Origin of the sequence: Azospirillum ramasamyi (assembly GCF_003233655.1) — a bacterium.
In the GTDB taxonomy this organism is placed as follows: Bacteria; Pseudomonadota; Alphaproteobacteria; order Azospirillales; family Azospirillaceae; genus Azospirillum; species Azospirillum ramasamyi.
This window is the reverse complement of sequence record NZ_CP029830.1, coordinates 57,672-107,500: the sequence shown is the minus strand read 5'-3', so window position 1 is coordinate 107,500 and position 49,829 is coordinate 57,672. Positions and strand designations below refer to the sequence as shown.

At 65.1% G+C, this 49,829-nt stretch carries 45 protein-coding genes, 1 tRNA gene and 4 pseudogenes (2 of these 50 cut by a window edge); 28 read left to right on the top strand and 22 right to left on the bottom strand.

The genetic code is table 11. The annotated features are described in order from the left end of the window. Positions 1-407, top strand: the 3' portion of a protein-coding gene (locus DM194_RS13195; protein WP_111068076.1) for an exonuclease SbcCD subunit D C-terminal domain-containing protein. Its footprint begins 838 nt before the window's first position; the window shows 407 of its 1,245 coding nt (coding positions 839-1,245); its start codon lies beyond the left edge, outside the window; it ends in the stop codon at positions 405-407. Next, positions 407-4,183 (top strand): AAA family ATPase, encoded by a 3,777-nt coding sequence (locus DM194_RS13190; protein ID WP_111068075.1) that lies wholly within the window; start codon positions 407-409, stop codon positions 4,181-4,183. Before DM194_RS13195 ends, DM194_RS13190 begins: the two co-directional genes overlap by 1 nt. Positions 4,184-4,230: 47 nt before the next feature. Here DM194_RS13190 and DM194_RS13185 read toward each other — a convergent pair whose 3' ends face one another. The 14 genes from DM194_RS13185 to DM194_RS13120 form a co-directional block, all read right to left on the bottom strand. Continuing rightward, positions 4,231-5,919 (bottom strand): methyl-accepting chemotaxis protein, encoded by a 1,689-nt coding sequence (locus DM194_RS13185; RefSeq protein WP_246024381.1) that lies wholly within the window; start codon positions 5,917-5,919, stop codon positions 4,231-4,233. Between the two features lie 250 nt (positions 5,920-6,169). Beyond that, positions 6,170-7,012, bottom strand: a complete 843-nt coding sequence (locus DM194_RS13180) for an AAA family ATPase (protein WP_111068074.1) — start codon at positions 7,010-7,012, stop codon at positions 6,170-6,172. A gap of 27 nt (positions 7,013-7,039) precedes the next feature. Beyond that, on the bottom strand, positions 7,040-7,372 hold the full coding sequence (locus DM194_RS13175; RefSeq protein WP_111068073.1) for a DHCW motif cupin fold protein: 333 nt from the start codon (positions 7,370-7,372) through the stop codon (positions 7,040-7,042). Positions 7,373-7,447: 75 nt separating this feature from the next. Next, complete coding sequence (gene alaS / locus DM194_RS13170; RefSeq protein ID WP_111068072.1) at positions 7,448-10,132, bottom strand: alanine--tRNA ligase; 2,685 nt, start codon at positions 10,130-10,132, stop codon at positions 7,448-7,450. Positions 10,133-10,269: 137 nt separating this feature from the next. Beyond that, complete coding sequence (tatC, locus tag DM194_RS13165) at positions 10,270-11,061, bottom strand: twin-arginine translocase subunit TatC (RefSeq protein ID WP_111068071.1); 792 nt, start codon at positions 11,059-11,061, stop codon at positions 10,270-10,272. 15 nt (positions 11,062-11,076) lie between these two features. Continuing rightward, entirely contained in the window at positions 11,077-11,607 is a 531-nt protein-coding gene (tatB, locus tag DM194_RS13160) for a Sec-independent protein translocase protein TatB (protein ID WP_111068070.1), read from the bottom strand. Positions 11,608-11,684: 77 nt separating this feature from the next. Next, positions 11,685-11,924 (bottom strand): twin-arginine translocase TatA/TatE family subunit, encoded by a 240-nt coding sequence (locus DM194_RS13155; protein WP_111068069.1) that lies wholly within the window; start codon positions 11,922-11,924, stop codon positions 11,685-11,687. A 154-nt stretch (positions 11,925-12,078) separates the two neighbouring features. After that, positions 12,079-12,723: an SMC-Scp complex subunit ScpB gene (gene scpB, locus DM194_RS13150; RefSeq protein ID WP_111068068.1), complete on the bottom strand. Its 645-nt coding sequence runs from the start codon at positions 12,721-12,723 to the stop codon at positions 12,079-12,081. A gap of 5 nt (positions 12,724-12,728) precedes the next feature. Beyond that, the gene (locus DM194_RS13145) at positions 12,729-13,544 is read right to left on the bottom strand and encodes a segregation and condensation protein A (RefSeq protein WP_111068067.1); all 816 of its coding nucleotides are present in this window, start codon (positions 13,542-13,544) and stop codon (positions 12,729-12,731) included. 10 nt (positions 13,545-13,554) lie between these two features. Further along, positions 13,555-14,232: a site-2 protease family protein gene (locus DM194_RS13140; protein WP_111068066.1), complete on the bottom strand. Its 678-nt coding sequence runs from the start codon at positions 14,230-14,232 to the stop codon at positions 13,555-13,557. A 16-nt stretch (positions 14,233-14,248) separates the two neighbouring features. Continuing rightward, positions 14,249-15,355: a beta-N-acetylhexosaminidase gene (nagZ, locus tag DM194_RS13135; protein WP_246024380.1), complete on the bottom strand. Its 1,107-nt coding sequence runs from the start codon at positions 15,353-15,355 to the stop codon at positions 14,249-14,251. Further along, positions 15,327-16,379, bottom strand: a complete 1,053-nt coding sequence (locus DM194_RS13130; protein WP_111068064.1) for an SPOR domain-containing protein — start codon at positions 16,377-16,379, stop codon at positions 15,327-15,329. Before DM194_RS13130 ends, nagZ begins: the two co-directional genes overlap by 29 nt. After that, the gene (argS, locus tag DM194_RS13125) at positions 16,376-18,136 is read right to left on the bottom strand and encodes an arginine--tRNA ligase (RefSeq protein ID WP_111068063.1); all 1,761 of its coding nucleotides are present in this window, start codon (positions 18,134-18,136) and stop codon (positions 16,376-16,378) included. The genes DM194_RS13130 and argS overlap by 4 nt, the downstream gene beginning before the upstream one ends. A 58-nt stretch (positions 18,137-18,194) precedes the next feature. Beyond that, positions 18,195-19,394, bottom strand: a complete 1,200-nt coding sequence (locus tag DM194_RS13120; RefSeq protein ID WP_111068062.1) for a deoxyguanosinetriphosphate triphosphohydrolase — start codon at positions 19,392-19,394, stop codon at positions 18,195-18,197. Between the two features lie 168 nt (positions 19,395-19,562). On the opposite strand from DM194_RS13120, the gene erpA reads away from it, so the two are divergent. The 4 genes from erpA (at position 19,563) to DM194_RS13100 (ending at position 21,604) form a co-directional block, all read left to right on the top strand. Beyond that, the gene (erpA, locus tag DM194_RS13115; RefSeq protein WP_111068061.1) at positions 19,563-19,919 is read left to right on the top strand and encodes an iron-sulfur cluster insertion protein ErpA; all 357 of its coding nucleotides are present in this window, start codon (positions 19,563-19,565) and stop codon (positions 19,917-19,919) included. A 61-nt stretch (positions 19,920-19,980) separates the two neighbouring features. Continuing rightward, a complete protein-coding gene (locus DM194_RS13110) occupies positions 19,981-20,754 on the top strand; it encodes an exodeoxyribonuclease III (protein ID WP_111068060.1) in 774 nt (257 codons plus the stop codon). A 116-nt stretch (positions 20,755-20,870) separates the two neighbouring features. Then, positions 20,871-21,443 (top strand): hypothetical protein, encoded by a 573-nt coding sequence (locus DM194_RS13105; protein ID WP_111068059.1) that lies wholly within the window; start codon positions 20,871-20,873, stop codon positions 21,441-21,443. Positions 21,444-21,514: 71 nt separating this feature from the next. Continuing rightward, positions 21,515-21,604, top strand: a tRNA-Ser gene (locus DM194_RS13100). A 97-nt stretch (positions 21,605-21,701) separates the two neighbouring features. Here DM194_RS13100 and DM194_RS29130 read toward each other — a convergent pair. Next, the gene (locus tag DM194_RS29130) at positions 21,702-22,052 is read right to left on the bottom strand and encodes a BRO-N domain-containing protein (protein WP_162630028.1); all 351 of its coding nucleotides are present in this window, start codon (positions 22,050-22,052) and stop codon (positions 21,702-21,704) included. A gap of 546 nt (positions 22,053-22,598) precedes the next feature. On the opposite strand from DM194_RS29130, the gene istA reads away from it, so the two are divergent. Both istA and istB read left to right on the top strand, forming a co-directional pair. Further along, on the top strand, positions 22,599-23,915 hold the full coding sequence (gene istA, locus DM194_RS13090) for an IS21 family transposase (protein ID WP_425457286.1): 1,317 nt from the start codon (positions 22,599-22,601) through the stop codon (positions 23,913-23,915). A 26-nt stretch (positions 23,916-23,941) separates the two neighbouring features. Beyond that, on the top strand, positions 23,942-24,703 hold the full coding sequence (gene istB / locus DM194_RS13085; RefSeq protein ID WP_111068654.1) for an IS21-like element helper ATPase IstB: 762 nt from the start codon (positions 23,942-23,944) through the stop codon (positions 24,701-24,703). 394 nt (positions 24,704-25,097) lie between these two features. Here istB and DM194_RS13080 read toward each other — a convergent pair whose 3' ends face one another. The 3 genes and pseudogenes from DM194_RS13080 to DM194_RS13070 all read right to left on the bottom strand — a co-directional run bounded on the left by DM194_RS13080 (position 25,098) and on the right by DM194_RS13070 (position 27,731). Next, complete coding sequence (locus tag DM194_RS13080; RefSeq protein WP_162630027.1) at positions 25,098-25,751, bottom strand: FkbM family methyltransferase; 654 nt, start codon at positions 25,749-25,751, stop codon at positions 25,098-25,100. A 155-nt stretch (positions 25,752-25,906) separates the two neighbouring features. Beyond that, a pseudogene (locus DM194_RS13075) lies at positions 25,907-26,625 on the bottom strand (IS5 family transposase); the annotation flags it as partial. A 39-nt stretch (positions 26,626-26,664) separates the two neighbouring features. Then, a protein-coding gene (locus DM194_RS13070; RefSeq protein WP_111066509.1) for an IS630 family transposase occupies positions 26,665-27,731 on the bottom strand; the annotation gives its coding sequence in 2 pieces (ribosomal slippage) (positions 26,665-27,243 and positions 27,246-27,731; 1,065 coding nt in all). 97 nt (positions 27,732-27,828) lie between these two features. On the opposite strand from DM194_RS13070, the pseudogene DM194_RS13065 reads away from it, so the two are divergent. After that, positions 27,829-28,194: pseudogene (locus DM194_RS13065) on the top strand (transposase); the annotation flags it as partial. Here DM194_RS13065 and DM194_RS28690 read toward each other — a convergent pair. Then, positions 28,191-28,703, bottom strand: a complete 513-nt coding sequence (locus tag DM194_RS28690; protein WP_246024379.1) for an ATP-grasp domain-containing protein — start codon at positions 28,701-28,703, stop codon at positions 28,191-28,193. The pseudogene DM194_RS13065 and the gene DM194_RS28690 overlap by 4 nt on opposite strands. Positions 28,704-29,468: 765 nt before the next feature. Here DM194_RS28690 and DM194_RS13055 point away from each other — a divergent pair. The 13 genes from DM194_RS13055 (at position 29,469) to DM194_RS12995 (ending at position 41,414) form a co-directional block, all read left to right on the top strand. Beyond that, positions 29,469-30,047 (top strand): TerD family protein, encoded by a 579-nt coding sequence (locus tag DM194_RS13055; protein ID WP_111068054.1) that lies wholly within the window; start codon positions 29,469-29,471, stop codon positions 30,045-30,047. Positions 30,048-30,058: 11 nt separating this feature from the next. Then, complete coding sequence (locus tag DM194_RS13050; RefSeq protein ID WP_111068053.1) at positions 30,059-30,643, top strand: TerD family protein; 585 nt, start codon at positions 30,059-30,061, stop codon at positions 30,641-30,643. A 33-nt stretch (positions 30,644-30,676) separates the two neighbouring features. Then, complete coding sequence (locus DM194_RS13045) at positions 30,677-31,948, top strand: TerD family protein (protein ID WP_111068052.1); 1,272 nt, start codon at positions 30,677-30,679, stop codon at positions 31,946-31,948. Positions 31,949-31,960: 12 nt separating this feature from the next. Further along, a complete protein-coding gene (locus tag DM194_RS13040; RefSeq protein WP_111068051.1) occupies positions 31,961-32,413 on the top strand; it encodes a tellurite resistance TerB family protein in 453 nt (150 codons plus the stop codon). A gap of 82 nt (positions 32,414-32,495) precedes the next feature. Next, on the top strand, positions 32,496-33,548 hold the full coding sequence (locus tag DM194_RS13035; protein ID WP_111068050.1) for a TerC/Alx family metal homeostasis membrane protein: 1,053 nt from the start codon (positions 32,496-32,498) through the stop codon (positions 33,546-33,548). A 99-nt stretch (positions 33,549-33,647) separates the two neighbouring features. Next, on the top strand, positions 33,648-34,226 hold the full coding sequence (locus tag DM194_RS13030) for a TerD family protein (protein WP_111068049.1): 579 nt from the start codon (positions 33,648-33,650) through the stop codon (positions 34,224-34,226). A gap of 60 nt (positions 34,227-34,286) precedes the next feature. Beyond that, positions 34,287-34,922, top strand: a complete 636-nt coding sequence (locus tag DM194_RS13025; RefSeq protein ID WP_111068048.1) for a vWA domain-containing protein — start codon at positions 34,287-34,289, stop codon at positions 34,920-34,922. A 63-nt stretch (positions 34,923-34,985) separates the two neighbouring features. Continuing rightward, on the top strand, positions 34,986-35,621 hold the full coding sequence (locus tag DM194_RS13020; RefSeq protein ID WP_111068047.1) for a vWA domain-containing protein: 636 nt from the start codon (positions 34,986-34,988) through the stop codon (positions 35,619-35,621). An 11-nt stretch (positions 35,622-35,632) separates the two neighbouring features. Then, complete coding sequence (locus DM194_RS13015; RefSeq protein ID WP_246024378.1) at positions 35,633-36,706, top strand: TerY-C metal binding domain-containing protein; 1,074 nt, start codon at positions 35,633-35,635, stop codon at positions 36,704-36,706. Further along, a complete protein-coding gene (locus tag DM194_RS13010) occupies positions 36,703-38,466 on the top strand; it encodes a PP2C family serine/threonine-protein phosphatase (RefSeq protein ID WP_111068046.1) in 1,764 nt (587 codons plus the stop codon). The genes DM194_RS13015 and DM194_RS13010 overlap by 4 nt, the downstream gene beginning before the upstream one ends. Positions 38,467-38,477: 11 nt before the next feature. Then, the gene (locus DM194_RS13005) at positions 38,478-39,968 is read left to right on the top strand and encodes a helix-hairpin-helix domain-containing protein (RefSeq protein WP_111068045.1); all 1,491 of its coding nucleotides are present in this window, start codon (positions 38,478-38,480) and stop codon (positions 39,966-39,968) included. An 80-nt stretch (positions 39,969-40,048) separates the two neighbouring features. Continuing rightward, complete coding sequence (locus tag DM194_RS13000; RefSeq protein ID WP_162630026.1) at positions 40,049-40,885, top strand: hypothetical protein; 837 nt, start codon at positions 40,049-40,051, stop codon at positions 40,883-40,885. A 157-nt stretch (positions 40,886-41,042) separates the two neighbouring features. Next, the gene (locus DM194_RS12995; RefSeq protein ID WP_111068043.1) at positions 41,043-41,414 is read left to right on the top strand and encodes a DUF4236 domain-containing protein; all 372 of its coding nucleotides are present in this window, start codon (positions 41,043-41,045) and stop codon (positions 41,412-41,414) included. Positions 41,415-41,454: 40 nt separating this feature from the next. Here the strand turns inward: DM194_RS12995 and DM194_RS12990 are convergent. Further along, a pseudogene (locus DM194_RS12990) lies at positions 41,455-42,212 on the bottom strand (IS5 family transposase). Positions 42,213-42,653: 441 nt separating this feature from the next. Here DM194_RS12990 and DM194_RS12985 point away from each other — a divergent pair. From DM194_RS12985 to DM194_RS12960, 6 genes are all read left to right on the top strand, one after another. After that, positions 42,654-43,262, top strand: a complete 609-nt coding sequence (locus DM194_RS12985; RefSeq protein ID WP_162630025.1) for a hypothetical protein — start codon at positions 42,654-42,656, stop codon at positions 43,260-43,262. Beyond that, positions 43,259-44,410, top strand: a complete 1,152-nt coding sequence (locus DM194_RS12980) for a phosphoribosyltransferase family protein (RefSeq protein ID WP_111068041.1) — start codon at positions 43,259-43,261, stop codon at positions 44,408-44,410. Before DM194_RS12985 ends, DM194_RS12980 begins: the two co-directional genes overlap by 4 nt. A gap of 1 nt (position 44,411) precedes the next feature. Further along, positions 44,412-45,167, top strand: coding sequence for an HAD family hydrolase (locus tag DM194_RS12975; RefSeq protein ID WP_111068040.1), 756 nt, complete (start codon positions 44,412-44,414; stop codon positions 45,165-45,167). After that, positions 45,164-46,261: a cysteine protease StiP family protein gene (locus DM194_RS12970; RefSeq protein WP_111068039.1), complete on the top strand. Its 1,098-nt coding sequence runs from the start codon at positions 45,164-45,166 to the stop codon at positions 46,259-46,261. Before DM194_RS12975 ends, DM194_RS12970 begins: the two co-directional genes overlap by 4 nt. Before the next feature lie 2 nt (positions 46,262-46,263). Next, entirely contained in the window at positions 46,264-47,226 is a 963-nt protein-coding gene (locus tag DM194_RS12965; RefSeq protein WP_111068038.1) for an HpcH/HpaI aldolase/citrate lyase family protein, read from the top strand. Between the two features lie 119 nt (positions 47,227-47,345). Next, complete coding sequence (locus DM194_RS12960) at positions 47,346-47,813, top strand: hypothetical protein (RefSeq protein ID WP_111068037.1); 468 nt, start codon at positions 47,346-47,348, stop codon at positions 47,811-47,813. Positions 47,814-47,842: 29 nt separating this feature from the next. Here the strand turns inward: DM194_RS12960 and DM194_RS12955 are convergent. Beyond that, positions 47,843-48,411, bottom strand: a pseudogene (locus tag DM194_RS12955) (IS5 family transposase); the annotation flags it as partial. Positions 48,412-48,436: 25 nt separating this feature from the next. Continuing rightward, positions 48,437-49,829 carry the 3' portion of an IS66 family transposase gene (gene tnpC, locus DM194_RS12950; RefSeq protein WP_111068036.1) on the bottom strand. It continues 251 nt past the right edge of the window, so the window shows 1,393 of its 1,644 coding nt (coding positions 252-1,644); its start codon lies off the right edge, out of view — the gene reads right to left on this strand; its stop codon occupies positions 48,437-48,439.

The following is a 49,829-nucleotide window of genomic DNA, read 5'->3' as shown; positions in this document are numbered from 1 at the left end:
ATGAAGCCTTGCGCGTGCCGCGCCATGTGACGATCCATCGTGTCGTCGAGGCGACCCCCGAAGCGGCGCTGGAGCGGCTGAAGCGGCTGGAACTGGACCGCGCCCTGCCCCGCGACGCCTGGCCCTTCCTGGAGGTGACCGTCACCCTGCCGGAACCGCGCCCCGCCCTGCGCGACGAGGTCGAGGCGGTGCTGGCCGGCCGGCCGGTGCGGCTGCTGAAGCTGGCGGTGCGGCTGACCGGCAGCGGGCAGACGCTGGGGGACAGCGCGCCGCCGGTCGATCTGGCTTCGCTGGACCCCGAAGAGGTGTTCCGGCGGCTCTACCGCCGCAGCCATGAAGGCGATCCCGATCCCGACCTGCTGGCGGCCTTCCATGAGTTGCTGACCGGCGTCCAGGAGACGATGTGATGCGGATTCTCGCGGTGCGCGGCGCCAACCTGACCAGCCTGGACGGCCCCTTCGCCATCGATTTCGACCGGGAGCCGCTGCGGCGGGCCGGGCTGTTCGCCATCACCGGGCCGACCGGCGCCGGCAAGAGCACGATCCTGGATGCCTTGTGCCTCGCCCTGTTCGACAGCATGCCACGGCTGCCGGAAGGGCGCGGCGAGATGCTGGGCCCCGAGGGCGATCCCAACAGCATCCGCACCACCGACGTGCGCACCGTCCTGCGTCGGGGTGCCGGATCCGGCTGGGCGGAGGTGGATTTCGTCGGGATCGACGGCGAGGCCTATCGCGCGCGCTGGGAGCTGCGGCGGGCGCGGCAGAAGGCGCAGGGCGCCTTGCAGCAGCAGAGCATGTCGCTGAGCAGCCTGGACGGCGAGCGGCGCTTCGGCGACGGCAAGAAGAGCGTGCTGGAGGAGATCGAACGGCGGCTCGGCCTGACCTTCGAGCAGTTCCGCCGGGCTGTCCTGCTGGCCCAGGGCGATTTCGCCACCTTTCTGAAGGCGCCGCCCCGTGAGCGTTCCGCCCTGCTGGAACTGCTGACGGGGACGGAGATTTACTCCCGGCTGTCCGTTGCGGCGCATGAACGGGCGAATGCGGAGAAGCAGGCGCTCGACAGGCTGATGGCGCAAGGCGGCGGCATCGGGGTGTTGAACGACGACGACCGCGCGGCCTTGCAGAACGAGGCCGACGAAGCGGCGGAGGCGGTCCGGGCCGGCGAGCGGTCGCTGGCCCTTGCCCAGGCGGCACTGGCTTGGCATGAGCGTGACACCCAACTCGCGGCGGCCGAGGGCAAGGCGGTCGAGGCGGCGGAAGCGGCGGAGCGGGCATGGGGCGAGGCGGAGGGACGGCGTGAGGCGGCTGCCCTGCTGCGCGGGCTTCAACCGCTGCGGCCGCTGCTGGCCGATGCCGACCGGGCGAGCGGCGAGGCCGCGGAAGCGACAGCGGCCGTGGCGCGCGCGATGGAGGCGTGCGAGGCCGCGCGGCTGGCCCTGGAGGAAGCCGCCGCCCGTCATGGCGAGTCGCGGCGGCGCTTCGAAGCCGCTTGCGCGGAACAAGCCAAGGCGGAACCGGACCTCGAACGCGCGGCCGACCTCGATGGGCGGATCACGGCGCTGACGAGCGAGCAAGGAACCGCCGAGGCGACGGCAAAGGCGGCGGAGCAGAGAAGCGGCGCCGCGCGGCGGGCGGTGCGGAACATCGACACCACCCTGTCCGCTGCACGCAACGACGCGGCGCGGCTGGAGGTCTGGCTGCGGGATCAGGCGGACCTCGCCGTGGTGGCGAACCAGTGGGAGCGCTGGGATCGGCTGCTGGGACGCGCCATCGCCGATGGACGGGCCTGGGAAACCGCCGCCGGCGAGCGCCGCCGGCTGGAACGGGAACTCGCCTCGACGGAAACCGCTGCCGAAGGTGTGGAATCCCGGCTCGCCGAGGCACGGGAGCGCTGCCGCACCGCCGAGCAGGCGCTGGAGACTCTGCGGAGCGAGGCGGCCCCGTCGCTCGACGAGGCGCGGCGGGCACGGGCCGAGGCCGGCCGGCGGCGGGACGGGCTGCTGGCGCTGCTCACCACCGGCGAGGCGCGCCAGCGGCTTGCGACGGAGCGTGAAACGGCGGAAAGGGAGCGGCTTCTACGGCTGGGCGAGGCGGAGCGTGACGGAACGGCGGCGCGGCAGCTTGCCGATAGCCGGGCCGGGCAACGCGCGGCGGTCGAGGAAGCCGAGCGGACCCTGCAACGGCTGCTGCTGGCCCAACGCGAGGATGTGGAAAGCCTGCGCGGAAGGCTGGTGGAGGGGGAAGCCTGCCCGGTCTGCGGGTCGGCGGACCATCCCTGGGCAGGCGCCGGCGTGACGCCGCTCGGCCGGTTAACGCAGGATCAGGAGCGGCACCTTGCCGGGCTGCGCGAGATGCTGGCCGAAACGGTTGCCCGCCACGCCGCGCTGGAGGCGGCGGAACGGGCGGCGCGCAAGGAGGCCGACGGGCTGACGGCACGGTTGGCGGCACTGGCGCGGGAAGCCGAAGGACTCCAGCTCCGTTGGGGCGAGCAGGCGGCGGCGGTCGGCTGGGATGTCGAAGGCGGAACGCTCGCCGACATCCGCCGGGCGGTCGAAGCGGTGGACCGGCGGCTTGCGGCCATTGCGTCCGATGAGGAACAGGCGCTCGACCATCGGCGGCGGCTGGATGCGGGACAGCAGGAGCATCGGCGGCTTGAGACCGCGGCGGCCGGGCTGGCAGCGGAATGCGAAGCGATCCGGCAGCGGCTGGCGGACGGGCGGCAGGCCTTGGCGCTCGCCGTAGCCGCGCTCGAACGGACCGAAGCCGACCGCCAATCCGTTCTGGCGGAACTGGCCGAAGGGCTGGCGGCGGAGGCCGAGTGGCGGTCGCGGCTGGAGCGGGAGCCGGAGGAATATCGGGCCGGACTGGCGGCACGGGTGGCTGAATATCGGGAAAAGACCGATGCACTGGCCCGTGCCACCCGCGAGGTCGAGCGGGCCAGCGGCGAGCGGGCGGTGCAGACGGTCGAGCTGGACGCCGCGCTGCGGACCGAGGAGGAGGCCCGCCGGCGGGCCGAGGATCTGGCCGCGCGGCTTGCGGAGGCGCGGGCGGCGCGTGGTGCCCTGCTCGGCGGACGGGCGGTGGCGGTGGTGCGCAAGCTGTTGGCCGGCGAGCGGCAGGAGGCCGAAGCCCTGATGGAGAAGGCCACCTTTGCGCGGCAGGATGCCGTCGCCCGGCTGTCGGCGGCGGAGCAGGACCGGGTAACCCGCGGCGAGGCCGCCCGTCTGTGTGCCGACAAGGCCAGGGTTGCCGGCGAACGGCTGGACCGGGCTGTGGCGGAACGGAGGATCGGGCTGGAAGAGGTCCGCCGGCTGCTGGCGTCCGCCGAAAGCGAACTGGAGGCGGAAGAACTGGCGCTGGCGGTGCTGGAGCGGGCGCGTGGCGACGCGGCGCTGGTGGTTGCCGAACGGCGCCGGCAGCGCGCTGAACATCATGGGACGGGGCATCATGGGATGGCCCGTCCGGCTCTGAGCGTCGACGAAGCCGCCGCAGCGGCGGAGAGCGCCCGCGCGGTGCTGGAGCGGGACCGCGACCGGCTGGGCTCGGCGCGCGGACGGCTGGAGGCCGACGACGCCAACCGCCAACGGCTGGCCGGGCTGAGGGTGGCGATCGAGGAGCAGCAGGCGCGCTGTGCCCTATGGGGTAAGATGACGCAGCTGATCGGTTCGGCGAACGGGCAGAAGATGCGCAACTTCGCCCAGAGCCTGAGCCTGGACCTGCTGCTGACCCATGCCAACCGGCATCTGGAGGATCTCGCCCGCCGCTATCGGCTGGAGCGGGTGGCGGGGGCCGATCTGGAAATCCAGGTGGTCGACCGCGAGATGGGCGACGAACGGCGCGGCGTGCACAGCCTGTCGGGCGGCGAGCTGTTCCTGGTGTCGCTTGCCCTGGCGCTCGGGCTGTCGGCGATGGCGGCGGGAACCTCCGGCGGGATCGGCACGCTGTTCATCGACGAGGGATTCGGCACGCTCGATCCCGACAGCCTGGATGTGGCGCTGTCCTGCCTGGAAGCATTGCAGGCCGGCGGGCGTCAGGTGGGGGTGATCAGCCACGTTCCGGCGATGGTCGAGCGCATCGGCACGCAGATCCGCGTGGTGCCGCTGGGCGGCGGGCGCAGCCGCGTGACGGTGCGGTCGGTGGCGGGGGCTGCGCTGGGACTGGCGATGGAGGAGGTGGAGGGGGTTTGAGGGGGGGCCCTCAACCCTCCCCCGCTCCCCCCGGCCGCCTCGGACGGTCAGGCCGCCCGGATGCTTGCGAGGAAAGTCTCGACCTCGTGGCGCAGCGTTTCCGCCTGCTGCGACAGATCGCCGGAAGCGCCGAGCACCTGGCCGGCCGCCGCGCCGGTCTGGGTGGCCGCCAGCCTCACCTCGACGATGTTGCCGCTGACCTCCTCGGTGCCTTGGGCCGCCTGCTGTACGTTGCGGGTGATCTCGCCGGTGGTCGCGTTCTGCTCCTCGATGGCGGCGCTGATGGAGGCGGCGATCTCGTTGATGGTCGTGATCGTCTGGCCGATCCCCTCGATCGCCCCGACCGTGCTTTGGGTGGCGGCCTGCACGGCGGCGATCTGCTGGGCGATCTCCTCGGTGGCCTTGCCGGTCTGGTTGGCAAGCGCCTTCACCTCCGAGGCGACCACCGCGAAGCCCTTCCCGGCCTCGCCCGCCCGCGCCGCCTCGATGGTCGCGTTCAGCGCCAGCAGGTTGGTCTGGTTGGCGATGTCCTGAATGAGCTTGACCACCTCGCCGATCCGGTTCGCCGCCTCGGCGAGGTGGCGCACCGAGCCGGTGGTGTCGAGGGCCTGCCGCGCCGCCTTCGCGGCGATGTCGTGGGAGGCGGTGATCTGGCGGCTGATCTCCTGGATGGAGGCGGCCATCTCCTCGGTTGCCGCCGCGACGGTCTGCACGTTGGCCGAGGTCTGCCCGGCCGCCGCAGCCGAGGCGGATGCCTGACGGTTCGCCTGATCGGCGAGCGACGCCATGCCGTGGGCCGTCGAATTCAACTGGGCGGCGGCCGACGCCACCGCGCCAAGGCTGTGCGTCACGGTGCCTTCGAAGCCGCGGACCAGAGACTCGACCTTGGCGGCGTGCCGCTCCTTGGCCTCGCGCTGCGCCGCCTGCTCGGTCTCCAGCCGCTGCCGCGCGACGCCGCTTTCCTTCAGCACCTGGATCGCCCGGGCGATGTCGCCGATCTCGTCCGCGCGCCCGCGCTCCGGCACTTCGACGCGGTAGTTCTGGTTGGCGAGGTCGGTCACGATGCCGCTCATGCGCACCATCGGCGCGACGACGCGGCGGCTGAACACGCCGTAGAGCATGGCCAGGAAGCTGAGCGCCGTCAGGGCGATGGACGACTGCGCGACGACTCTCAGCAGATGGGACCAGCTGCGCGCTCGTTCTACCGCACCCCCGGTCCGCTCGGCCAACATCGCCTGGAAACGCTGGACCGGCACCATGATCTCCGCCTTGCCGCGGTCGTAGTCGGCCCCGAACATGAGATCCTGGGCCTTGCGCAGATCACCCTCGGCGACCGCCTTCATCGCGGCGTTCTCCAGGCCGATCAGCGTGTCCGACTTGCGCTTGGCCTCCTCGATCAGGTTGAGCTCGCCTTGGGGGATGCCGAGTTCGGTAAGGCGCTGCACCACGCGGTCGCGGGTCCTGGTCTCATTCACCTCGCGCCAGTAGGCGTCGAAGTGGCGCTTGTCGCCGAAGACGGTGTAGCGGCGCGCCTCGTTGGTCAGGTGGTCGGAGGCCGAGGCGAGGTCGAGGGCCAGCTGCGCGTATTCAGCCCGCTCCAGCATAGCCCTCCGTTCGGCGTCCGCCGCGTTGTCCGCGAGGACAAGACTGACGCCGGACAACAGGGACAGCGAGATTGCTGCGGCATAGGAGAGCTTCGTGATGTCGGAGATGCGCATGTCGGACTCGACGTTCATTGCGTTGCTTGCCGACGTCAAGTATTGGGGGTCAAACGTTTAGAAACGCTTGCCCGCCAAAGTTGTCACAGTCCGCTCCAGATCCCCGCAATTTCCATTTTAACGCAAATTCAAGGCGGCTTCCCGCAGCCACGCCTCAAGTCCACTGCACGGCATCAGGAGCGTTCCACCAGCCATCTTGTCATGATCACCATCGCGGCGATCCATTACTATGGCTCTGACTTGCCGACACGTCCTGGAACGCCGCCCCTCACCGCCCCCGCTTTGCCAGGAAGGCCAGCCGTTCCAGCGTGTGAACGTCCTGCTCGTTCTTCAGCAGCGCGCCGCACAGCGGCGGGATCAGCGTGCGGGCGTCCTTTGCGCGCAGGGTTTCCGGATCGACGTCCTCGACCATCAGAAGCTTGATCCAGTCCAGCAGCTCCGAGGTGGACGGCTTCTTCTTCAGGCCCGGAACCTCGCGCAGGTCATAGAACAGGTTCAGCGCCTCGCGCAGCAGGGCGGATTTCAGGCCGGGGTAATGGACCTCGACGATCTGCTCCATCGTCTCGCGGTCGGGAAAGCGGATGTAGTGGAAGAAGCAGCGGCGCAGGAAGGCGTCCGGCAGTTCCTTCTCGTTGTTGGAGGTGATGATGACGATGGGGCGCTTTTCCGCCTTGATCGTCTGACGGGTTTCGTAGACGTGGAACTCCATGCGGTCGAGTTCCAGCAGCAGGTCGTTGGGGAACTCGATGTCGGCCTTGTCGATCTCGTCGATCAGCAGGACCGGAGCCTCCGGCGCCTCGAAGGCTTCCCACAGCTTGCCGCGCACGATGTAGTTGGCGATGTCGTGGACCTTCGCCTCGCCCAGTTGGCTGTCGCGCAGGCGGCTGACCGCGTCATACTCGTAAAGCCCCTGCTGCGCCTTGGTGGTCGATTTCACATGCCAGGACAGCAGCGGCTTGTTCAGCGCGCGGGCGATCTCCACCGCCAGAACCGTCTTGCCGGTGCCGGGCTCGCCCTTCACCAGGAGCGGCCGCTCCAGCGTGATGGCGGCGTTGACCGCCACCATCAGGTCGTCGGTGGCGACATAGCGGTCGGTGCCGGTGAAGCGCATGGGCCTGCTCCCTCAAGCGACGATGTTTCAGTCCACGATAAACAGGGTGGCGTCGATTTCGGTCGAGGACCGGAGCGGGTAATCGCCGAAATCGGACACCTGATAGCTCATGCCGGCGGTCAGGACGAAGCGGCGGCCGTCCTTCAACTCGGTGATCAGTTCACCGCTGACCACGAACAGCACATGGCCGCGGTCGCACCAATGATCGGCCAGATAGCCCGGCGTGTATTCGACCATCCGCACCCGCAACTCGCCGGCCTGGAAGCTGCGCCACAGCGCCTTGCCGGTTTCGCCCGGATGTTCGGTGACGGGAACGGCGGCCCAGTCGGTCACGGTGAAGGGGAGAGTCGGAAGTTCCAACGCCGGACCTCGACAGAAACGGCATGAACGGAAAAACGGCCCCCGGAGCGAAGCGGGGGCCGGATTCCATCGGGATCAGGAGGCCTTCTTGGCCGCGATGGCCTTCTCGACGGCCTCGATCGCCGCCGGAGCCAGCGAGGCGTCGGGACCGCCGGCCTGGGCCATGTCCGGCCGGCCGCCGCCGCCCTTGCCGCCCAGCGCCTCGGCGCCGACGCGGACCAGATCGACGGCGCTCAGGCTGCCGGTCAGGTCGTCGGTCACGCCGATGACGATGGACGCCTTGCCCTCGTTCGACGCGATCAGCACGACGACGCCGGAACCGACCTGCTTCTTCAACTCGTCGGCCATCGGCTTCAGGTCCTTGGCCGGCAGGCCTTCAAGCACGCGGGCGGCGACCTTGACGCCGGCGACATCCTTGGCCTCGCTGCCGCCCTCGGCCTTGGCTCCGCCGCCCCCCATAGCTCCACTAAGGGCCACTTGCCGGCGCAGTTCCGCCAGTTCGCGCTCCATCTTGCGGCGTTCCTCGACCAGGACCGCCACACGGGCCGGAACCTCGTCGGGCTTCACCTTCAGGACGCTCGCCGCCTCGGTCAGCAGATGGTCGCGCTCGGACAGCCACGCCTTGGCGCCGGTGCCGGTCAGCGCCTCGATGCGGCGGACACCGGCGGCGACGGCGCCTTCGGAGACGATCTTGAACACGCCGATATCGCCGGTACGGCGGACATGGGTGCCGCCGCACAGTTCGATGGAATAGTCGCGGTCCAGCTCGCCATGCGGGCCGCCCATGGAGACGACGCGGACCTCGTCGCCGTACTTCTCGCCGAACAGGGCCATGGCGCCCTGGGCACGGGCCTCGTCCGGGGACATCAGGCGGGTGATGACCTCGCTGTTGGCGAGCACGCGGCGGTTCACCTCGTCCTCGATGGAAGCGATGTCGTCGGCGGTCAGGCCGGTCGGCTGGCTGATGTCGAAACGCAGACGTTCCGGCGCCACCAGAGAACCCTTCTGGGTCACGTGGTCGCCAAGCCGGTGGCGCAGCGCCTCGTGCAGCAGGTGGGTGGCGGAGTGGTTGGCGCGGATGGCCGCGCGGCGCTCGCTGTCGACGCGCAGCTCGACCACGTCGCCGACCGTCAGCGTGCCCTTGGTGACGGTGCCGACATGGGCCCAGACGGCGCCAAGCTTCTTCAGCGTGTCGGAAACCGCGACCTCGGCCCCGTTGGCGGAGAAGATCACGCCGGCATCGCCGACCTGACCGCCCGATTCGCCATAGAAGGGCGTCTGGTTGACGACGACCAGCACCTGATCGCCGATGCCGGCGGACTCGACGCGGGCGTCGCCCTTGACGATGGCGGTCACCTTGCCCTCGGCCACTTCGGTGTCGTAGCCGAAGAACTCGGTGGCGCCCAGCTCGTCCTTGATCTCGTACCACAGCTTCTCGGTGCCGACCTCGCCCGAGCCGGCCCAGGATTCGCGGGCCTTGCGGCGCTGCTCGTCCATCGCCGCCTTGAAGCCGGCCTCGTCGACGCCGCGGCCCTGTCCGCGCAGAACGTCCTGCGTCAGGTCGAGCGGGAAGCCGTAGGTGTCGTACAGCTTGAAGGCGACGTCGCCGGCCAGCGGCTGGCCTTCGCCCAGATGGCCGACCTCGTCCTCCAGCAGGCGCAGGCCGCGCTCCAGCGTCTGCTTGAAGCGGGTCTCCTCCAGCTTCAGCGTCTCGACGATCAGGGCGCGGGCGCGGTTCAGCTCGGGATAGGCGTCGCCCATCTGCTGGATCAGCGCCGGGACCAGACGGTGCATCAGCGGCTCGCGCGCGCCAATCATGTGGGCGTGGCGCATGGCGCGGCGCATGATGCGGCGCAGCACATAGCCGCGGCCCTCGTTCGACGGCAGCACGCCGTCGGCGATCAGGAAGGAGGTGGAGCGCAGATGGTCGGCGATGACGCGGTGCGACACGGCATGCGCGCCGTCCGGCGAGGTCTTGGTCGCCTCGGCCGACGCCAGGATCAGCGACCGCATCAGGTCGATGTCGTAGTTGTCGTGCTTGCCCTGCAGGACGGCGGCCAGACGCTCCAGCCCCATGCCGGTGTCGATCGACGGCTTGGGCAGCGGCACCAGATTGTCCGGACCCAGCTGTTCATACTGCATGAACACGAGGTTCCAGATCTCGATGAAGCGGTCGCCATCCTGGTCGGCGCTGCCCGGCGGGCCGCCGGCGATGGACGGGCCGTGGTCGTAGAAGATTTCCGAGCACGGGCCGCAGGGGCCGGTATCGCCCATGCGCCAGAAATTGTCGTCGGTCGGGATGCGGATGATGCGGTCGTCCGACAGGCCGGCGACCTTGCGCCAGATCGCCGCCGCGTCCTCGTCCGAGGTGTGGACCGTCACCAGCAGCTTGTCGGCCGGCAGGCCGTATTCCTTGGTGATCAGGTTCCAGGCGAACGCGATGGCGTCGTCCTTGAAATAATCGCCGAAGGAGAAGTTCCCCAGCATCTCGAAGAAGGTGTGGTGCCGCGCGGTGTAGCCGACATTGTCCAGGTCGTTGTGCTTGCCGCCGGCGCGCACGCATTTCTGCGAGGTGACCGCACGCTTGTAGGGCCGCGTCTCGGCACCGGTGAAGACGTTCTTGAACTGGACCATGCCGGCGTTGGTGAACATCAGCGTCGGATCGTTGCGCGGTACGAGCGGCGACGAGTCGACGATCTGATGCCCCTGCTTGGCGAAGAAATCCAGGAACGTGCGACGGATGTCGTTGGCGGTCTGCATACGGTCAAGGCTCCGGGTGCGCGGCTAAGGCCTTCCATTGGCCGAACCGTGCTTTTAGCGCGAGAATGGCGGCGTGTCCATGTCGGACGGATTATTACCCTGCGGCAACTGTCCCGAGAGCGGCGGGCGGACCCCGCTTATTCTGCCTCCGCCGCGGCGCGCGCCTTTTCGATGCGGCGGCCGACGATGATGGCGATCTCGTACAGACCGATCAGCGGAACCGCGAGGCTGACCTGGCTGATGACGTCGGGCGGGGTCAGGATCGCCGCGGCGACGAAGGCGCCGACGATGGCATAGCGCCGTTTCGACGCGAGCGCGTCGGTGCTGAGGATGCCGACGCGGATCAGCAGGGTGAGCAGGACCGGCAGCTGGAAGGCGATGCCGAAGGCGAAGATCAGCGACATGACCAGATGCAGGTATTCGCCGACGCGCGCCTCGAACTCGATGGGCAGGGCCGAGGCGTCGCCGCCGGGGTGGAACTCGAACCCCAGGAAGAAGCGCCAGGCCATCGGGAAGATGAAGTAATAGACGATGGCCGCACCGGTCAGGAACATCACCGGGGTCGCCACCAGGAAGGGCAGGAACGCCTTGCGCTCGTGCTTGTACAGGCCCGGCGCCACGAACATCCAGATCTGGCTGGCGATGATCGGGAAGGAGATGAAGCAGCCGGCCCAGAAGGCCACTTTCACATAGGTGAAGAAGGCTTCCGTCAGGCCGGTGTAGATCATCCGGCGCCCCTGCCCCGCCAGCAGGTCGGCCAGCGGCTGGACCAGGAAGTTATAGATCCGGTCCGACACGGCGTAGCACAGCAGAAAGGCGATCAGGATGGCGCCGATCGACCACATCAGCCGGTTCCGCAGCTCGATCAGATGATCGATCAGCGGCATCTTGCTGTCTTCGAGTTCGTCCTGATGCGTGTCGCCGGTCATGGTCCGTCTTCGACCTTAGGTCTGCTTATCGGTGGACTGGGCGGAGGCCGCTTCCGCCGGCTGGGCGGACGGCTGGGCTGCCTGCTGAGTGGCCGGCTGCACGGCGGCCGGCGGCGGCTGGGTGGTGATCGGCGAAGGGGCGGCGGAGGGCGGCGTGCTGTCGGCCACCACCGGAGCGGCCGGAGCCGCCGGGGCCGGGACCTGGGGCAGGTCCGGTTCCGGGGTGCTGCCGGCATGGCCGTTCAGCCCGACGTCGAAGCCTTTGGGGTCCAGGGCCTTTCCCACCTCCCCCTTCGGGTCGATGGTGTCCTCCATCATCTTCTTGATGTTCAGGTCGCGGGTCTTCAGGGCTTCCTTGCGGAGCTCGTCCAACTCGGTCTCCCGCATCATGTCGTCGATGTGGGTCTGGAACTCGCGCGCGACGCCTCTCGCCTTACGCACCCATTTGCCGAGCGTGAAGATCGCCTTGGGCAGATCCTTGGGCCCGATGACCACAAGGGCGATGACGGCGATCACCATCAGTTCGGACCAAGCGATGTCGAACATGTTCTTCCGGCTTCACGAATGCGGTGGGCAGGATGGCGCGCGGACGGCCCCCGGGAGGAACCCCGCGCGCCCGCAGGTCAGCTGCGAACTGCCTCGTCCTTCTTGGCCGCGGTTTCGGCCGTGTTGGCCGGCTGGTTCGGGATGCTCTTGGCATTGGCGCCGGAAGCGGCGTCATCGCTGTCGTCCTGCAGGCCCGCCTTGAAGGACTTCACGCCCTTGGCGAGATCGCCCATCACCTTCGGCAACTTTCCAGCGCCGAACAGGAGAAGAACGATCAGTAGAACGATGATCCAGTGCCAGATGCTGAAAGTACCCATGACGCGCCTATCACGTTTGAACGGCCTTTGCGGCGGGCCGGCACTATGGCAGAAAGGCCAGTGGGCCGCAACGTTCGCCCCACCATCCTTAAACGGTTGTCATTGAGGTTTCACGGGAATTCGCGCAGGCCCCGCCCGAAAATCGCGCTCCCGCTCAAGCCTCCCCGTCGCCGTCGCCGTCACCGTCGCCCCCCGCAGCGGCGAAGCCGCCGTCATCCCCGGCATTGCCCAGCCCCATAAGCACCGGACGGCTGTCCAGCAGGCCGGCGGCGCGCAGATCGTCGACGCTGGGCAGGTCGCGCAGGCTTTCCAGCCCGAAATGGTCCAGGAAATGGTCGGTGGTGATCCAGGTCAGCGGCCGGCCCGGCGTCTCCCGCCGCTTGCCCGGCCGGATCCAGCCATGCTCCATCAACAGGTCCAGGGTGCCCTTGCTGGTCGCCACGCCGCGGATGGATTCGATTTCACCCCTGGTCACCGGCTGGTGATAGGCGACGATCGCCAGGGTTTCGATGGCCGCGCGCGACAGCTTGCGCGAAACCTCCTCCTCCCGCCGCAGCTCCGGCGCCAGATCGGCCGCGGTGCGGAAGGCCCAACCGGCGCCGGTGCGCACCAGATTGACGCCGCGCGGGGCGTAATGGGCGCGCAGTTCCTCCAGCAGCAGGCCGACCTCCGGCCCGACACGGCCGGCCAGCGTCTCCTCGTCCAGCGGTTCGGCCGAAGCGAACAGCAGCGCCTCCAGCAGGCGCAGCCGGCCGATGCGGGCCTCCGCCTCCTGGGCGTCGGTGACTTCCTTGATCATGGTCCTCAAGAATCCGATGAGTCCGCGGCCGTGTCGCCGGGCTGGCGTCCGCGGACATAAAGCGGGGCGAAGGCACCGTCCTGGCGCAGTTCCACCCGGCCGGCCTTCGCCAGTTCCAGCGTCGCCGCGAAATGGGCGGCCAAGGCGGAGCGGGTCAGCAGCCTGCCGCCCTCCCCGCCCGGCAGGAAGCTGGCCAGCGTCGCCCAATCCGGCATGTGCCCCAGCAGGGCGGACAGGCGCTGCACCGCCTCCTCCATGGAATAGAGGCGGACCGGGGTTATGTGCAGGACGCCGGCCTCCTTGCGGGCGCGCTGCCGGCCATAGGCGCGCAGCAGGTCGAACAGCGTGACCTCATAGACCGACTTGCGGCGCAGATCCAAATCCTCCGGCGCGCCGCGGGGGTGGACGTCGATGCCCAGGCGCGGGCGGGCGAACAGCTTGGCCGCCGCGCCCTTCATCGCCTCCAACCGCTGCAGCTGGAAGGCCAGCGCCGCGGCCATGTCCTCGCCGGACGGCTCCTCCCCCTCCGGTTCGGGCAGCAGAAGGCGCGACTTGAGATAGGCCAGCCACGCCGCCATCACCAGATAGTCGGCCGCCAGTTCCAGCCGCACCTTCCGCGCCTCCGCCACGAAGGCGAGATACTGGTCGGCCAGTTCCAGGATGGAGATGCGCGTCAGGTCGACCTTCTGGTCGCGCCCCAGCGCCAGCAGCATGTCGAGCGGCCCCTCGAACCCGTCCAGAACCAACAAAAGCTGTTCGGACGGCGACACCGCCGCATCCGCAGCGGTGTCGGCCGGAAGCTCGGCCAGCAGATCGGCCATGGGTAAACCTTCAGTCGTTGCCGGTCAGGATGCGGATGAAGTCGATCACCGCATCCACCGGCGGCCCCAGCACCCAATGCATAACGCTCAAATCCATGCCGAACTGGCGCCCCAGAAGCGGCAGCAGGAAGAAGGCCGCCATCAGGATCAGCAGCCCGAAGCGTTCGAGCCTGGCCAGCGGCACGGCCAGCACGTCCGGCAGGATGCCGACGGCGACGCGCCCGCCGTCCAGCGGCGGCAGCGGGATCAGGTTGAAGACCATCAGGATGACGTTGACCAGAACCGACACCTCGGCGGCGGAGCGGATCCACAACTCGGGCAGGCTGTTTTCCGGGTTGACCAGCCGCCAGATCACCGCCGAGACCACCGCCAGCATGAAGTTGGTCCCCGGTCCGGCCAGCGCCACCCACACCATGTCGCGGCGCGGGTGGTACAGGCGGGCGAAGTTCACCGGCACCGGCTTGGCCCAGCCGAAGACGAAGCCGGTGGTGAAGTACATCAGCGCCGGCAGCAGCACCGTGCCGAACGGGTCGATGTGGCGGAATGGGTTGAAGGTGACCCGTCCCAGCCGATAGGCGGTGTCGTCGCCCAGCTTCCAGGCGACGAAGCCGTGCGCCGCCTCGTGCAAGGTGATGGCGATGATGGCCGGCAGGGCCACGGCCGTCACCCGGAAGATCCATTCCTCCATCGTCCGCTCCCGTCCGTCAGGCCAGGGCCGCGCCGAGAAGCTCGGCCAGCCGGTTGGTCAATTCCGCGATGTCCGCGGGTTCCGGCGCATGGCGCATCGCCTCGGCCCGCGCCCAACGCTCCGCCGCGGCGCCGCTCAGCACCGGCACGGCGCCGGGCAGGGTCCGCATCTCGTCCAGATCGCCGTTGCAGTGGAGCACGACATCCATGCCCGCCGCCAGCACTGCTTCCGCCCTGGCGCGGGGGTCGCCCTGCAGCGCGTTCATCGACAGGTCGTCGCTGAACAGCAGGCCGCCGAAACCGATGGACGGCCCCCGCACGACCTCGCGCACCACGATGGGCGATGTGCTGGCCGGGGCGGCCGGGTCGATCGCCTTAAGCACCACATGCGCCACCATTCCCAGCGGCAAATCGGCCAGCGCGCGGAAGGGAGCGAAGTCGGTGGCCTCCAGCGTCGCGCGGTCCGCCTCCACCACCGGCAGCTCGGCATGGCTGTCGGTGAAGGCGCGGCCATGGCCGGGGATGTGCTTGACCACCGGCAGCACGCCGCCGGCCAGCAGCCCTTCGGCGGTGGCGCGGGCAAGCGCGATCACCACGGCGGGGTCGCGCGAGAAGGCGCGGTCGCCGATGATGTCGTGCGCCCCCTCCACCGGAACGTCGCACACGGGCGCGCAATCCACCGTGATGCCGACCTCCGCCAGCATGTGGGCGAGCAGCCGTCCGTTGATCCAGGCGGCTTCCCGCCCGGCCTCCATATCATGCCGGGCAAGCGCGCCGAACGCGCCCATCGGCGGGTGGGCGGGCCAATGCGGCGGGCGCATGCGCGCGACCCGGCCGCCCTCCTGGTCGATCAGGACGGGAGCGTCCGGCCGGCCGATGCTGGCGCGCAGATCATCGACCAGCCGGCGCATCTGGTCGCGGCTGTCGCAGTTGCGGCGGAACAGGATGAAGCCGAGCGGATCGGCCTCGCGGAAGAAGGCGGCCTCGTCGGGCGTCACCACCAGCCCGGCACAGCCGAAGACGACCGCGCGCGGATGGACGACCGAAGCGACGGAACCCACAGGCCGAGCCTCCACGGAATCAGGGCCCGGAAAATCAGGGACGGACAACCACACACCCCACATTTTGCGCGCGCAGCTGGGCGCAGACCGACTTTGCCCGCGCCTCGTCGGCGCCGGCGCCCTGCACCCGGTAGAACACGCCCTTCTCGCCCAGATCGACCCTGGCGACCTGCATCGACAGGCCACCCAACGCATCCGGATAGCGTCCGGCGATCCGGCGCCATTCGGCCGCGGCCTCGCCCTCGCTGCGCACCGAGGCGAGCTGGATGCGCCAGCTTCCGCTGCCGCCGGTGACGGCGGGGACGGCCTTCGGCTGGGACGTCGCCTTGGCCGGGGCGGCGGATTCCGCCTCCAGCTTGGCGATCAGCTGGCCGACCGAGGGGGCCGCGCTCTGCTGCTGCGCCTGGGCCGGCGGAGCGGGCGGCGGCCTGACGGCGGCGACCTGCTGCGGCGGAACCGCCACGGGCTTGGGCGGAACGGCCGCAGGCGGCTGCTTGGCGAGAACGGTGGGCGGCGGTTGGATCGTCGGCATCTGCGCCAGTGGAGCGGCCTGCGGAGCGCCGGCCGGCAAAGCGGCAAGCCCCGGTGCCGGCTCGGGCGCCGCCAGCGGGGCGGCATCGGCCACCGCGGCGGCGACGCTGTCGCGCGGCACCGTGGCGGTGGCGCCCGGCGGCAGCTGGGCGACCGACGGCACCGCCGGCAGGGGCACCAGCGCCGGCATCTGCGGCGTCACCACCGGGCGCGGCAACGGCACCTCCGGCGGCGGCAGCAGCCGTTCCACCGTCTGGCTGCGTCCGCCGTCATGGTCGCGCAGCCGCTCATAGGCCAGGATGTCCTGATGCGGCACCTCCAGCCCGCCCGGCTGGTCGGGGCGGGCCTTGGCCGGCTCCGGATCGGCGGTCAGCAGCGGCGGACCATCGCCCGACAGCTGCGCGGGACCGCGCAGGCCGATGATCGCCGCACCGGCGAAGGCGACGACGCCGACCACGGCAAAGCCCAGCGCCAGAAACCCGCGCTTGCCCGCGGCCTGCCGGGGCGGCATCCCATAGGGATTGGCCGCGTAGTTGACGTCGCCGTCGTACTTCATGAACGCAGTTCCTCCACCGGCTCGACACCCATCACCGTCAGGCCCGAGGCGATGACCGTCGCCACCGACGCGATCAGCGCCAGACGGGCCGTCGTCAGCTCCGCATCGCCCTCGATCAGGAAGCGCAGCGAGGCATCGTCGCGGCCCCGGTTCCACAGCGCGTGGAAATCGCTGGCGAGATCGTAGAGGAAGAAGGCGATGCGGTGCGGCTCATGCGCTTCCGCCGCCGCCTCGACCACGCGCGGCCAGGTGGCCATCCGCTTGGCGAGCGCCATCTCCTCCTCGGCATCCAGGCGGGCGAGGTTCGCCGCCGCGGCCAGGGCCGCCGGGGTCTGGTCCAACTGCGGCAGGGCGGTCGCGGCATGGCGCAGGACCGAGCGGCAGCGGGCGTGGGCGTACTGCACGTAGAAGACCGGGTTGTCCTTCGACTGCTCCGTCACCTTGGCGAAGTCGAAGTCCAGCGTCTGGTCGTTGCGGCGGGTCAGCATGATGAAGCGGACCACGTCCTTGCCGACCTGATCGATGACGTCACGCAGCGTCACGAAGGTGCCGGCCCGCTTGGACATCTTCACCGGCTGGCCGTCCTGCATCAGGTGGACCAGCTGGCAGAGCTTCACGTCCAGCGACGCCTTGCCTTCGGTCACGGCGGTGGTCGCCGACTGCATGCGCTTGACGTAGCCGCCATGGTCGGCGCCCCACACGTCGATCAGGCTGCCGAAGCCGCGCTTATATTTATCAAAGTGATAGGCGATGTCGTTCGAGAAATAGGTGAAGGAGCCGTCCGACTTCTTCAGCGGCCGGTCGACGTCGTCGCCGAAATCGGTGGACTTGAAGAGCGTCTGCGGGCGCGGCTCCCAATCGTCGGGCTTCTTGCCCTTCGGCGGCTCCAGCACGCCGGTGTAGATCAGGCCGCGCTCCTCCAGCGCCGTCAGCGCGCTGTCGACGGCACCGGCGGTCACCAGCGCGCGCTCGCTGCTGTAGACGTCCATGGTGACGCCGAGAACGCCGAGGTCCTCCTTGATCCAGCCCATGATCATGGCGATGGCGAAATCTCGGCAGGCCGGCAGCCATTCGGATTCGTCGGTGCCGACCCAGCGGTTGCCGTCACGCTCGGCCAGGGCCTGGCCGACCTCCTTCAGGTATTCGCCGGGATAGAGACCGGCCGGGATCTCGCCCACCTCCTCGCCCAGCGCCTCGCGGTAGCGGATGAAGGTGGACCGCCCCAGCACATCGACCTGGGCGCCGGCATCGTTGATGTAGTATTCGCGGGTGACGGCGTAGCCGGCCTTTTCCAGCAGGGACGCCAGCGCGTCGCCGAACACCGCGCCGCGGCCATGGGCGGCGTGCAGCGGGCCGGTCGGGTTGGCCGACACATACTCCACATTGACCGGGGTCTTGCCGCCCAGGTCGCTGTCGCCATAGGCCGTGCCGGCGTTCAGCACGTCGCGGATGCGGTCGCGCCACACGTCCGGCGTCAGGCGCAGGTTGACGAAGCCCGGACCGGCGATCTCCACCGACGCCACGTCGGCGCGGCCCTTCAGCTTGGCCACCAGCAGTTCCGCCAGGGCGCGCGGCGCCATCTTCGCCGGCTTCGCCAGGATCATGGCGGCGTTGGTGGACAGGTCGCCATGCGAGGCCTCGCGCGGCGGCTCGACCGTCAGACGGCTGCTGTCCAGCCCGGCGGGGATGGCACCCTCGGCGGCCAGCTCTTCCAGCAGCTTGCGAATATCGGTCTCGAAGGCCTTGAAAATATTCATCGTCTCAGGTCGTCTTTTCAGGAGGTCACAGGAGCCCGTCGGCTCAGGTCTTCACGCGTCAGGTCTTCACATGCAGGTCGAACAGCCGGTCATGCTCGGCCAGCGCGTAGCGGTCGGTCATGCCGGCGATGTAATCGGCGACATGGCGGGCGCGCACCGCAAGGTCGCCGTCGCCGCCATGCCTCGCGATATCGTGCTGCCATTCGGTCGGCAGGGTGTTGGGCTCGTCCATGAACAGCTGGAACAGGTCGCGCACCACGCGCTTGCACTTGCTCATCTCGCGGTTCACGCGATAGTGCCGGTACATGCGCTGGCGCAGGAAGGCGCGCAAGGGGCCCTGCGCCTCCAGCATCCCGTCGGAGAAGCTGACCATCGCCAGCGGCAGGGCGCGCAGCTCGGCCGCGCTGCCCGGCTGGTGCTCGGCCAGCCGCCGCCGCGTCTCCGTCACCAGATCGACGACCATGGCGTTGATCATCCGCCGCACCGTCTCATGGATCAGGCGGGAGCGCTCCAGCCCCGGATAGCGGTCGCAGACCTCGCGGATGATCGGGCCGACCAGGGGCAGCTCCGCCACCTCCTCGACCGTGAACAGGCCGGCGCGCAGGCCGTCGTCGATGTCGTGGTTGTTGTAGGCGATGTCGTCGGCCAGCGCCGCCACCTGCGCCTCGGCCCCCGGATTGGTGTGCAGTTCCAAATCCCAGTCGTCCTGGAAGGCGGCGATGGTGGTCGGCAGGCGGAACCCCGGCAGCAGCGGCAGCAGCGGGCCGTTGTGCTTGACCACGCCCTCCAGCGCTTCCCAGGTCAGGTTCAGACCGTCGAACTCGGCATAGCGCCGTTCCAGCCGCGTCAGGATGCGCAGGGTCTGGTCGTTGTGGGCGAAGCCGCCGAACGGCTCCATGCAGGCGTTCAGCGCATCTTCCCCGGCATGGCCGAAAGGGGTGTGGCCAAGGTCGTGGGCCAGCGCCACCGCCTCCGCCAGATCCTCGTTCAGGGACAGCGTGCGGCTGATCGACCGCGCGATCTGCGCCACCTCCAGGCTGTGGGTCAGCCGGGTGCGGTAATAATCGCCCTCGTGATAGACGAAGACCTGGGTCTTGTGCTTCAGCCGGCGGAAGGCCCCGGAATGCACGATGCGGTCGCGGTCGCGCTGGAAGCACGAGCGCGTCGGGCTTTCCGGCTCCGCCACCAGCCGCCCGCGCGTGTCCGCCGGGTTGCAGGCATAGGGAGCCAGCCGATCGTGAAAACAGTCCGCCGTCATGGGGCGGACACTACCGGCGGGGGGACGCGGGTGCAACGGCGAAGGCGTGCTATGCCCCTGCCCCAAGGTTGGGCGTGCCAGATGCGCAACGGTGCCCATACTTTGACGTGGGGTGCGATCCCCCTTACATTTGTCGCAACTTCCGCATCGCACCAAAGGGGCCGCCCCATGCCCGACACCGCCCTTCCCACCGAAACCCGCGTCCTGGCCGTCAGCGAGAGCGCGGCCAAGCGCGTCGCCTTCCTGATCGAGCAGGAGGGCAATCCGAAGCTGATGCTGCGCCTGACCGTCTCCGGCGGCGGCTGCTCCGGCTTCCAGTACGGCTTCACCTTCGACGAGACGGTGACCGACGAGGACCATGTCTTCGAGAAGGACGGCACCAAGGTGGTCACCGACGACGCCTCGCTCGACCTGCTGGCCGGCGCCACGCTGGATTACGTCGAAGACCTGATGGGCGCCGCCTTCCAGATCAAGAACCCGAACGCCAGCGCGTCCTGCGGCTGCGGCAACTCATTCGCGGTCTGAGGCCGCAGCCTGAAGCCGCAATCCAAGACCAGCGCACAATAAGAAAAGGCAGGCCTTTTTCGTGAAGATCGCCACCTGGAACGTCAACTCGGCGAAGGCCCGCCTTCCGCTGATCACCGACTGGCTGCGCGCGGCGTCCCCGGACGTCGTGCTCTTCCAGGAAATCAAATGCGAAACCGCCGCCTTCCCCGCCGCGGCGTTCGAGGAACTCGGCTACCACGTCAACGCCGTCGGGCAGAAGGCCTACAACGGCGTCGCATTCCTGTCGAAGGCGCCGGCCGAGGATGTGCTGACCCGGCTGCCCGGCGAGCCGGAGGACGAGCAGGCGCGCTATGTCGAGGCCACAGTGGCCGGCGTGCGCATCGCCTCGCTCTACCTGCCCAACGGCAACCCGGTGCCGGGGGAGAAGTTCGCCTACAAGCTCCGCTGGATGGACCGGCTCTACGACCATGCCCGGACCCTGCTGTCCCAGGAAATCCCGGTGGTGCTGGGCGGCGACTACAACATCATCCCCGAGGCGCGCGACGTGTTCTCGCCGCAGGCCTTCGCCGGCGACGCGCTGTTCCGCCCGGAATCGCGGGCCAAGTTCCGCGCCCTGCTGAATCTCGGCCTGACCGAGGCCTACCGCGCCCTGCATGACGACGACCACGCCTATACCTTCTGGGATTATCAGGCCGGCAGCTGGCCGCGCGACAACGGCCTGCGCATCGACCATTTCCTGCTGTCGCCGCAGGCCGCCGACCGTCTGGCCGGCTGCACCATCGACCGAGGGCCGCGCGGCAAGGAAAAGGCGTCCGACCACACCCCGGTCATCCTGGAACTGCGCGACGTGTGACCACGCCCGTGGAATCTGCACAACAAAAGCATTTCGTTAAAACTCCCGCTTCTAACATGCTCCCGCGGCCGGCATGACAACCGGCCGTCACGGTCACGGCGGGAGCGAAGGGCGGCATGGCGTGGAGGCGCGACAACGGCCGGGAAGAGGTCAAGGAGCTGTTGGCCGCGCTCGAACGTCAGGCGACCGAAGCGGCGCAGCTTGCCGACCGGGCCCAGCGCGACATGGGCGACGACCGTTTCGCCTCCTTCCTCGACTTCCGCCGCAAGGTGGAGGAGATCCGCGCCCTCTTCACCCTGACCGAGGAACGCCTGCAGGGCGTCGACGAGTCGCGCCTGACCGATCTGCGCGCCGAGTTCGAGCGGATGGATCTTCTGCTGACCCGCATGCTGGTGCGGGCGATGCGCAATTATTTCTCCGGCATGCGCCAGGATCAGGTTCTGCCGATCGGCGCCCGCGAACTGTTCGAACCGGAACTGCGCAGCATCGACCAGACCCGCGCCCGCCTGCAGGGTCCGCGCTACGCCGACCGCGTGCCGCCCGAGGTTCTGGAGGATCTGGACGCCACCGCCGACCTGATTCGCAAGACCCTTGCCCGCGCCCCCAGCCTTCCCGACTTTTCCGACAGCCCCAGCCCGCCCAAACCGACCCGCCGCCTGCGTACACTGGGCCGCCCGATCCGCAACTGACGGGCAAATCGCGCCGACACACGCGCGACACTTGACCCACCGCGACGCATTCGCTACTCCCGTGGGCCTGAGGGAGAGTGGCCGAGTGGTTTAAGGCAACGGTCTTGAAAACCGTCGTAGGTGTGAGCCTACCGTGGGTTCGAATCCCACCTCTTCCGCCATTTCAGCTCAATATTTCGTTTTTGATCAATGCCCTAAGGAAAGACCTCGCCGCTTAACCCACGGCCCTACCCACAAGTGTCGCACGGCTGCGGACGATCAATGGCGCACGTGCGCGGTCACCGCCGTGTCCGATCCCGTCGGGAATGGTCGAAGTGCGAAACCGGATCGGCTCACCCTGCCCTTCCCGACTCGTTGTTTGCGATCACCCTTGCCGCCCGACGAGGCGACGCACTGGAACAGCTGCACCATGGCGGCAGCCGGCGGGGTGAGCGTCGGCAGAGTGCAACGCATCTGGCGCGCCCACGGCCTCCAGCCGCGACGGAGACAGTTGGCTGGTTGGTTCACGTCCATGCCCAGGACACACAGAATGTCCTTCACCACGAACCACGGCTGTCCGTCGATGGTCACCACCCGCATCTTGTTGGAGTGGAACTCGAAGGAGATCACGTTGGTGGTGCGGTCACTACGAACGAAATGATACCGCCGAGCGTAAGTCCTGACTTATGCTCGGAGGTAAAGGCCGCGACTGCGGCCCCGCAGGCCCATGCCTGCGAAGGCAAGCGGCCGGACGGCCGCGCCCGCCGTCTGAGGGCGAGCGTAAAGTCTGATGTGTCAGACTTTACGCTCGATGATATGAGACTATGGCAGCATCCTCATTCCGACCACAGAGCGAAGCTCCACGGAGTGTGATGCAACGGGGGCGGCGGTGCGAAGACGTGCCTCGCCTTCGTCGTTTCAGGGGGTAGTGGGAACGAAGCGGCTTGACTGCCTGGGGGAGCTATCACGGCACAGCGTGATGATCCCCGTCCGTTGTTCCAGTGCGGCCACTTTGTCGAGGTGGACCCAGCACCGCTCATCCTCCGTTTTGGGTGGGGATCACGTTCTGAAGCGTTGCCGTGGCGATGCAAGGGGTGTGGCGTGTCAGGCGACATGAGAATCTGCCCCCTGGCCGACATGAGGAAAGGGCCCCCCTTCGACATTGAGGGGTAGAGAATGGTCGAGGTCACGATACCGTTGAGTTCCTCCGAGACGACGGATCGGAGGGACGTGATGCTGGCCCCAGACGATGTGACGGCGATGATCCGGTTGCAGGCCCTGGGTTGGGGCACGAAGCGGATCGCCCGGGAGTTGGGGTGCGACCGCAAGACGGTGAAGCGTTACTTGCGTGGTGGTGGTTGGCACCCCTACCGGTCGCCGCGACGGGCTGGTCGGCTGGATGACTTGACGGATTGGCTCGGCGAGCGCTTCCGGCGACACCGGGGCAATGCCGACGTCGTCCGCCAGGAGTTGGCGGACGAGCATGGGGTCCAAGTGTCGCTGCGCACTGTGGAGCGCGCCGTCCAGGGATTGCGCCAGGATCTGGAGGCGGAGAGCCGAGCCACGGTGCGCTTCGAGACGGCGCCGGGGCAGCAGTTGCAGATCGACTTCGGCACCACCGCCGTGGAGATCGGCGGTGAGCGGATGCGGGTTCACCTGTTCGTCGCGACACTGGGCTACTCGCGCCGCAACTTCGTCACGGCGTTCCGTCACGAGCGGCAGTCTGCCTGGATCACCGGCCTGGAGGCTGCCTTCCGGCACTTCGAGGGTGTGCCGCACGAGGTGCTGATCGACAATCCCAAGACCCTGGTCACCCATCACGATCGGGAAACCCGGGAAGTGACCTTCAACGACCGCTTCCATGCCTTCGCCCGCTATTGGGGCTTTCGCCCGCGCGCCTGCGCGCCGTATCGGGCGCGCACCAAAGGCAAGGACGAGAACGGTGTCGGCTACGTCAAGAAGAACGCCGTCGCCGGGCGGCGCTTCGCCAGTTGGGAGGCGTTCGAAGGACACTTGGTGCACTGGATGCGCACCATCGCCGATGTCCGCGTTCACGGCACCACGGGCGACCGGCCGATCGACCGTTTCCAGGCCGCCGAAGCGGTCAGCTTGCGGCCGCTGAACGGGCGCCCACCCTATCTCCAGGTGCGCGAGTTGCACCGCAAGGTCCAGAGCGATGGCACCGTCGGCATCGACACCAACCACTACAGCGTGCCCTGGCGACTGATCGGGCAGAGCGTCACGGTGGAAGTGAGCGACGGCACGGTTCGGGTCCTGCTGGCCGGAAGCGAGGTGGCGCGGCATGTTCAGGCGAGCGGGCGCCGACAACGTGTCATCGACGCCCGTCATCTCGACGGCGTGGTTGGCGTCCCGCCCGACCGCTCCGGAGCCGCGGCACCGCACACCACCGCAGACGCCACGGCACCGCGCCACGATCCGGACCTGCTGCGGCCGCTGGCGGAGTACGAAGCGGTGATTGGAGGTGGCTGGTGAACGCCGATCCCGATGATCTGACGCGGATGCTGACACGTCTGAAGCTGACCGCGCTGCGCGACCAGATCGACAGCCTGCTCGACGAAGCAGCGCGGCGTGAGCTGAGCCTGCGCGAGGCTTTGGCCTTCCTGTGCGAGGCCGAGGTCGCACGCAAGGACGAGCGGCGCATCCAGATGGCCATGAGCATCGCCAAGTTCCCCTTCGTGCGCACGCTGGAGGGTTTTGAGTACGACGCCCAGCCCTCGCTCGATCCCAAACAGATCCGCGATCTGGCGACCGGCCGTTGGGTGGCCAACGGCGACGCGCTCTTGTTACTTGGGCCGCCCGGCGTTGGCAAAACGCATTTGGCTGTCGGGCTTGGCCGCGAGGCCATCCGGCACGGCTACTCGGTGTTGTTCGTGTCGGCGGCGACGTTGCTGACGATGTTGACCAAAGCGCATGCCGATGGCCGGTTGGAGGAGCGGCTGGGGCACTTCGCCAAGCCCAAGCTGCTCATTGTGGACGAACTCGGCTATCTGCCTCTGGAGACCAATGCGGCGCACCTGTTCTTTATGCTGGTGAGCCGCCGCTATGAACGCGGCAGTATTTTGGTAACCAGCAACCGCAATGTGAGCGAGTGGGGGAGCGTGTTCGGGGACCCCGTGGCCGCGACGGCGATCCTGGATCGCCTGCTTCACCACAGCCACGTCATCACCATCCGTGGCGACAGCTACCGGCTGCGCGAAAAGCGCCGCTCCGGCCTGATCAAGCCAACCCCGTTCGCCGCCGACGCACAGAGTTCGGCATGACTGCGCCGACAACCCTTTCCAAGTCCGGCCGACCAGCGCCGCCAGCATCCAGGCTGGATGATCTCCTGCGGATCGGGCTCCCTCAAGCCAGGCCCTGCGGGCCTCCGCCGAAGGCGGCTGGGGGCTTGACCGAGCCCGCCCCGCAGGAGCCGTTGCTCACCATGGATTGCAAGCGGAAGTGACGCTGGATGAAAACCGGGGGCCCTTTCCTCGTGTCGCCAGGGGGCCCATTCCTGAAGTCGTTTGACAGGAGCACTTTGCCGATCACCGCCCAAGTGCTCCATTCTCTCCAACCCTAAGCCAGTTTCGAACCGGCGCGTGTTTTCAGAGAGTGACGGTTTTCCTGATCAGCAGAGGCCTGTAACACCCCCCTTGTGTCGGGTGCCATGCCCAATCACCGGGCATAAAGATCGCCCCACAGCTTGGCGTTGTCTTTGGCGCTGTTGCCGAGAATGCGGACCACGTCATACCAAGAAACCCATTGGTCAAGCTGAAAGCGGGGATCCTCTGCCAACGCTAGATTGAACTCCTCATACCCAAGATTGACCAAGCGATGCACGATCTGCATGGTGTGAGAAATATACTCCGATGTAAATTCCAGAGATAGAATACCAATCCGGCATGAAAGACCCTCAACCACTTCCCTCTCAAACCCTTCCACGTCGATTTTGCTGTATCTCGGCTCACCATAGAGCGCGATTAGTTCATCCATCGTGGTGATCTCCACCTCAACCTGTTCGTCCCATTCATAGCCAGAGAAGCGACCAGCCTTCCAATGGGTGGAGAAGGTGCTCAGCACCGGAGATTTGGTGCAGATGTCCAAGTTCAGTGTGCCGGGCACCTTGCCAACCCCCTTCGCCACTACGGTCACAGAGGGGTTGCCCGAAAAGCGGGTCCGCATGTCCTCGGCCAATTGCGGCTGGGGTTCAACGCAGACCAGCCGGGCTCCCTTCTGGAGAAACGGAATGGCCTTGTCGCCCGCATGCGCGCCAATGTCAAAGACGAGTTCGTCAGGACTGACGAGGTCCATGATGGTCGATGGCAGCATGGTACGCTCCCAAGCAATGTTGACAGTTGCGTGAAGGCTTGAGCATGACAGCCCATGTCTTAGAGCGCCTAACAGAACCATCTCTGGACGAAGCGCCAGCAGATGAGGCTGGCCGCGATATGGTGAAAGGCAGTGAAGATGTCGGCGCGCCGTTCGTAGCGGACGGCGATGCGGCGGAAGCGGGCAAACCAAGCGAGCGTACGCTCGACCACCCATCGGTGTCGGCCAAGACGCTCGCTGCTCTCGACGCCACGCCGGGCGATCCGCGGAATGATCGCTCGTTGGCGCAGCGCCTGCCGGCAGTGTGCAAAGTCGTAGCCCTTGTCGGCGTGCAGCTTGGCCGGGCGGCGCCGTGGCCGGCCCGCACACTGGCGGATCGCCGGCACGGCATCGACCAGCGTCTCCAGCAGCTTGCTGTCGTGCCGGTTGGCCGGCGAGATCTTCAGGGCGAGCGGGATGCCATTGGCATCGACGAGGATGTGACGCTTGGAGCCCGGCTTGCCGCGATCCGTCGGGTTCGGGCCGGTCTCCTCGCCCCCCTTTTTGCTGGAACGCTGGCGCTGTCCACCGCTGCACGATCCCAGTTGATGGCGTTGGCATAGCCGAGCCGGTCGAGCAGCACACGATGCAGCCGTTCCCACACGCCAGCCCGATGCCACTCGTGCAGACGCCGCCAGCAGGTCATCCCCGAGCCGCAGCCCATCTCCACCGGCAGAAGCTCCCAAGGAATACCCGTGCGCAGCACGAATAGGATGCCGGTCAGCGCCGCACGATCGTCCAACCGGGGCCGTCCGCCTTTTGGCTTGGGCGGCTCCGGCGGGATCAGCGGTTCGATGATCGCCCACAAGGCATCGGAAACAAGAGGGGCTGCCATGCCCCTACCAACCGTTCCTGGCCGGTTTTGTTACGCACTCTAAGTATTGACACATGGGAGCCACGGGTAGCTTGTGAGGGAGCGTAGGCGCTCCGGTGTGGCGGTGAGGGCGTTCCAGGCGTCACAGCAGGCCTGGACGACGGCGTCGTAATCGTCCAGGAGCCGGTGGGACAGAAAGCGCTCGCGCAGGTACAGCCAGACGCGCTCGACCGGGTTCAGTTCGGGGCTATAGGGCGGCAGCGACACCAGCGTGATGTTGTCCGGCACGACCAGCGCCCGCGATCCATGCCAGCCGGCCTGGTCGAGCACGAGCACCGCCTGGACGTCCGGTTCCAGGCTCCGGGAGAAGCCGTCCAGGAACAGGCTCATGGCGGTGGTGGAGACGGTCGGCATGACCAGCGCGAAGTCGGCGCCGCTGGCCGGGCAGACGGCGGCGTAGAGGTAGACCGAGGTGAAGCGCTTGTCGCACAGCCCGGCGGGACGCTGCCCGCGCTCCCACCAGCGATGCGCGGTGCGGCCCTTTTGGCCGATGCGCGCTTCGTCCTGGAACCAGAGTTGGAGGCGCCGCCCAGGGTGCGCGGCCGCCGCAGCCTTCAGCGCTTCGCGCAGCCCCTTTTTTGGAAGGCGGCCTGGGCCTTGGCGTCGGACTGCGGGTGACGGGGCCGCGTCTTCTGCTTCGACAGGTTCAGCCGGCGCACGATGCGCGACAGGCTGGCCGGATGCAGCGTCTTGGCGAAGCGTTCGGCGATCACCTCGCACAGGATCGGCAAGGTCCACTCCACGCAGCCGTGCCGTTTGGGATCGGGGCCGGCGAGGATGATGGCCTTGAGCGTTGCCTGCTCCCCCTCGCTCAGCCATTCCGGTCGCCCGGGCAGCGGGCGATCATACAGCCCGGCGACGCCCTCGGCGTTGTAGCGCACCACCGCATCGCGCAACGCCTGACGGTCCATGCCGGCCAGCCGCGCCGCTTCCGCCCGGCTCACCCCGTCGAGCGCATGGGCGATGGCGAACATCCGCGCCGCCACCCGCCCTTTGCTCTCCCGCCGCGCCAAGGCGCGCAACTCGCCGGCACTCAAGTCTTCCCGGATCGGCAAGGCCGCTGGCATTCGCTCCTCCCCATCGCGATGGGGAATCGAATCACGGATCGCCGGCCTTGGGAATCCCTCTCAATGAGTCAGCCGCTCCGCTCGACGGTATTACGGGTTGACCGCTCCCTGGATCATCAAGGGGGCGATGAACCAGGTGCTCTTCGAAACCTATGTCGAGACCCAACTCGCCCCGACCCTGAGGCCGGGTGATGTCGTTATCCTCGACAACCTTTCCTGCCATAAGAGCGAAAAGGCCAAGGCCATCCTCAAGGAGCGTGGCGCTTGGTTCCTCTTCCTGCCGCCCTACAGTCCCGACCTCAATCCCATTGAGATGGCGTTCGCCAAGCTCAAAGCTCATCTCCGCCGCATCGGCGCCCGTACCATCGAGGAGTTGTGGAGGGCTGTCGGCTCTATCTGCGACCTCTACACACCAGACGAATGCTGGAACTACCTCAAACATGCAGGATATGCGTCAGATTAAACGCTCGAAACTCTAAAGACCCCGTTGAGGCCGTACCGCCTCGTCAACATCTCGGCGATGGTGATCGATGGGCCGTCCGTCTCCAAGATCTGATGGCTGCCGACCTTCACGCGGGACACCGCGCGGACCATACGCCCGTCTTGGGCGAGAATATCGATGCTTCGCTCAATGCCCGGGAGATAGGCCATGAGCATCATGTCCGTGTCCTGCGAGGATATCCGCAGCGCTGATCGGAACGCCTCGATAGAGGTTCTGATGTTTTCGCCGGACAGGATCCTTTTTAGTTCACATCCGCTCCGCTCAAGTATTCGGAAGCCGGCACCGTAGACACCGACGCTGGGTTTCACGCAGAGGCGGCGGCTAGTCCCCTCCAGCACAAAGACCGCTTGGTCAAATTCGGTTAAGGTGCGGAAAACACGGTAAGGTGGGACCGGCACGTCGGAGCCGGCGAGATCGTCGTAAAGCTCGTGCTTCCTGTCGACCAATCGCATCGTCTGAGGAGTCGCCATAAGCAAAAGCCGCACGCCGTGAGCCTCAAATCGGCCCCGATGCCCAGATATCACCTCGCGTCGGCGCTGGGGTACGAACACATCGACCTTATACTCGAAGCATCTTGCAAGGCTCCAGTCAACATACGCACTGTCGTCTAATGAGCGAGGCTCAAGAAAAATTGGTCAGCGACTTTGGATGCGGGCGACCACTCGTCAGTATGGCTGGCCAGCAGTGATATTTTCCTATTTAAATCTGCTGAGCGAATGATTTTCAGGACATCAAATATATTTGACAGCCCTTTGTTGAACGACGCCCTCATGTCAATGCCTCCACATGAACAACCTCCTCCGCTTGTGAGAGGCTTGGCGAGCGATGAAAGTCCGCGGCGGGGTGCCATAACGTGGGCGTGAACCGGCCATGCTCGTAATCACGAGTGAGGAGTGCATTCCTGCCATAAAACATAAATATACCAACTAATTATGTTGCGTGAATGGAGAATGCCTCCTCTATCCCGCAATGGACGATAGCGATGTCATCGGGCGAGCGCAATCGAAGTCGGGGCGTCCTACTAAAGGTGGCCAGCAAAGGGCTGCATAACTCGATATGCAGGCTACCTAGAGGCGAATACGCCTTGACACTGGAAACTTGCTTGTGGAACATTGCCGCGAAATTGCTGCTGCTTTTCAACTTTTTCGAGCGATTTTAAGTAGCTGAACCTTTAAAATTTCGTTAAGCAATATCTTTTGACCACCATAACAAGCTTGAACTCGGAGGACTCCCGTATGGCTGTATCTTTGTCCAAGGGCGGCAATGTCTCTCTCAGCAAGGAGGCTCCGGGGCTGACCGCCATCGACGTCGGCTTGGGTTGGGACGCTCGCGTCACCGACGGCTCCGAATTCGATCTGGACGCCTCGGCGTTCCTTCTGAACGAGTCCGGCAAAATCCGCTCGGATGCCGACTTCATCTTCTACAACAACAAGACCTCATCGGACGGCTCGGTGGTCCACCAGGGCGACAACCGCTCCGGTTCCGGCGATGGCGACGACGAAGTCGTTGCGATCGATCTCGCCAAGGTTCCGGCCGACGTGCAGAAGGTCGCGTTCTCCGTGACCATCCATGAGGCAGAGGCGCGTAGGCAGAGCTTCGGCCAAGTCAGCAATGCTTACATCCGCGTTCTGAACAAGGCAGACGGCAAGGAGATCGCCCGCTACGACCTGTCCGAGGACTACTCGACCGAAACGGCGATGATCTTCGGCGAGCTCTATCGCCATGGCGGTGAGTGGAAGTTCAAGGCTATCGGGCAGGGATTCGCCGGCGGGCTTGGTCCGCTTGCGAAGAACTTCGGCGTCAACATTGGCTGAGGAAAACGCTTATGAGCGTTTCGCTGACTAAGGGCCAGAAGATCAGCCTCTCCAAGAACGGGGCAACTCTGACCCGGGTGTTCATGGGGCTTGGCTGGGATGTCGCAAAGAAGGGCGGCCTCCTCGGAGGCCTGTTCGGCGGCGGCGGGGAGAGCATTGACCTGGACGCCTCGTGCCTCGTGTTCGACGAGCGCGGTGAACTGGTCGACGAAATCTGGTTTCGCCAGCTCAAGGGCATGCACGGCGCCATCGTCCACACCGGCGACAATCTGACTGGCGACGGAGACGGGGACGACGAGGTCATCAAGGTCGACCTGTCGAAGCTGCCCGCCAGCGTGAAATCGTTGGTGTTCACGGTCAACTCGTTCCGGGGACAGACCTTCGACAAAGTCGCCAACGCGTCCTGCCGGCTCGTCGATGACACCAACCAGAAGGAACTGGCCGTCTTCGCTCTGAGCGAGGCGGGGTCCCACACCGGCCTCATCATGGCGAAGCTCTACCGGCACAACGGTGAATGGAAGCTGCACGCCATCGGCGAGAAGACGGCGGGTAAGACCTTCCACGATATGATGCCGGCCATCCTCGGCATGCTTTAGTCCAACGTCACCAATCTGGCCGATGGGGGAAGTATGGCCGTTTCTGCACTCACTCCGGGGGCAAATGTCGCCATCCCCGAATCGGATCGGATCGTTGTGGCTATCGGGTGGGACCCGGCGTCGCAGCCCGGCATGGAGGTCGACGCGTCGGCGTTCATGGCTGGGAGTGACGGCAAGGTCCCATCTGATGAGCATTTCGTGTTCTACGGGTCTCGCACGTCTCCTGATGGAGCGGTGAGGTTCAATCCGTCGGCATCCTCAGCGGGCTCTCCCGATCTTCAGTCCTTCGAGATCGACCTCGCCAAGGTGCCCGGGCGTGTCGAAGTCATCGACATCTGTCTCACCATCCATGAAGGTCAGGCCAGAGGGCAGAGCTTCGGCAATCTCCGCATGGTGGTAGCCCGTCTGTTGGAGCCTGCCGCGAACTCTGAGATTGCGCGTTTCGACCTGCCGGTCGTCGGCATGAAGGAGACGGCGATCACGCTCGGTCGAATCTATCGGCGAAACGGTCAGTGGAAATTCCGAGCGGTAGGACAGGGCTTTGTCGGCGGGCTGGCTCCCTTGGCGAGGCAGTATGGTGTCGATGTCGCCGAGGAGGCCTCCCCCGTGCCTGCGCCAGTCCAGGAGAAGCCTGCTGCGTCTGCCCCGCCCCCACCGTCCCCTCCGCCTCAGCCGGCGCCCGCAGCCAAGCCTGTGAACCTCTCCAAGATCACGCTGGAGAAGCGTGGTCAGTCCGTCTCGCTTGAGAAGAAGAACGCTAAGGGTTTCGGGGAAATCCTCTTCAACCTCAATTGGAACCGGCGACCAAAGGGTGGGCTTTTCAGCGGCTTTCGCGGTAACAAGGGAATCGATCTGGATCTCGGCTGCCTTTGGGAACTGGAGGATGGAGAGATCGGAGTGGTGCAGGCCCTCGGCGAGGCTTGGGGCGATTTTCGTTACGAGCCATTCATCCAGCACGCCGGGGATGATCGGACGGGCGCCGCGGCCGAGGGCGAGAACATCCGGATCAATGGAGACCAGATTTCCAAGATCAAGCGGATTCTAGTCTTCGCCTTCATCTACGAGGGCGTGCCGAACTGGGCGGCTGCCGACGGCGTTGCGACGGTGAAGATTCCGGGAAATTCCGACATCGAGGTGCGCCTCGACAATCCCGCCTCCGGGCAAGGGATGTGCGCCATAGCGCTCATCGAGAATGACGGCGGCAAGCTGAAGGTGACGAAGGAAGAACGTTACTTCGGCAATCACAAGGATATGGACAGGGCTTACCGCTGGGGATTGCGGTGGGTGGCAGGTTCTAAAGATTGACGGGGAAAAGCGATGTCATTCACCGACTGGATCAAAAAGAATGTTAACGACGCTCGGGAAGCTCTTAGCACCGAGATAACGAAGTTCAAGTCCAGGGACTTTCTGGAGGCGGTCGTCGCCGGCTGCGCACTTGTCGCCTACGCCGACGGGAACGTCTCTACGCAAGAAAAGCAAAAAATGATGGGATACCTGAGAGCTTCCGAGCAGCTCAAGGTGTTCGATCAGAATGACGTAATCAAGCTGTTTCAGAAGTATGTCGAGAAATTCGAGTTCGACTCGACCATCGGCACCGGTGAGGTGATGCAGGCGGTCGGGAAGTTCCGAGGGAAGCCGCAGGCGCAGCTCATCGTCCGCGTCTGCTGTGCCATCGGTGCCGCCGACGGCGACTTCGACGCCCATGAGCGTGCGGCCGTGAGGAGAATGGCATCGGAATTGGGTCTGGATCCCGCTGACTTCAATCTCTGAGAGATGCCTCCGCAATAAATGACCGCCTACGCCGTTGACGATCTGTTCTGCTGCACCCTATGCAGGTTTAGAGGTTATTCGCATGCCACACTTTGGTTTTCCGCTGGAAGCTCTCGCTATTTTCTTTGGCGTGATCGGCCTTTCCGTCTACCTTGATCTTTATGCCCATCGACATCATAAGGCAATATCTCTTAAGGATGCCGGGTGGTGGTCTTTGTTCTGGGTGACACTCGCCGTTGCCTTCTACGGATATCTTTGGGTCCGCTTCGACAAGCAATGGGCAGACCTGTACCTCGCAGGTTGGGCACTGGAGAAATCACTGTCGGTCGACAACCTGATGGTGTTTATGGCGATCTTCGCTTCATTCGGCATCAAGGGAGCCTTGCAGCACAGGATCCTATACTGGGGTATCGTGGGAGCGTTGGTGTTCCGCGGGCTTTTTGTTGCCGCCGGCACTGGCCTGTTTATGCTGACGCCGTGGGTTGGCTTTATCTTTGCTGCAATCGTTGCTTGGTCGGCCTGGAAAATGTTGGCTAAGCGTGATGACGCCGATGAAATTGAGGATTATTCGAACCACTGGTCTGTTCGCTTAACCGAGAAAATTTTACCAATTTTCCCTCGTCTGCATGCGGAGCGATTCTTCCTCACCCGAAAGATCGCCAATGACCTGAGGAATGCGGATCCAACCATTCGCCTGCCCAGGGACGCGGCGCTGTTCGCCACGCCCGCATTCCTGTGCCTTATGGCCATCGAAACCTCGGACGTGATGTTTGCCTTCGACTCAGTTCCCGCCGTCGTTGCTGTGACGCAGGAGCCACTCCTGGTCTATGCAGCAATGATCTTCGCAATCCTCGGGCTGAGGTCACTTTATTTTGTCCTCGCAGCGCTCACCCGCTACCTTGTGCATCTTGAGAAGGCGGTGATCGCATTGCTGTTCTTCATCGCTTTTAAGCTGACATTGCAGTCCGGTGAACATGTCTTCGGTTGGAATTTCTTCCACATCAGCCCGAACGCAAGCCTGCTTGTCGTCATAGGCACGCTGGTAGTTGGCGTGGTCACGTCGTTTGTCTGGCCGGAAAAAGACGAGCCGGGTTCGGACGAGCCGGCGGTAATCGGAGCACCTAAGACAGATTAAGTGCCAGGGGTGCTGGGGCCGCTTCCCCAATCCCTTCTACAGCACGGTAGTCCCCAATTGGGGGATAACCGCAAACAGTTTGGGCATAGATGGTGAAATATGAGTGTCTCGCTAAGTAAAGGCGGCAACGTCTCTCTCTCGAAGAGCGAACCCGGTCTGAAGAAGATCCTGATCGGCCTCGGTTGGGACGCCCGAGCCACTGACGGTGCCGACTTCGACCTCGACGCTTCGGCCTTCATGCTGGGCGCGAACCACAAGGTTCCTAACGAAAAGGCGTTCATCTTCTACAACAATCTCCGTTCCGCGGACGGTTCCGTGGAGCACACCGGCGACAACAGGACCGGCAGCGGCGATGGCGACGACGAGGCGATAACCGTGGACTTGGACAAGGTTCCCGGGGAAATCCAGACCGTCGCGATCACCGTGACGATCCATGACGCGGAGGCCCGCCGGCAGAACTTCGGTCAGGTCAAGAACGCTTTCATTCGCATCGTCAACGACGAGACCGGCAAGGAAATCGCCCGCTACGACCTGTCCGAGGACTACTCCACCGAGACCGCAATGATCTTCGGTGAGGTCTACCGCCGGGATAGCGAGTGGAAGTTCAGGGCGGTCGGCCAGGGATATTCCGGCGGCCTCGCCGCCATGTGCGCCCAGTTCGGCATCGACGTCGCCTGATCTCCCGACACCGGCCCCACTTCCAGGGGGCAGAACGTAAACCGATCACAGGAGAGTCCCTTGCGCCGCCTTCCCGTCTATCTCGTGCTCGACGTCTCCGGCTCCATGCATGGGGAGCCCATTGAGGCCGTCCGAAACGGCATGCAGATGCTGGCGAGCACCCTGCGGACCGACCCCTATGCGCTTGAAACCGCCTACCTCAGCGTCATCGTCTTCGACGATAAGGCCCGCCAAGTGGTGCCGCTCACGGAACTCATGGCGTTCCAGCCGCCGAACATCGAAGCCGGATCGACGACCTCCCTGGGCGACGCCCTGAAGGTGACCAAGGAGAGCATCGAGCGCGAGGTGCAGAAGACCACGGCGGACGCAAAGGGCGACTGGAAGCCGTTGGTCTTCCTGATGACGGACGGCCAGCCGACGGACGATTGGGAAAAGGGCCTCAACGAGTTCCGGAAGGTTAAAACCGGAATGGTCATCGCCTGTGCGGCAGGTCCGCAGGCAGACAGCACCCTGCTCAAAAAGATCACGGAATGCGTCGTGTCGCTAGACACCGCCGACTCCAGCACCATCGGCGCGTTCTTCAAGTGGGTTTCGGCGAGCATCTCCACCTCGTCCAAAAAGGTGGATCTGACGAAGTCCGACACCAACGAACTGAACGAGCTTCCGCCTCCTCCTCCTCAGATCACCCTTGTGTGACGCGGCGTTTGGCGTCCCGACCCCGACGCCATCCAAGTGGTCTGAGCGAATCAGGAGGGGAGCATGAGACGGCTTCCGGTATATCTGCTACTTGACACCTCGGGCTCGATGCGAGGCGAGCCGATTGAGGCGGTCAACAACGGTATCCGCGTCATGGTCAGCGCGTTGCGGCAGGATCCGCACGCGTTGGAGACGGTGCATGTCAGCATCATCACCTTCGATGCAGATGCCAAGGTGGTGGTGCCACTGACGGCTCTGGACGAGCTTCAGGTGCCGGAGATCACCACCCCCCAGTCGGGTCCGACTCATCTTGGCCTCGCGCTCGAGACGTTGGGAAAGCGGATCCGGCAGGAGATCAGGAAGTCGACCACCGAGGTGAAAGGGGATTGGGCCCCTTATCTGTTCGTGATGACCGACGGCAAGCCGTCGGACATTCAACTGTTCGAGGAGCAGTGCCCGGTCATCCGATCCATCGGCTTCGCCAGCGTCATCGGCTGCGTTGCCGGCCCGAAGGTGCGGAAAGAGGACCTCCAGCCGCTGTGTGACCATGTGGTTTCTCTGGACACCATGGATTCCGCGCTCTTCAGCAGCTTCTTCAAGTGGGTGACGGCGGCGATCGCCAGCGGCAACAAGTCGATGGGGGCGGCGGCCACCGTCGCCCTGCCGCCTCCGCCGCCCGAAATCCAGATCGTGTTCTGAAGAGGCTGACAATGCGCCGGCTACCGGTCTTCTTTCTCGTCGACGTTTCCGAATCGATGGTAGGCGAGAGTCTGTACAAGCTGGAGGAGGGTATTGGAGCCGTCGTCTCTACGCTCCGTAAGGACCCATATGCTCTGGAGACGGCCTTTCTGTCGGTGATCGTGTTCGCGGGCAAGGCACGGACGGTGACGCAGCTTACGGAACTCGTCGCCTTCTACCCTCCAGAGCTTCCGGTCGGTGGCGGCACGGCATTGGGGGCAGGCCTCACGCACCTGATGGACGAGATCGACAGGATGGCCGTAACCACCACCCCGGACCGTAAGGGTGACTGGCGGCCCATCGTCTTCCTGCTGACCGACGGTAATCCCACCGACAACGTCGCAAAGGCGGTGGACCGGTGGAACCGCTCATATCGCAATCGGGTGAATCTCGTGGCCGTGTCCATCGGTGGTGGTGCGGATCACGCCGTGTTGAAGCGACTGACCGACGAGGTCGTGGTCTTCAACGACTCTGCCCCCGACGCGTTCGCTCGCTTCATTAAATGGATCTCCATGTCGATCCAGAGCCAGAGCCGCAGCGTCAGTTCCGGTCAGGACGGAAAGGTGAGCCTCGCGAAGGCTGAACCTGGCCTGCTGGCCCCTGTGGAGTCCTCGGAGGGCTTGACGCCGTTTGCGGGGGTCGATGACCGCTATGCTGTCTTCGTCGGCAAGTGCGCGAAGACCAAGCTGCCCTACGTGGTCAAGTACGAGCGGCATATGGGCAGGATCGAGACCACGGACCCGGTTCTTTCCCAACTCCTCAAGACCCGACGATATACCCTGAACACTGCCATGCCGGTGAAGAGCAGCTATTTCGACCTTTCCGAGGGTGTGGGGAGCGGGCAGTCCGTAAGTTCCGAAGACCTCGTCGGTCAGCCGAACTGCCCGCATTGTGGAGCCCAGTTCGGGATGGCCGTCTGCGAATGCGGCCGAATCCACTGTGTTGAGGGCGGTGGCGAACAAACGTGCCCGTGGTGCGGCAAGACTGGCCAGTACGGGACCTCCGAGGCTGGTGAAGGCTTCGACATCGGCAGGGGGCGGGGATGAGCGATGGGTTCAAGTTCAGCCCCCTCATCCTCGTCGCGATGAAGGATCTGGCTGACATCGTCACGCAATCGAACGTTCCCGACCCGGGCGATGGTTATCGGGACTTCATTGGGTTGCCTGCGGAGTATCGCCGCATCCTTTTCGTGCTCGACCGCATAGCCAGCCACAGTCGGCGGAAAAGGATCGCGGATCGGGCGGCGGTGATCGAGCGGACTGCGGCGCCTCAGTCTTCCAGCGACAGCCAATCTCCCGCGAGGCCTCAGGCAAGCACAGCCAAGGCGGCCGACGAGCCGGGGCCGGCCTCCATGTTCGGCGCCAGAAAGTATGTGCCGTCCGAGGAATTCGATGAGCCGACCCCGCCATCGAAGGTGCCCATGACCTCCGATCCCCAGATTCCGTCCGATCCAGGGCATGCCGCAGGACCGACAACCAATTCGACGGATGGCGGCTCCGTTCTCCCGCCGGTTCCGCCTTCGGCACCCCTGCCGGCGCCTGCCGCGCCAGTTCCCCAGCCCGGCGGCGTACCGGCTGTCCCCGCACATTCGGCGGCTTCGGAGAACATTGCGGTGACGCCGATCGAGACGGTGAAGAAGTCCGTGTACCTGAAGAATGCCAAAGCGAACGAGGAGTATAAGGGAGCGGTCGAGATCGACGGCATGAAGGGCCTCAAGTTGGAGGACGCCGGAGGTTCAGGCCTCACATTCGACGAGGCATCCAACCTCCTGAATGGCACCCCCACCGTAAGCGGCGACTTCGTGATCCGTCTGCAAGGTCTCCTGCATGGTAAGCGGGCGGAGGTCGTCGCCAACCTCGCCGTGATCCCCGACCCCAAGTCCCTCTGGGTCAACAAAGACAGCGACCGGAGCGCTCCGTTCTGGAAGCCCGACGAGGATTTCGACCAGAAGGAAGGCGACCTACTTTGCGTGGCGGCGAGCAAGCGCGGCCGGTCCCACGCCAAGGACGGCACGTTCCGCGATGACGATTTCGGGCTTTGGGCGAACGGCCCCGGCGGTTGGCACGTCGCCGTGGTGGCTGACGGCGCCGGAAGCGCGAAGTTCTCCCGCAGAGGCTCCAAGGTCGCGGTCGATAGCGTCCTGCGCGAATTGCCGCTGATGCTCGAGGACCACGTCACTCCACATCTGCCGAAACTCGTCCCGGCTTACCTTCAGGGCACCCCCGGCGCCGCCGTACAGATCAGGAGCCAACTCTATCAATCCTTGGCCACCGCCGCCTTCAATGCGGCGAAAGCCATCGAGGAAGAGGCCGCCGCCCATGGCGAGAAGGCATCCGCGTTCTCGACCACCCTGATCGTCGGGGTGGTCCGCAAGGTTCCGGAGGGTTGGTTCATTGCTGGTTTTTCCGTCGGCGACGGCGGGGCGGCGGTGTTGGACGTCCGCGACGGATCGCTGACCACTTTGACGCTGCCGGACAGCGGCGAGTTCGCCGGGCAGACCCGCTTTCTCCACAAATCTGAATTCTCCGGCGGATTCGACGACGTCGGCAAACGGATATTCTTCGATGTCCGCAAGGACTTCACCGCGATCACCTTGATGACTGACGGCATCTCGGATCCAAAATTCCCGACCGACTCCGCGTTCGGCGATCCCTCCAGGTGGGTCGAGTTCTGGAATGGCGATCTCACGAAGGCCGTCGACCTTTCGCGAACCAACGGAGAACTTAAGAACCAGTTCCTGGAGTGGCTGGACTTCTGGTCGCCCGGGAACCATGACGATCGGACCCTTGCTGTGCTGGTGCCCTGAAGGAACATGTCATGACGGTTATCAAGCTTACCACTCAAGACGGGCAACAGGTCGAATACAAGGATGAGATAATCGGCCAAGGCGGGATGAAAGACGTATACTTCAGCCCCGATCGCTCCTACGTCGTCGCCTTCTTCCGGGACAAGCTGGACCATGCTGGCAAGGAACGGCTGAAATCCATCGTTGGGATGTACCGCGACGGCATTTTTGAGAAGGATGGGGGAGAGTACTGGAAGGAGCTGTTCTGCTGGCCGACCGCCATCGTCGAGAAGGACGGTCACCTCGGCGTTGTTGCCCCGACCTACAAGTCACATTTTTTCTTCGCTCATGGTTCGGTGAACAACGACATTCTTGGCATTAAGGGCAAGGAGAAAGAGGGGAAATGGTTCGCAAGCGCATCCAACCGCTCGAAGTTCCTTGACGCTAAGGAGAAGGGCGACTGGCTGAAGCACCTCCAGATCTGCCTGCTGATCAGCAGGGCAGTTCGACGACTTCATGCGGCCGGTTTGGCCCATTCCGATTTGTCGTACAAGAATGTCCTCGTCGATCCGTCCGGCGGCAAGGCCTGCGTCATCGACATCGACGGGCTCGTGGTGCCGAACAAGTTCCCGCCGGACGTGGTGGGCACCCCAGACTTCATCGCGCCGGAGGTCATCGCCACCCAGCATCTCGACAAGAAGGACCCCGCTCGCAAGCTACCGTCCGCTCTGACCGACCGGCATGCTCTGGCGGTGCTGATCTACATGTACCTGTTCTACCGCCACCCCCTGCGGGGAGCGAAGGTGCATGACACCGACGCATCGAAGGACGAGGAGCTGTCGATGGGGGTGAGGGCTCTGTTCGTGGAGCATCCCACGGACCAGAGCAACCGCGTCCGTGCCGATCATTTGAAGGCAACCGAGTTGCCTTGGGCCGACCCCGTCAAGATGCCGTACACGATCGCCGGTCCCCTGCTTGCCTCGCTGTTCGAGAAGGCCTTCATCGACGGGCTGCACGATCCCCAGAAGCGGCCAACTCCATCGGAGTGGGAGAACGCGCTGGTGCGGACCATCGATATGATCCAGCCATGTTCAAGCAAGTGCGAGATGGGCTGGTACGTATTCGACAACACGCGCAAGCCCAAGTGCCCATTCTGTGGGACCCCCTACCAAGGCAAGCTACCCGTCTTGAATCTGTATTCGAGCCGCCACAGCGGAACGTTCCAACCCGACAATCACAGAGTCATGGTGTGGAACGGGCAGTCCCTGTTCCCGTGGCACGTAAACCGGAAGGTCTTCCCAAACGAGCATCTAACTCCTGAGATGAAGAAGCGAGTTGGCTATTTCCAGCTTCACCAGGGGGATTGGTACTTGGTGAACGAGGGGATGCCACAGATGCACGATGTCGCCGCCAAAAAGGACTTGCCGATTGGGGGCAACGTCCGACTCTCAGATGGAAGCCAATACCTTCTCTCGCGGGAAGAAGGTGGGCGTCTGATTCAGGTGCAGTTGGTCGAGGGTTGAGCCGCCGGCGTATTGGCGGGTGAAATGGCGGGCCACGGGAACAAAGGCCCGCCGATCGAACGATGGAAGGGGAGCCAGGCATGAAGCGGCTTTTGTCGGATAAAAGGGCGTACTTCGCCGTTTTCGGCGCAATCGGCGGATTGATTAGCGCCTTTCTGTACGACATGCTCGGTTTGAACAGCGCGTTCAAATCATGGGTCTTCGGCACTGCCCTAGACGGGCTATCCATCGGAGCCCTGCTCGCTTTCGGGCAAGCCCGCTATCTCGGCAAGAGGTTCGACTCGAAAAGCTTTCTCAAGGCCCTGCTCATTGGTGGTGGGGGCGGCATGATCGGCGGCTTCGTTGCCCTCAACCTGGGCTTTCCGCTCGCAGGAGCATTGGGTGGCGCAACGGACGCTGGGCGCTTTCTTGGATGGACACTTGGCGGCATCGCCGTCGGGTTCGCCGTGTCGAAAGCGGTCCCTAACCTGAAGGCCAAGACGGCATCGATCGCCGGCGGCGTCGGAGGGTTGGCAGGTTGCGGCCTCATGTACCTGGTCTCCAGCTTGTCGGCGGGAACGGCGACCACAGGTGCGGCCATTGGCGTAGCGATCGCCCTTGCCGAGGCTGCCTTCCGAGAGGCGTGGCTCGAAGTGACCATACGGCCCAAAGGCCTATCGCTTGAGAAGGAGCGCACGGTCACTGTTTCGCTCGGCGACCGGCCGGTGTTGTTCGGATGTGCCGGAGACGCGGATGTCCGGCTTGTTGAAATGCCTGGTGCCAAGGCGCACTTCGCGAACGTTTCCATGGAAGGTGGGCGCATAGTGCTTCGCGATCTCGCCACCGAGAAGTCGCGGAATCTGGCAGTCGGTGAAGGATTTGATATTTCGAATGCCCATGTCGTCGTACGGGCGAAGGCGGCGATGGAGAAGGCATAGTATCTCCCAAATTCCCCTTTCCATCATTGCATCAAACAGTTTTGGAAAAGACAGCTTAAGCCCGCTTAGCTCGGCCTGGGACTTGCCGATGTCGTTCCGAATTTTGCATGTGTGGTGGCGCTTGGGCGGTCGCCGCAGACAACATCGAGGATAGGTCATGGGCTTTCGCTTCCGCAAGTCGATCACGCTGGTGCCGGGGGTGAGGCTGAATCTCGGCACCAAGGGACTCAGCCTTTCAGCGGGACCTCGGGGGGCGAGCATGATCTTTTGCAGGAACGGGGTTTACGCTAACGTTGGTATTCCGGGCACCGGCATCTCCTACCGGACGAGGCTCGACTCAGGAGCGGCACCGAACCCGCAACCGAGCGGCGACCGCTATTTGCCGATGACTGCCAAGGTCCAGGACGACGGCACCGTCCTCATCGCCGATCTCGATGGTCGACCTCTCCCTGAAGACATGCGGAGAGCGGCTCTCAGACAGAATGGCCCTGCCATCCTCGACATGCTTGAGCGGCGGACAGAGGAGTGAAGTGGTCCCCGTTTCCCGGACAGTCGGCTAGGGTCCGGACTCATAACCAGTATGCGACGGTCGCCACGATGTGGACGGCGGCCATGAAGTTGGTTGCGGAGCGGTCGTAACGGGTGGCGATGCGCCGGAAGTCGTTGAGGCGTCCGAACATGCGCTCGATGACGTTGCGGTTCCGGTAGAGGTAGGGAGAGAAGCAGTTTTTCCAGCGCTTGTTGGCGCGTGGCGGGATGTTGGGCGCGGCTCCCGCCTCTTCGATCTTCCGGCGAACAGCGGCACTGTCGTAGCCCTTGTCGCCGTGCAGGAGATCGGTAGCAGGCATCCGGTCGAGCAGACGGTCGGCGGCGGTGCAGTCGGCAACCTGACCGCCGGTCAACAGGAAGGCGAGCGGCCGACCGCGTGGATCGCTCAGGGCGTGGATTTTGGTGGTTCGTCCGCCACGGGACCGTCCGATGGCCTGAGCGCGCTCCCCCCTTTGCCGCCGCTCGCCGAACGATGGGCGCGGACCGCCGTGGAGTCGATCATCACCCGGGCCGGTGGGCCGCCTGCCGCTGCCAACGCATGGAAGATGTCTTCCCACACGCCCTTGGCCGCCCAGCGGACGAAGCGGTTGTAGAGCGTCTTGCGGGGGCCGTAGACCGGTGGAGCATCCGCCCAGCGCCCACCCGACTTCAGCACATGGACGATTCCGCTGATCACACGACGATCATCCACGCGCGGCTTGCCGCGGGTGTTGCGCGGAAGGTGCGGCTCAAGCCGTCCGAACTGCTCCACCGTCAACCAGAACTGACCGTCGCTCATCGCATAGCCCCTTTCCACGGCGTTGAATCACAACGGCTCCCTGCCGGAAAGGCTCTTTATGGGTCCGGACCCTAGTCAATTGGTTTGGAGCTCCACACGGCCGCAGCCCCAAGAAGAAAGTGCGGAAGGGTAGCATTTGTCACATTTCCAGGTTGCTCATCATCCAATGGACTCGTCCATCCGTCGCATCCCTTGATAGTTCCTAAGTGTTTTGATAGCTTCTGTCTCAGCAATAAACCGAATATAGGCATCCGCAGGACAGTCCTATGACTCAGGTGGAGCCCTGGATGAAGCGACCGTCCTCAGTCGCGACGTGCGGAAGTGTGAATGCATAAAAGAGGGGGAGGTATGTCATCCGTATACAGCAGGAGCTTGATCGCGACCGCCGTCATGCTCCTCGTGCCGGTGGCTCAGGCCAGAGCCCAGGAGGCGGCTAGGCCAATGAACCAATACTGGGACGTGACCGTACTTTCCTGGTATCGGGAGGCCGCGACTTGGCTTTTTAGGAATCCCTCGTTCGAGTGGTATATTCCGCTTGTGGCCGCGGCTGCGGTCGCCGCGGTCGGCAACTTTTACGCCTCTCGGCAGGCTGTCACGGTGTTCAGAACCTACAACGACCTCGCGGCGACCTTCCTCTGCCCTTGGCTGCCGGTCGGCCTTTACTACCTAGCGGATGGCCTCCACTTACAGGTGGCGGGCACGGTCGGAGACGCGATCACCTACACCGCGGTGGGCGCCTTTGCCGCCATCGCCATTCTGACCTTCATGGACAACCCCAACCCGCTGAAGGGTCTCCTGGCGTTGGCGACGAAATCGCTCATGGGCATTGCGTTCTTCGGTCTCATCGTCTTTGCCATCGCCATGCTGTTCTCCCCCGCCTCAGGGAAGACCGCCTCCGAACGTCGCCGCTCCGCCAGAAACAATCGGGCCGCCAGCGCGGCCATCGCGGCCATCGCGGTAGCAATTCTCGCTTTTGCGGCGACGTTCGTCCGCAACCGGGAGAGGGGCATCGGTCATTTCGTCGAAGACCTGCGAAGCCGGTTCGCATGACCATTATGCAAAACGACGCCGACTTCGCCGTCAGATTGGCCGGAGGCGATTTGGCCGTTGACGCCGAGCGTTGGGACCTGCCGCTCCGGTTCCTGTGTGGGTTTGCCAGCAGGCGGAATCCCAAGCGGCCGTTCCTTTTCGTCAGCCGAGTCCTGGGGCGGCACCTCCCTGTCCATCCACAGGTAATGAGGATGGCGCACCGCCGATTGGGGGCGAAGCTGGACAGCTCTCTGCCAGGGCCGGTCGTGGTGGTTGGAATGGCGGAGACCGCCGTCTGCCTGGGGCAGGGCGTCCATGAGTCTTGGCGTCTGATGTCGCACCGGGACGATCTCCTGTTCATTCACTCGACGCGATATAAGCTGCGGCACCCGCTGCTCTCGACCTTTGAGGAGAGCCACAGCCACGCTACCAGCCATCTCCTCTATCAGCCCGCCGACCCGATCGATGTCGAACTTTTCGCGGATTGCCGGACGCTTGTCCTCGTCGATGACGAGGCTTCGACCGGGGCTACATTCGTGGCGCTCTCACATGCGTGCAGGACCCAAATGCCCAAACTTGAGCGCATCGTCTGCGTTACCATCACCGACTGGATGGGGGTGAGGAAGCATGCCGAGATCCGTGCGGAGATGCCCGCCCGGACGGATTTCGTCTCACTCCTTGAGGGTTCCTACCGCTTCCTCCCTTCTGACGCACCGCCACCGGTCATGCCGGACGTGACGGGCAACGGAAGTTGCAAGGACCACCTCCTGACCCGCAACTTCGGACGCCTCGGGCTGAGGAAGTCCGTCCCATTGCCCGAGAGTGCCCTTGCGATCCGGGCAAAGGTTGGAGAACGCATCCTCGTCCTCGGGACTGGAGAGTTCGTCTATCCACCATTCCAGCTTGCAAGGCGTTTGTCCGCTATGGGCGCCGACGTCCGCGTGCAGGCCACAACCCGCTCGCCGATCATGGAAGGGAACGACATCCATGGCGTGATCGAATTCGAGGACGCCTACGAAGATGGCATTCCCAACTTCATCTATTCGGTCCGCCCAGGGCAATACGACAGAGTTCTGGTGTGCTACGAGACGCCGCCCTCGACGGTCCAAACGCCTCTGGTGAAGCTGCTGGGCGCAGAACCAGTGTTTTTCTCCGATGCGAAGGTCTGAAATGAAGCGAGTCGTTTTTGTCGACCTGGATGACACGCTCTTCCAGACCACGAGGAAAAACCCGAAGGCGACTAAGCTTGCCGCTGTGGACAAGGACGGGCGCCCGCTCTCGTTCCAGTGCCGGAAGCAGTCCGCCTTCCTGGAATGGCTCGCGCAGGACGCCCGCGTCGTCCCCGTCACGGGTCGCAGCGTCGACGCTTTCAAGCGGGTGCTCCTCCCACTGGGAGATTTCGCCATCTGCTCATTCGGTGGCGTCATCCTCCTGCCGAACGGTGAACCTCATCCTGAGTGGCACGGGGAAATCTCCTCGGCGGCGGCAACGGCGGCTTTGGACGCCTTGCACAGACGGATCGCCTCTATTGCCGGGGAACTTGGCATCGACGTCCGCCACAGGGTCATCCACGACATGGGACTCTCCCTTTACCTTTCGGTGAAGCACAACGGCCACGACACCGATGAGATGGCTCGTCTCGCGACCTCTGCTTCGGGAGCCATCCCGGAGGGGTGGACCCTCCACCTGAATGGGACGAACATGGCCGTTTTGCCTCCTTTCCTCGGCAAGGAGAGGGCCGTCGCCTTCTTCCTGGAGCGGATCGTAGGGGACAAGGACGTGCTGACCGTCGGAGTCGGCGACAGCCTGACTGACATGGGCTACATGAGGCTTTGCGATTTCGCTGTGGCCCCATCCAAGTCCCAGCTCTTCTCCCTGCTTTCCTGTTCGAGTCGGCTCGTGACGACGGGGGGCGATTCTGCATGAGCCAAGAATGCCTCGGGTTCAGCGGCAGCTATGACCCTGCCGACGTGACGTTTCTGCTCAAGCCGGTTGTGATGCGATTCGTCGACGTGGCAGAGAAGGAGGTTGCCATCCAAAGCGGCAGGCGTCACTACTCCGAGATGCTGGCGCAGGAGACCGCCCCGCCTTCCCAGTACCTAGCCGCGTTTCACGAAGCTTTCAGCCAGAACCGTGGACGTGTGGGCAGGGATGTCGCCAGGCTGGCAAAAGCCCTCGCCGGCAGACCTGGGGGCGAGATCGCATTGGTGAGCTTGGCCCGCGCCGGGACACCCATCGGGGTCTTGCTGAGGCGCTCCCTTGCCTGCCTCGGCCGGAAGGTCAAACACTATTCCGTCTCGATCATCCGCGACAAGGGCCTCGACCTGATCGCCATGGCGCTGATTCTTCAGCGCCACGACAGCGGGGACGTCGTCTTCGTGGACGGCTGGACCGGCAAGGGGGCGATCGGGAGCGAATTGGTTGCATCGCTTTCGGCGGACCTGCCCGAACTCGTCGATGCCCCGTTCTGCGTCCTCTCCGACCTTGCCGGGGTGGCAACGCTCGCTGCTGGCGACGAAGACTATGTCATTCCCTCTGCCATCTTGAACGGCATCATCTCCGGGCTCATCAGCCGCACCATCCACTCTGACGAACTTATCGGCCCCAGCGATTTCCATGGATGCATGCGGTTGGACGGGCTGGCCGCCGAGGACATGAGCCGCTGGTATGTCGATGAACAGATGAAGGATGTGCTCGCATGTCTGGAGAGCGACGAGGTTCTTCCCGCGAGTTGGGGTTACGGTGACCGCGAGGCGGCCGCACGGGTCTCCGCCGCCTTCGTAGAGGAGATGCTCCAGAGGACCGGTGCCAAGGACCGGAACCGCGTGAAGCCGGGTATCGGTGAGGCCACAAGGGCGCTTCTCAGGCGCCTCCCTGACCGTCTCTTCGTCAGGGATCCGGAAGGAGCGGACGTCAGGCACATCATGACACTAGCAGCCGAGAAGGATGTCGCCGTCGAGGTCGATCCGAAGCTTCCCTATCGTGCATGCGCCATCATCAGGACCGTCGGAGCCGACTGATCATGGCATTCTCATACCTCAATCTCGGCGCCAGTCTCTACGTCCCCGCGACGCGCCACGACCTCGTTGCGTCGGCCAATGGCGATCGGCTTCCGCGCCTGCGTTCCGTGATCCTCTGCACGGAGGACAGCATCCTTGAGGGTGATGTCGAGATGGCTCTTGCCAATCTGAGGCAGTGCCTGCCGCAGCTTCGCAAAGGTGGTCCGCTCGTCTTCATCCGCCCGAGGTCCCCCAACATTCTGGCGAGGATTCTCTCGATGCCGGGTGTTGAGCGGGTGCATGGGTTCGTCCTCCCGAAATCAACGCGAGACTCGGTCCGGGCGTTCTCCTATCACATCCCAGCTTCCTCACGATTCGTGCTCATGCCGACCCTGGAAACCCGTGAGGCGTTCGATCCGTTTGCTATCGCCGAACTGCGGACGATGCTCTCCGAGTCCGGGCTGAGGGAGAGGGTGCTGGCCCTCCGCATCGGAGGAAATGACATCCTGAACTTGCTCGGCATCCGCCGCAGCCCTGGGCGGACGATCTACGACACTGCTGCGGGGCCGGTGGTCGCCTCGCTCGTGGCCGCGTTCCGCCCCTTCGGTTTTCCGCTCACGGCTCCCGTTTTCGACGACTTCAGCGACGCCGATGCCCTTCGGGTGGAGGTTCGGCGCGACCTGGAGCATGGCTTGGTCGGAAAGACAGCAATCCACCCGTCCCAGGTGAGTCTCATCGAGCAGGAATATCGCGTGTCTGAAGCGGACTTCAGGATCGCCAGGAGGATTCTCGATGACGACGCACCTGCGGTGTTCCAGATCGACAAGGTAATGTGCGAGCCGGCTACCCATGCCAACTGGGCGGCACGCATCATGGAACAGGCAGCGATTTATGGCACTGCGACAGATTTCTCGGATAGTGGGCTGGGTGTCGGTGATGAGGTGCGTATCGGCGCCTGCAAGGTGAAGGTTCTCTCACGTTCATGACATGAGACGCCCGCATTGTTGCCAGAATGGCGAACGCATTCAATCCTTTATCGCCGTGGTAGGCGAGGCTAGAATGCCTGCCGGAATTTGAGTGGCCCGTACGCGAGGGATATCGTCAGATGGTGGTGCCTCTATCCAAGTTCGGCATGGTGTCGGGAACGCCTGGCCTAGCCGGTGGAGGCCCCAGCCCTGATCTGGACGCCTTTCGTCGCCACATCGTCGGCCGCGTATTCGACTCCTACTGCGATGCCGCCACATGGCGTGCCGTGATCGCCCATGGCACGCAGGCCTGCGGCTTGGATCAGAAGACGGCCGAACTCGCCGCTGAAATGGAACTGGAGACGCTTTTGGTCGCCAACGAAGTCGCCTTGCTCAAGCAAATGGAGGGCATGCTTCGTCAGTTCACTGAAAGGGACAAGAAGCTCGACGCCAAGGAAAAGTCGGATCTCGTTCAGATGATATGCAGAGTTAATCCTGGATTCGCAAAGGGTCTGCGTCATGATGTCGCCGAGTCCTTCATCGCCGACTTCTGCCGACAGAATGGCGTAAAGGTGAAGGTTGGGCTTTTCAGATGGGCCATTCCGTGACGGCGTGCCTGCGCCGAGGATAAGAGCGCCTAACAGAACCATCTCTGGACGAAGCGCCAGCAGATGAGGCTGGCCGCGATATGGTGAAAGGCAGTGAAGATGTCGGCGCGCCGTTCGTAGCGGACGGCGATGCGGCGGAAGCGGGCGAACCAAGCGAGCGTACGCTCGACCACCCATCGGTGTCGGCCAAGACGCTCGCTGCTCTCGACGCCACGCCGGGCGATCCGCGGAATGATCGCTCGTTGGCGCAGCGCCTGCCGGCAGTGTGCAAAGTCGTAGCCCTTGTCGGCGTGCAGCTTGGCCGGGCGGCGCCGGGGCCGGCCCGCACACTGGCGGATCGCCGGCACGGCATCGACCAGCGCCTCCAGCAGCTTGCTGTCGTGCCGGTTGGCTGGCGAGATCCTCAGGGCGAGCGGGATGCCGTTAGCATCGACGAGGATGTGGCGCTTGGAGCCCGGCTTGCCGCGATCCGTCGGGTTCGGGCCGGTCTCCTCGCCCCCCTTTTTGCTGGAACGCTGGCGCTGTCCACCGCCGCACGATCCCAGTTGATGGCGTTGCCATAGCCGAGCCGGTCGAGCAGAACGCGATGCAGCCGCTCCGTAAGCATCCGCTGAGTGCCGCGGTCAGGCAGCTTTCGTCTGCTCGCGGATTGCCTTCCATTCCCAGGGGAGGAGTTCGTGCAGGCGGGTTTGGGGGATGTCGTTGATGCGGGCCAGGACGTCGGCGAGCCATGCCTGGGGATCGACGTCGTTGAGCTTCGCCGTGGTGATCAGGCCGTACATGATCGCCGCCCGCTGCCCGCCGCGATCGGAGCCGCAGAACAGCCACGCTTTCCGGCCCAAAGCGATCCCGCGCAGGCCGCGTTCGGCGGCATTGTTGGTCAGGCACAGCCGGCCGTCGCCGAGGAAGCGCGTGAAGCCGTCCCAGCGCGTCAGCATGTAGTCCATCGCCTTGGCCACGGGGGCATGGCGGGAGAGCCGGGCGCGCTCCGTCCGCATCCAGTTCTCCAGCGTGGCCACCAGGGCGACGCCGTGCTCCTGGCGGGCCGCCAGCCGCTCGGCCGCGGGCTTGCCGTTCAGGGCGCGCTCGAGATCGAAGAGGGCGTCGATGTGGGTCACGGCTTCCAGGGCCAGCGGTGAGATCGGCGGGGCATCCTTGCCGCGTCTGGTGTTCGCGGCGATGTCGGCCAGCTTGAAGAAGCCGCGCCTTGCATGCGCCCAGCACAGTGCGGCGCTGATCGGCCCCGGTCGGCGCTCAGGTTCGTACAGCCGGTTATAGCCGGCGAACGCATCGGCCTGCAGCCAGCCCGTGAAGCCGGCCAGGTGCCGTTCGGGATGCTCGCCCTTGCGGTCTCGCGAATAGTGGAACAGCGCTGCCGGTGGGGCTTGGCCGGCAAACGGCCGGTCATCACGCACATACACCCACAGCCGCCCGGTGTCGGTCTTGCCTTTGGCCAGCACGGGCACGGGCGTGTCGTCTCCATGCAGCCGCTCGGCTGCCAGTACATGCGCGGCGATCAGGTCGTGCAGCGGCTTCAGCACCGCGGCGGCGGCGCCCACCTGGTCGGCCAGGGTGGACAGGCTGAGCGGCACGCCCTCGCGCGCAAAGCGTTCGGCCTGCCGGTTCAGCGGCTGATGCTGGCCGAACTTCTCGAACAGGAGGGTGGCCAGCAGGTTGGGGCCGGCCCAGCCCCGTGGGGTGGCGTGGAACGGCGCCGGCGGCTGGCTGATCGTCTCGCAGGCCCGGCAGGAGAACCGCTCGCGCACCGTCTGGATCACCTTCCACTGGCGCGGGATCACCTCCAGCGTCTCGGTGATCGTCTCGCCCAGCTTGCACAGCTTGTCCGAGCCGCAGCACGGGCAGCTCGCCGGTGCCGGCACAACGACGCGCTCGCGCGGCAGGTGGTCGGGGAAGGGCTGGCGTGATGGCCGTTTGCGGGTAAAGGCCGCCACCGCGGTGGTTTTGGCAGCGGCCTGCTCGGCCGCCAGTTCGTCCTCGCCGGCCGTCGCTTCCAAC

Bases quoted from the DNA above. Each gene is read 5' to 3' on its own strand.
- nagZ (WP_246024380.1), bottom strand. From the start codon at position 15,355: ATGTGGGGTGTGTGGTTGTCCGTCCCTGATTTTCCGGGCCCTGATTCC.
- DM194_RS13035 (WP_111068050.1), top strand. From the start codon at position 32,496: ATGCCACACTTTGGTTTTCCGCTGGAAGCTCTCGCTATTTTCTTTGGC.
- DM194_RS13030 (WP_111068049.1), top strand. From the start codon at position 33,648: ATGAGTGTCTCGCTAAGTAAAGGCGGCAACGTCTCTCTCTCGAAGAGC.
- DM194_RS13010 (WP_111068046.1), top strand. From the start codon at position 36,703: ATGAGCGATGGGTTCAAGTTCAGCCCCCTCATCCTCGTCGCGATGAAG.
- istA (WP_425457286.1), top strand. From the start codon at position 22,599: ATGGTCGAGGTCACGATACCGTTGAGTTCCTCCGAGACGACGGATCGG.
- DM194_RS13130 (WP_111068064.1), bottom strand. From the start codon at position 16,379: ATGAAGTACGACGGCGACGTCAACTACGCGGCCAATCCCTATGGGATG.
- DM194_RS12970 (WP_111068039.1), top strand. From the start codon at position 45,164: ATGAGCCAAGAATGCCTCGGGTTCAGCGGCAGCTATGACCCTGCCGAC.
- DM194_RS13080 (WP_162630027.1), bottom strand. From the start codon at position 25,751: ATGCTGCCATCGACCATCATGGACCTCGTCAGTCCTGACGAACTCGTC.
- DM194_RS13000 (WP_162630026.1), top strand. From the start codon at position 40,049: ATGAAGCGGCTTTTGTCGGATAAAAGGGCGTACTTCGCCGTTTTCGGC.
- tatC (WP_111068071.1), bottom strand. From the start codon at position 11,061: ATGACCGGCGACACGCATCAGGACGAACTCGAAGACAGCAAGATGCCG.
- DM194_RS12960 (WP_111068037.1), top strand. From the start codon at position 47,346: ATGGTGGTGCCTCTATCCAAGTTCGGCATGGTGTCGGGAACGCCTGGC.
- DM194_RS13145 (WP_111068067.1), bottom strand. From the start codon at position 13,544: ATGGCCGATCTGCTGGCCGAGCTTCCGGCCGACACCGCTGCGGATGCG.
- DM194_RS13190 (WP_111068075.1), top strand. From the start codon at position 407: ATGCGGATTCTCGCGGTGCGCGGCGCCAACCTGACCAGCCTGGACGGC.
- DM194_RS13155 (WP_111068069.1), bottom strand. From the start codon at position 11,924: ATGGGTACTTTCAGCATCTGGCACTGGATCATCGTTCTACTGATCGTT.
- erpA (WP_111068061.1), top strand. From the start codon at position 19,563: ATGCCCGACACCGCCCTTCCCACCGAAACCCGCGTCCTGGCCGTCAGC.
- DM194_RS13055 (WP_111068054.1), top strand. From the start codon at position 29,469: ATGGCTGTATCTTTGTCCAAGGGCGGCAATGTCTCTCTCAGCAAGGAG.
- argS (WP_111068063.1), bottom strand. From the start codon at position 18,136: ATGAATATTTTCAAGGCCTTCGAGACCGATATTCGCAAGCTGCTGGAA.
- scpB (WP_111068068.1), bottom strand. From the start codon at position 12,723: ATGATCAAGGAAGTCACCGACGCCCAGGAGGCGGAGGCCCGCATCGGC.
- DM194_RS13105 (WP_111068059.1), top strand. From the start codon at position 20,871: ATGGCGTGGAGGCGCGACAACGGCCGGGAAGAGGTCAAGGAGCTGTTG.
- DM194_RS13015 (WP_246024378.1), top strand. From the start codon at position 35,633: ATGCGCCGGCTACCGGTCTTCTTTCTCGTCGACGTTTCCGAATCGATG.
- alaS (WP_111068072.1), bottom strand. From the start codon at position 10,132: ATGCAGACCGCCAACGACATCCGTCGCACGTTCCTGGATTTCTTCGCC.
- DM194_RS28690 (WP_246024379.1), bottom strand. From the start codon at position 28,703: ATGGCGACTCCTCAGACGATGCGATTGGTCGACAGGAAGCACGAGCTT.
- DM194_RS13050 (WP_111068053.1), top strand. From the start codon at position 30,059: ATGAGCGTTTCGCTGACTAAGGGCCAGAAGATCAGCCTCTCCAAGAAC.
- DM194_RS13140 (WP_111068066.1), bottom strand. From the start codon at position 14,232: ATGGAGGAATGGATCTTCCGGGTGACGGCCGTGGCCCTGCCGGCCATC.
- DM194_RS13040 (WP_111068051.1), top strand. From the start codon at position 31,961: ATGTCATTCACCGACTGGATCAAAAAGAATGTTAACGACGCTCGGGAA.
- DM194_RS13045 (WP_111068052.1), top strand. From the start codon at position 30,677: ATGGCCGTTTCTGCACTCACTCCGGGGGCAAATGTCGCCATCCCCGAA.
- DM194_RS13120 (WP_111068062.1), bottom strand. From the start codon at position 19,394: ATGACGGCGGACTGTTTTCACGATCGGCTGGCTCCCTATGCCTGCAAC.
- DM194_RS12965 (WP_111068038.1), top strand. From the start codon at position 46,264: ATGGCATTCTCATACCTCAATCTCGGCGCCAGTCTCTACGTCCCCGCG.
- DM194_RS13020 (WP_111068047.1), top strand. From the start codon at position 34,986: ATGAGACGGCTTCCGGTATATCTGCTACTTGACACCTCGGGCTCGATG.
- DM194_RS13180 (WP_111068074.1), bottom strand. From the start codon at position 7,012: ATGCGCTTCACCGGCACCGACCGCTATGTCGCCACCGACGACCTGATG.
- tatB (WP_111068070.1), bottom strand. From the start codon at position 11,607: ATGTTCGACATCGCTTGGTCCGAACTGATGGTGATCGCCGTCATCGCC.
- DM194_RS12975 (WP_111068040.1), top strand. From the start codon at position 44,412: ATGAAGCGAGTCGTTTTTGTCGACCTGGATGACACGCTCTTCCAGACC.
- istB (WP_111068654.1), top strand. From the start codon at position 23,942: ATGCTGACACGTCTGAAGCTGACCGCGCTGCGCGACCAGATCGACAGC.
- DM194_RS13185 (WP_246024381.1), bottom strand. From the start codon at position 5,919: ATGAACGTCGAGTCCGACATGCGCATCTCCGACATCACGAAGCTCTCC.
- DM194_RS12985 (WP_162630025.1), top strand. From the start codon at position 42,654: ATGAACCAATACTGGGACGTGACCGTACTTTCCTGGTATCGGGAGGCC.
- DM194_RS12995 (WP_111068043.1), top strand. From the start codon at position 41,043: ATGGGCTTTCGCTTCCGCAAGTCGATCACGCTGGTGCCGGGGGTGAGG.
- DM194_RS12980 (WP_111068041.1), top strand. From the start codon at position 43,259: ATGACCATTATGCAAAACGACGCCGACTTCGCCGTCAGATTGGCCGGA.
- DM194_RS13005 (WP_111068045.1), top strand. From the start codon at position 38,478: ATGACGGTTATCAAGCTTACCACTCAAGACGGGCAACAGGTCGAATAC.